This is a genomic window from Paenibacillus sp. NPDC058174 (genome assembly GCF_042883865.1).
Lineage (GTDB): Bacteria > Bacillota > Bacilli > Paenibacillales > Paenibacillaceae > Pristimantibacillus.
On record NZ_JBHVUY010000009.1, the window covers coordinates 57,672 to 115,342 of the forward strand.

Below are 57,671 nucleotides of genomic sequence, written 5' to 3' on the forward strand. Positions count from 1 at the left end.
ATCATAGATGATATTCTGTACGTCTATTATGGCTGCTGTGATACCTCGATCGGATTGGCAACCGTTCCGGTCAACGAGCTTTTGGACTTTATTTTAGGCTAATCGACCAGGAAGAGGCAGTGCGCAGGGCATTGCCTCTTTGGCTGTAAAGGAAAGTATTAAAAAAGTGGATGTAATTATAGATTACTACCCTTACGATAGCGTGTCTGCAAGACTACAATTAAAAATGTAAGCGTTTGCTTTGATAAAGAGTATAAATATGGAAGGGGACAAAATAATGATACGTTCATGGAAGCAGGCAGCTCGTGCCAGCAAAAAAACATTCTACACCGTGTTATGCGCCGGCTTGGTGCTAACGACAGTAGGGCTGCCGTCAGCAGCCGCAGATCCGTTGCCTAGTGAAGGCCGCGTCATTCACGTTGCGAAGGACGGCAGCAATAATAATCCGGGTACGGAAGCGGAGCCGTACTTAACGATTAATCATGCTGCGGAGGAAGCGCAGCCCGGTGATACCATCGTTGTCCATGCCGGACTGTACCGGGAGACAGTAAAGCCAGCGCGAGGAGGAACGGATGAAGAGCATCGGATCGTATATACGAACGCTGGCGACGGCGAGGTCGTCATCAAAGGCTCGGAGGAAATTAACGATTGGGTGCCTTATAGCGGAGATGTGTGGCAGGTTGCTTTGCCCAATAGCTTCTTCGGTGATTATAATCCGTTTGCTACAAGACACCCGCAAGGCGGAGAAGGCGGCTTCTTCCCGGTATATACGGCTGGCGATGTGTATTTGAACGATCAGGCCTATTATCAAAAAGGCTCCTTGAGCAATGTCTTGGCTGCAGGGAATACGTGGTTCGCGGAAGTATCCGGTGGGAATACGACGATCTACGCAAACTTTGATGGAGCCGATCCGAATCAGAAGCTGGCGGAAATTAATGTGCGCAGGCAGGTATTCGCACCGGATGCATGGGGGCTTGGCTACATAACGGTTGACGGCTTCACAGTCAAGCATGCCGCCAATACGTATTCCGACTTTCCGGGATCGCCTTCCAGGCGCCAAGCAGGTGCGATCAGCGTTAACGGCGGCTTGAAGTGGATTATTCAGAACAATATCGTCATTAATGCGCGTACGATTGCGATCGATATCGGTCTTGGCAACGATGAATGGGCAGGCAACCGTCCGGGCGTAACGCGCACGAATTTCAGAGAAACGGACAAGTATGGTTCCCATGTTGTCCGCAACAACTATATCGCGAAGTCGGGCCAATCAGGCATCGCCGGCGTGTTCTCGTGGAACTCCGATATTATGTACAACAGGATCGAAGACACGAACTACCGCGGTGAATTCAGTGGTGCGGAGACGGCTCCGATCAAGGTGCATTACATGAACGAAGGGCTGATAAAAGGCAATTATATTAAAAACTCCAAGGGAGGCAACTCCGCCGGCATCTGGACGGACTGGGGCAATCAGAATGTCCGTATTACCGGCAACATTGTGATGAACACGCCGTGGGGCTATTACGCAGAAGCTGTTCATGGCCCTATTCTTGTAGACAATAACGTGTTTATCGGCAACAACGATATTCGGATGCTGGACGCAACAGGTGTCGTATATGCCAACAATCTGTTCATCGACAACGGCAATATTAACGTTGACGGCGGAGGAAGGGAAAATTATTATTTTCAGCCGGGTACGATGAACGAGACGAATGCCATGAACACCGTACAAAAGTTCCACTGGTACAACAATCTGGTGCAAGGCTCTGTGCTGCCGTCCGATGCAGCGAATAAAACGCATGTGAAGGAGGATAACTTCACCAATGTAATCTCCGATGTGGCGTATACGACGACCAATGATGCCATGAGCATCAGCTTCAATCTGAACGCTGCGGGAATGAACGGTCTGGATATTGTGACGCAGGCGCGGGTCGGCGTCATACCCAATGCGAATGAAAGCATTGCGGCGGATGTTTCGACCGACTTTTTTGGCAACGCTTTCCCGGCAGGAAGTGTGAAGGCTGGTCCGTTCGCGAACGTGCAAAATGGTGCTAACCAATTCGTGCTGTGGCCGCCGCAAGGGCAGACCGTGCCATCACCGCCGGCTCAGCCAACCGACGTGCCGCTCAATTTATCGTTAGGCTCCAATGCAGTAGCTGTTGCATCGTATGAGGACAGCAACTTGACCGCCGACAAGGCCATTGACGGCAACGGCTCGTCTCGCTGGTCAAGCGATCACAGCAACGACAACAACGCATGGATCTATGTCGATCTTGGAGCTGAGTATAACGTTTCGAAAGCCGTGCTCTCGTGGGAAGCGGCTTATGCCCGCGAATATTTTATCCAGATTTCCGATGATGGACAAAGCTGGACGGATGTGTACCATACGACAAGCGGCGCAGGCGGCAACGAGTCGGTCACGATCCGGAAAAATGCAAGATTTGTCCGGATGCAGGGCGTCGTACCGAACACGTCTTACGGATATTCGCTGTACGAGTTTGAAGTGTATGGCACCCCAATTCAGCCGGAGGTGCCCGTGAACGTGGCATTGAACAAGGCGCCCTCTGCTTATACGGCATCTTCGCAGTCCAATGATGGAAGCGGGGAACAGAACAGTCAGCCAGACAAGGACCGTTCCGCCTTCCGGGCGTTTGATGGCAATACCGGCACGCGCTGGGGGTCAAATGGCGGGGACGACAATTGGCTTCAGGTAGACCTGGGTCAGTCTCATGTGATCGACCGGATCGTGCTTGCCTGGGAAGCAGCATACGCAGCGCAATACAAAGTTCAAGTTTCAGATGACGGCAGCGTCTGGACGGATGTTTATGAACATGATGATGCTTCACCAGCAGGCGATCATGTGGACGACATCGAGCTTCAACAGCCCGCAACAGGACGCTTCGTCCGTATGCAGGGTGTAACTGCTGCAACGCAGTGGGGACTTTCACTGTATGAATTTGAAGTATACGGCAAGGTCAAGCCAGCCGATACTGCACCCCAGTGGCCGGCAGCGGCAGCACTGGAGCTGACGGGTTTAACGGCGGAATCGGCATCTCTCCAGTGGCCAGCCGCAATCGATAATGGGACGGTATCCGGCTACAACGTGTATCTGGGCAGTACCCTTGTCGCTTCGCTTGCTGCTGGTGTACGCAGTTATACGGCTGCGGGGCTGAACGCCGGCAGCACGTATACAATCAAAGTAACGGCGATTGATGAGAATGGGAACGAGAGCGGGGGACTGATGAAGACCTTTACAACATCGGGCAATCCGGCGACGAAAGCACTTTCGACTACGTATCCCCGCAACTACGGGGACTGGGAAGAAGGACTGCTGGCTGGTGACGGCAAGCAGGGCATTATCGTATTCGGCAATCCGCGGGAAGAAACGGTTGTTTTTAACGACCGGGATTTCTTCATGGCAAGATCGGAAGCGAATCCTCACCGTACCTTTAACACAGTAAGTGAAGCGAATATTGAAGAGATTAGAGATTTGCTCATTTCCGGCCGTTACCAGGAGGCGAATCAGCTTGCGGCTGATGTGCAAGGGTATCGGGGAGGCGGAGAAGGAAGCAAGCATCCGGGCTATAAAATGACGATCACGATGCCGGACAACGGCCCGATATCGAATTACGTCCGCTCTACGGATTATTCCGACGGCGTCGTCTCCGTCAACTGGACAGACGGCAAGGGGGACTGGGAGCGCAAGTCATTCGTGTCGAGACCAGACGGAATGACGGTGCAATATTTGCCTGCTCCAAGCGGCGAGACGCTGGACGTCAAGCTGGCGCTCAGTATTGATCCCGGCATGAATTTGTTGAATAAAGGGATAACGTACGAGAACCATTCCTCGGTCGATTTCCTCAACCTGCGGGCGAAATACGCTAACGGTACCTACAACGCGGGTTACGAAGGCGTCACACGCATCGTGACGGACGGCCAGAAGACGTTGGATGGCGATGCGGTGTCTGTAACAGGGGCGACCTACGTTCTGCTATTGTCCCTTACTCAGCGCTATGACGGAACGTTCGAGGGCGGGCTGCCGGCTGAACAGGAATGGAATCAGGAGCTTCTTCAAGGTCAGCTGTCGGGTGTGGCTGATGATTACGCGACGCTGCTCAGCCGCCATACGGCCATGCACAGTGAAATCTTCGACCGCGTTTTGATCGATTTTGGGGCAAGCGAGGGGGACCGCTCCAAATCCAACGAGGAGCTGCTCGCCATGCAGAAGGCATCCACGACGCCTATTCCGGCGCTGTTCGAGCGGATGTTCTATTCGGGCCGCTATCATCTGCTGGGATCAAGCAGCGCTACAGCGGCGCCTGACCTGCTTGGCAACTGGACGGGCGACAGCAACGTTGGCTGGGACGGCTATTATCACCTTGACGCCAACCTCAATTTGCAAATATCTGGCGGCAATATCGGCAATATGCCGGAGGCGATGGAAGGGTACTTCTATCTTAATCATCAATGGCAGGAAGATTTCCGAACGAACGCGCAGAAGCTGCTCGGAACAAGGGGCATGCTTACAGGCGGCAATACGCCGAACGGAGAGGGACTGATCTCGAATATTAATTTCGAATATCCGTACCAGTATGTGACCGGCGGTGAATCCTGGCTGCTCTATCCGTTCTGGGAACACTATCAGGTTACGGGAGATACCTCCTTCCTAGCCGACCAATATTACCCGCTTATCCGGGATATGGGCGACTTTTACGAGGATTTCCTGGTCGAGAAGGATAGCAACGGCCACTATATTTTCGCAGGCTCTATTTCACCCGAGAATAGGCCAGCCGGCGGCGTACCGCTTTCGGTCAACTCGGTTTATGATATCTCCGGCGCGCGCTTTGCTCTGGAGACATTGATTGAGACAAGCACCCTCCTTGGACGGGATGAGGAGAAGATACCAGTCTGGCAGGAGCTGCTCGATCATTTGCCGCCTTATTTGGTTAATAATGACGGAGCGTTTGCCGAATGGGCATGGCCGGATCTGATGAACAAAAACAATTATCAACATCGCCATTCAAGCGCTATGATGCCGGTCTGGCCTTACCGCGAAGTCACGCCAGAGAAAAACAGGGAGCTGTACGATGCTGCGCGTGTTTCCTTGCAGAAGAAGGACGGCGGTAATTATGAGAATGCCGGGCATGGGCTGCTTCACAGTGCGCTGGCGGCCGCGAACTTGAACAATGCAGATTCCGTCAATGCCAAGCTTGTACGGTTTGCCAAAGACGATTATTACTATTCCAGTCTGTCGACGTCGCACTATAACAACCACGGCACGTTCGCTACGGACGTCGTCAACTCCGTTCCGACGATTATGATGGAAATGCTCGCTATTTCCGATAGAGGCACGTTGGAGCTGCTGCCGGCTTTGCCTAAATCGTTAACTAGAGGCTCCATTTCCGGCATGCTCGCAAGAGGGCAAGTGACTGTCAACGAGCTCAAGTGGAATATGGACAACTTGACGGTCGACGTCGAGCTGACGTCTGCCATCGATCAGAATCTGACGCTGATTCAGCGCGCAGGCATCGAAGAAATCGTCAGTCAGGATGTGACGATTGCAAGCTCGCCGCTTGGCAGCATCGCACGCGTTATACCGCTTCAAGCGAATAAGAAGGTTGCGATTCGCCTCAAGCTGAAGGATGCGTCCAAGATTAACCTGGCTTTAGGCAAAACCGCCAGCGCCTCCTCGGAATCGAACGCTCAGCAAAGCGCTAGTCATGCTTTCGACGGCGATCCGGCTACTCGCTGGGCCGCGAGCGAGAGTGCGGACAACTGGCTCCAAGTGGACTTGGGCGGTATCTATGCATTAAATGAAGTGAATTTGCAATGGGAGGCTTCGTATGCCAAGGCATACAAGCTTCAGGTCTCGATGGATGGTGTGCATTGGACGGACGTATATGAGCAAGCAAACTCGCAGGGCGGTACGGAGAAGATTAGTGTGGATGCACTTGGCCGCTACGTTCGGATGCAAGGACTAGTAAAATCCGGGCAATGGGGATATTCGATCTACGAGATGGAGATTTACGGTCAAGAAGCGCCAAACCTTGCGCTTGGCAAGCCTGCACAGGCATCGTCCTCGTCCAATCCGCAGCAGACAGCAGCGGCGGCTTTTGACGGCGAGCAGTCTACCCGGTGGGGTGCAAGCGAGTCCGCTGACAATTGGCTGCAGGTGGATTTGGAACAAATCTATCGCGTTTTCCGGGTTCAGATTGACTGGGAAGACTCTTATGCTAAAGGCTACAAGCTTCAAGTTTCTTCTGACGGGGCGCAATGGAAGGATGTTTTCACGGAGAACAATGGCAATGGCGGTACGGATATTATCGATTTGAATGAGGATGCAAGATATATCCGGATGCAGGGTACAGCGAAGTCTGGACAATGGGGATATTCCATTTATGAAATGAAAGTTTTCGGGATGGTGGTCTCGGAGCAAGGTCCAAGCGCAGCGAGTATTGCGGCGGGTATAACGGTGCTGCAAGCGCCGGCCAGAGGCGAGACGAGCTTGGTGCTGCCCGTCGTTCCGGCAGGGTATTCGGTAGCGATCAAAAGCACGGACAAGCCGGGTATTCTTGGTCTAGATGGACGATTGTCGCCGTCCTCATCGGCAACAGAAGTGACGGTTGTACTGACGATTACGAGACTATCGGATGGAAGCACGGCGGATACGAGCGCACTGAAAGTCATCGTGCTTGGAACAGCTGCTCCTGGTAATGGCAGCGGCGGTACGGGCGGGAATAGCAATGGAGGCGGAAGCGGAGGTGGAGGTGCTCAGTCAACTGATGTCTTGACAGTTTCCTCTGCGGAGCTGCTGCAATCGGTAAAAGACGGCCATGCCATCTTGCCGGTCGCGGCGAGCATCAGACAGGTCGTGCTTCCTCTGGAAGCGGCGGAGCTGCCGGCGAACAGCCGAATCGTGATCCGCTCGCAAAACTATGAACTTGAGCTGCCAGCTGCCCTCGTACGGCAGGTAAGAGAAAAGGCTGCTGCATCCGGTTTATCGGAGGGCAAGCTGACGATAGGCATTCAGCCGATATCGGATACGGCGCTGCAATCGATGCTGAAGGCGGGCGAGCGGACGCGGGTGACATCAGCGGGTACTGCGTATGAGTTTAGTCTTATTTTTACAGCGGCTGATGGTAAAACGATAAAAGTGGATCATGCAGATGAACCTATCGTTGTGCGCTTGAAGACGAGCGGCGGGAAAGCAATCAATCCGAAGCTTGCGGGGATTTTCCGTCTGGACGGTAATGCCAAGCCAAGCTATGTTGGCGGTACAGAGAATGCGGGCCAATGGCAGAGCGAAGCAAATGCGTTCGGCATATACGGAGTAATCGAAATGGTATGGAGCTTCACGGATGTGCCATCCGGTCACTGGGCAGAGAGCGTCATTCAAGAGCTTGCAGCTAAGCGGATCGTCAATGGAACGAGTGACGCGTCATTCGAACCTAATCGGGCGATAACCCGTGCCGAATTCGTCTCACTGCTGGTACGCGCATTGAAGCTTACCGAAGCTGAATCCGGTCACGCGGTATTTGCTGACGTGGCGGAGAACGCATGGTATGCAGAAGCCGTAAGGGTAGCGGCACAAGCCGGAATCGTTGCAGGCAAGAGCGGCAATACATTTGCTCCGAATGCCCAAATAACGCGCGAGGAAATGGTCACCATGCTTATACGGGCCTATCAAGCGGCGCAAGGGGCAAGTCAGGCTGCTAGCGGCAAAGAGATAGCGTTTGAAGACGAGAAGGAGGCTTCCGGCTGGGCGATTGAATATATTAATCGGGCTGCCGAGCTTGGACTGGTTAAAGGCCGGAGTGCAGGTGTGTTCGACCCTAAAGGTATCTCCACGCGTGCGGAGTCCGCTCAGATCATTTACAATTTGCTGAACAAATAATGCGCGTATTGTGACTCGTTGTGCTAGTAAGATGATGTAATGTAATGTAATCGAAAAGAAGGGGCAGACCCGCGGGTCTGCCCCTTCTTTGTATGGGACAGCCTATATCCTATATGTACGGCATTCCCGCTGATGCACTCCAGTAGCTTTCTTGCAAAGCAGTAGCTTAGTAGATGAATAGTCTGACTGAGTTGGTAAGCATATACGAATACTCTAACTTATCAGCTATCCGTATTATGAAGTGAGAGGTGAGGACTTAAGCCAAGTGGTTAGACAAGCACTATACAAACGTCTGAGCGACTCCCTCTCCATAATGTCCATCAGATGCGAAATTACCCACCCGTTGCTAGTCTCTCCTTGGCAAATGAGAAACAAAATGCAAAAGTGCAGGCTGATGCGCCCCAAAAGCTCCAAAAAGGCGTTCAAAATGCAAAAGTACATTTGAAATCGCTCGAATTGACTCAACAGGGACTTTTTAAGCCAATCAAAATGCACATTTGCATTTTGATACCATAATTCGCCGAAAAAGCGGCTTCCAACATGTACTTTTACATTTTGATTAGATAAAAAGCTGTGAGATGCGTGTTTTTTGACTGTGAGGTGCGAGTAGAGAGAGCGGACGGGGCAATGTAAGTAGTGTTTGATAAATAAGTTTTTAGGGAGAGTGGAGCGTATTGAGTTCTTGCTGACTTTTCGATGATTCGGTCCATTACTCATCGTGAAGCGATGGGGCAGCAGAATCAAGAACGGCAGCAAGAACCAATACGCGCAGCGGACCGGGGCTATGTAAGTAGTCTTTAAAAATAAGTTTTAGGGGGAGCGGAGCGTATTGAGTTCTCGCTGACTTTTCGCAGGTTCGATCCACTACCCATTGTGCAACCAATGGAACAGTGGAATCAAGAACGGCAGCAAGAACCAATACGCGCAGCGGACCCGCGTATTGTGTTAAACACATCAAAGGACAGACCCTCGAGTCTGCCCTTGATATTTATTGCCTCACTAATTTCTTCCGGCCATGCGGCACAATCATCGGCGTACCGTACAGCGGGTCGGGAATGACCTCGCATTTGAGCCGGAAGACCGATTCGATCATCGCGGCATCTACAATTTCTCCCGGAGCTCCCTGTGCGGCAATTGCGCCGTCTTTGACCGCGACGATATGGTCCGCATAGCGGCATGCCAGATTAATATCGTGAAGCACCATAACGATGGTCCGATTGTCGCGCTCATTCATTTCCTGGAGCAGATCGAGCACTTCAATCTGATGTGTCATATCGAGGTAAGTCGTAGGCTCATCCAGCAAAATAATGCCGGTCTGCTGCGCCAACGTCATCGCGATCCACGCCCGCTGACGCTGACCGCCGGAGAGCGAATCGACCGAGCGTTCAGCCATGCTGTCCATGTCCGTCGCTTGAAGCGCCTCGCGCACACTGCGCTCGTCTTCCTTGGACCATTGCTGCAGCCAGCTTTGGTAAGGATAGCGGCCTTGCTTGACGAGTTGGAGTACGGTCAGACCCTCCGGAGCAACAGGGCCTTGAGGAAGAAGCGAAAGCTGCTTAGCCGCAGCTTTAGGCGCCATCGCCAGCAAATCCTGTCCATCCAGCGTAATGGAGCCCTGTGTCGGCTTGAGCAGCCGGGCCAGCGAGCGGAGCAGTGTTGATTTGCCGCAGCCGTTGCTGCCGATCAGCACGGTTACTTTTCCTTCGGGTATCGTTAAATTCAAGTTTTCAAAAATATGGTTTCCCCCGTAGGAAAGCGCCATTTCTTTCGCTTCAAGCAAGCTCATTGCACGTTACCTCCTGCTAGTCTCATTCTTATTGATTACGATGACGGTATAACAAATATAAGAAGAACGGCGCGCCGATAATTGCGGTGAACACTCCCGCGGGAATATCCAGCGGGGTAAAGAGCGTCCGCGCAGCCAAGTCTGATAGTAATACGAGCAAAGCACCAATCATCGCACTTACTGGAAGCAATCCTCCAAAGGAGGAGCCGACCAATTTGCGGGCGATATGCGGCGCAATTAGTCCAACGAAGGCGATAGCGCCGCCAATGGCAACTGCCGCACCGGCAAGCGATACGCTCAGGATGAGCAGCAGCAGCCGATGCCGCTGCACGCTGGCCCCAGCGCTTCCGGCGACTTCATCGCCCAGCGACTGAATATTGACGTGACGGGACATGAGCCATGTCAACGGCAGCAGCACGACGAGCCAAGGGAGCAGCGTAAAGACATCCTTTTCCCAAGAAGCGCCGTAAATGCTGCCGGTCATGAATGTCAGCGCCCGGTCTGCCATGAAAAAAGGGCCGGAGATCAGCAGCATATAGGAGATCGATTTGAACGCTGCCGACAGGCCGGTTCCGATCAGCACCATGCGAAGCGGCGAAGCGCCATCCTTCCAGGAGAGCACATAGAGCAGGAAAGTTACGGCAAACGCGCCGATAATAGCGGCCAATGGCATCCATTGAATGGAAAGCTTCTCGTTGAAAAAAAACATGAACAGCACGGTGCCAAGCGAAGCGCCCTCCGTAATACCCGCTACATCAGGCGAGGCAAGCGGGTTGCGGATCAATCCTTGAAGCACGGCACCGGCTGATGCAAGCGCAGCCCCAACAAGCAGCGCGATTATAATCCGAGGCAGGCGAAGCTTGAGCACAATGACATCATGCATCGGGTTTCCATAACCAAAGATCGATTTGACAACGTCGAGCGGAGCGATGAATTTGCTGCCGATGCCGGTGCTCAGGACGGCGGCCGCAGCGCAAAGCACCAGCAGCACAACCGCTATAAGGACCGTTTTGCGCTCAAGCAGCAGGCTGAGTTTCGGTTTGTTCGTACGGATTGTACTGTATTTGCTCATGATGCTTTCCGTCCTTTCCGGGCGATATAGACGAAGAATGGAACGCCTAGGACGGCGGTCATGACGCCAACCGGAACTTCTTTAGGCATGGCGATGTAGCGGGAACCGATATCGGCGGTGACGAGCAGCACAGCTCCAAGAACAGCACTGTATGGAATGATCCAGCGGTAATCGCTGCCAATCAGAAAACGTACGATATGCGGAATGATGATGCCGATAAAAGCAATTGGACCGGCGACTGCGACAGAAGCGCCTGCCAGCAGAATAACGGCAACCGAAGCCAGCCCTTTGACCATAGCGGTCCGTTGGCCAAGCGTTTTTGCAATATCATCACCCATGCCAAGCAAGTTAAGCTGACGGGAAAGCGCCAGGGCGATAACAAGGCCGACAGCCATATAAGGAAGTACGCCCTGCAGCATCGACATATTGCGGCCGGCAACTGAGCCGACGAGCCAGACGAGCACCTGATCGAACATTTTGCCGCTTGAGAGCATGAAGCCTTGCGTCAGCGAGGCGAAAAAAGCGGAGATCGAGGCGCCTGCGAGCGTAATTTTGACCGGAGTCATGCCGTCACGACCGATGCTTCCCAGCACAAAAACAATCGCGCCGCTGATCGCCGCGCCGAGCAGTGCAAATAAAGCCAGCGGCTGCATGCCGGACAAGCCAAGCCAGCCAGAAGCGATTACAACCATAAAGGATGCGCCTGCATTGACGCCGAACAGACTTGGGGATGCGATAGGATTGCGGGTTATAACTTGCATGATAGCGCCTGCTACCGCAAGACAAGCACCAACTGCTCCGGCAATAAGTGCCCGTGGAAGTCTAGTCGTCTGGATAACCAGGTGCTGCTGCAAGGAGGCGTCATAATGGAGGAATGAGTCCATAACTTGTGAGAACGGAATGTCCGTTGTGCCGAAAACAATGCTGCAAACGATCGCTGCACCTAATAGTAGAATCGAAAGTAGTAGTCCAAATAATCGCATAATAGATGTAGCCGACCTTTCCATTTGCTAAAAAGCTTCTATTAAGCAGTGTAGAGGAATGGCCTGCCCCTGTCAACGAGTATGATAATCGTTCTCAAAAAATTCATTGACTTCTAGGTCATCCCTCTATATAGTGTTTCATTGAGAATAATAATCAGCAGGGGGAGCAGAAAAATAATGAGTAAATGGTTGGGCAAGAAATCGGTCGGAATTATGATTTGCGCACTGGTATTGGCAATAATTGCAACGGGTTGTGGAGCGAAAGCAAGCAACTCTACTAATAAGAATGGTAATGCAGCAGCAGGAAATTCGGAGCAAGCTTCGAATGAGACTCGTATCGTTAAGCACGCGATGGGCGAGACAAAAATTACAGGCACACCTAAACGTGTTGTCGTTCTGACGAATGAAGGAACGGAAGCTGTTCTGGCGCTAGGCATTAAGCCGGTAGGCGCGGTTCAATCTTTTACAGGAAATCCTTGGTATGATCACATTGCTTCCGAGATGGAAGGCGTGGAAGTGCTGGGTAAGGAAGGCCAGCCGAACGTTGAACTGATTGCCGGTCTTAGCCCGGATCTGATTATCGCAAACAAAATGCGCCATGAGAAAATCTATGAGCAGCTGAAAGCGATCGCTCCAACGGTAGAATCCGAGACGTTGCGGGGCGAATGGAAAAACAACTTCAAGCTGTATGCGGAAGCACTTAATAAAACAGCTGAAGGTGACAAGCTGCTGGCAGACTTCGATGCCCGCGTTGAAGATTTCAAAGCGCAAGCCGGCGACAAGCTGAAAGAAACGATCTCGTTCGTACGCTTTATGGGCGGCAAAACTCGCGTCTACCAATTGGATACGTTCTCCGGCATTATTGCTAGCCAAATCGGTCTTGCCCGTAATGAAATGACGCTGAACACGAAAGAAACGTTTGCAGACGAAATTACGAAAGAGCGCCTTCCAGAAGTAGATGCTCACCGCATTATCTACTTTACCTATGAGACAGGCGACGGCAAAGGCAATGATCAAGAGAAGGAATGGACGAATGATCCGCTCTGGACAGGCCTTAGCGCTGTAAAAGAAAACCGTGCTTACCGTGTGAACGATGCGATCTGGAACACGGCAGGCGGCATTAAAGCAGCGAACCTGATGCTCACTGAGCTGGCTGAAATTTACGGCATTCAATTGAAAAACTAATTATAGCTCCTCTATTGAAAAAAGGCTGTGGAAAGCAGAATCATCTGCTTGTTCCACAGCCTTTTTTTGCCGAATGCCGTTTGTTGGCTGCTAGGCAGATAAACCGAACATAAGAGCGAAATAACCGAATACCGAAGCGAGCAATCCCATGGCGGATGCCGGTGCAAGCCGGTTGCTGCGGTACATGAGGAAGAACCCGCCTATCATAATGAATGCGGCTGCGAGCATCAGCAGGCTTGCCAGATTCGGGTGCAGCCCAAGAACCAGATCAGGGCTGTAGCTGTCTTGATAGATCGAAGTGAACAAAGGTGAAGGCGATACCGATTGCAGCGTATCTTTGACATTATGCGGCGGCGTTTGCTGACCGAGTATGCCTGTCACGATAAATACGAGCAGCGCCGCTGCGCTTTCCGCTTTCAGCCATGGACGCGGATTGAAGCTGCTGCTGCGCTTGATCATGGAGCGGTAGCCAAATCCGTTCGTGTACGCGAATAGTAAGAGCGGCAGCAGCAGCAAATGCTTGATAAGCAATAATTGGCCGTAAGGCAGCATCCAGGCCGAGACATATTGCGGCGTTGTGAAGCTCATTAGCATAATGCCTGCGATGATTGCGATCAGGAAACAGCCAATGGCAACCGGCGAGAACCAGCCTAGAAAGGACTCCCAGTGCTGTTCGTTCCGCGAGAACCATCCCGCTATCAGCAAAATGCCGATCCAGACCGTGACCGCAATAAAATGAGCGGAGTGGACGATCAGTCCTTTTGTGCCGTATAGCGTTGACGCATGGCTGGCATACCCCAGCCATACTGCGAGCAGCAGCGTGATGAACAATCCGACCTTGGGCATATGCTTGTCATTGCGGAACGACGGGAGCGCTAGCAGTACGGTTAGGCCAAGCGAGGCGACCAGCGTCCAGATCCAGGCTTTTCCGGCTTTAATATCAATCAGAATGCTTTTGATCATCGTGCCGTAAGGCGTCTCAAACTCTTTGGCAAACAGCAGCGCCGATTGATGGATCGGCACAAAGGACAGCAGCGGGATAGCGATGACGCAGACCAGAAGCAGTCCGTTCGGCACGGCAATATCGGGACGCCGGTTATCTGGAACGAGACGAAGCAGGAACGTACCCGTCAGAATAGCAAAGCAAAGATAGAGAAGCGCCTCGCTGACATAGGTCATCCTTTGCGCCTCCGTGAGATGAGAATCGCAGCTACCAGAGCGATGACTGTGATGACGACAGCGACTACGAGAATCGGTCCTAGCGCCATATCGCTGTTTTGCGTAGTGGAGGTGCTTCCGCTGTTGGCTGCTTGATCGGGCTCAGCAGGCTTCGTTGTTGGCACATCGGCTGGCGTCTCAGTAGGGTCGGCCGTTGGCACCGGCGTCGCCTCTGGCGTTGCAGTGGCAGGCGCTTCCTCTGGCGCATCGACAGTAAAGGAATAATCACCCGAAATCGTGTGGCCGTCCGCTCCCATAATCGTCCATTTAACCGTATAGCTGCCGTTAGCGAGCTTTTCCGGCAAATCGCCGCTCATCGTGTCTCCGTCTACGGCGGATTTGCCAGTCTTCACTTCCTCAGCCGCTTCGTTGAGCAATTTAAATTTGCTGAGCTTTTCAATTTTTGTATTGAAGGTCATCGTAATTTTGTCTGGTGATACATTGACGGTTTCTCCATCCCCCGGAACGGCGCTGTCCAGCTTGGAATGCGCCAAAGCGGCGGACGGGAACAGAATAAGTAAGGCTGCCAGAAGTACAACTATGTTGCTTGCCATCATTTTTAAACGCATGTGAATTTCCTCCCAAAAGGCTAGTCATAATCGAATTTGATAGCATTATAACAGAAAGAAGGAGGCCGCGAACGGCGAAAAAGGGGCAATTGATTGCGGCTTTATGAACATTGTGCAATGAATTGCAAAAAACGAGAAGATTTGCAGCCATTTGCCGCATATTGCGCCGGGCGGGCTGAATACACTGAATTACTGCGGCTGATAATACCGCCAAATACGGCTTGTAAAAGGAGTGTAAGGAATCGTTGGGCGATCCTTTACCGATCATCTGGCAGTTGGCGCTTATCGTGATATTGGTTTTTATGAACGGTTTTTTTGTAGCGGCGGAATTTGCGATGGTGAAGGTGCGGGGCAGCCGGATCGATACGCTCGCTTCTGAGGGCCATTCGCGGGCAAAGCTGGCCGCGCATTTGACAGCGAATCTGGACGCTTATCTGTCCGCTTGCCAGCTTGGTATTACGCTTGCCTCGCTTGGGCTGGGCTGGATTGGCGAGCCAGCGATCAAGGATTTAATCGAGCCTTGGTTTCATGCACTTGGCTTACGCAATGGCGTACTCGTTCACGGTGTTTCCTTTGCGATAGCATTTCTATTCATTACGATTTTGCATATTGTGTTGGGAGAGCTTGCACCCAAGACAGTCGCGATCCGCAAGGCGGAGAAGGTGACGCTGCTGACTGCGCTGCCGCTAGTATATTTTTACAAGCTGATGTATCCATTCATTTGGATACTGAACGGGCTGGCCGGATGGCTGCTGCAGCGGTTTGGACTGGAGCCTGCCTCTGAGCTTGCTTCGGCCCATACGGAGGAAGAGATTCGCATTCTGATGAAAGAAAGTCATAAAAGCGGCTTAATCGACAATACGGAGCTGACGCTGGTCGATAATATTTTCGAGTTTGCGGAAACGACAGCAAGGGAAATTATGATTCCCCGCACCGAGATGATCTGTCTCTATATGAAGCTGTCATTGGAGGAAAATAAGACGATCGCACTGGAGCATATGCGCACGCGCTATCCGGTATGCGAGAACGAGAAGGACAATATTATCGGATTTGTCCATATTAAAGATATGCTTAAGGATTCAAGCCAGCATGCCCTCTCAGACATTCGTCAGATGATGAGGCCGGTTATGACGGTTCCCGAATCGATGCAGATCAGCAATCTGCTGAAGCTGATGCAGAAACGGAAGTCGCAGCTTGCTATTCTTATTGATGAATACGGGGGGACCTCCGGTCTTGTGACGCTGGAGGATATTATGGAAGAGATCGTTGGCGAGATTCAGGATGAATTTGATGAGGAAAGGCCGGAAATCGAGCGGCGGGATGACTCCGCGTATTCCATAAGCGGACTTATGCTCATTGAGGAAGTGAACAGCTACTTTGGATTAGATATCGGCAGCGACGATTATGATACGATCGGCGGCTGGATCTATTCGCAAATCGAGAACCCGCCCCAGCGTGAGCAGCGGGTGGACTATGAAGCGGGGGTCGTCTTTGTCATCGAGGAAACGGATCATTTGCGGATATCCCGTATTAGATTGGAGAAAGCGGCAGGCAGCCAAGGAACGGGAGCCGGTCAAGGCGGCATCGGCGCGGGAAGGCAGCGGGGAAAAGCTTCGCCAGGACCCGATTGATTCATTTTGCCAAACTGGGATATGTATAAGAAAAGGACCTCATTCCCGTTAGGCGGGAGTGAGGTCCTTTTGTTCATTAGACTTGTGCGACAACTTGCTCGTAAACGGCCGGATCGATTTTGTGCACCTTGTCAATCGTGCCGCCGCCGAGGCAAACGTCTCCGTCATAGAGGACGACTGCTTGTCCTGGCGTAATGGCTTTTTGCGGGTTGTCGAATACGACTGTCGCCTCGCCGTCCTTGCCGAAGGTTACCGTAACGCCTTGATCAGGTTGACGATAGCGGAATTTTGCTGTACAGTGAAAGCTTTGTTCCGGTTGGAAGGGCGCAATCCAGTTGAAGCCGGTCGCTGTTAAGCCGGTGGAGTACAGGCTTGGATGGTTTTCACCTTGAATGACGTACAGGATGTTGCGCTCCAAATCCTTGTCGGCAACAAACCATGGCTCGCCATTGCCGGAGCCGCCAATGCCCAGACCTTGGCGTTGCCCAAGCGTGTAATACATTAACCCGTCATGACGGCCCTTCACCTCGCCGCTGCGAATGTCGACCATCTCGCCGGGCTGGGCAGGAAGATAGCTGCCAAGGAAGGTTTTGAAGTTCCGCTCGCCGATAAAGCAGACGCCGGTGCTGTCTTTCTTTTTGGCGGTATACAGGCCGGCTTCTTCCGCAATCCGCCGAACCTCCGGCTTAGGCAAATGTCCGATCGGGAACATCGCTTTTGCCAGCTGGCGTTGACTGAGTGCGCTTAGGAAGTAGGTCTGATCCTTGTTGCCGTCTACGCCGCGAAGCAGCTTCGTCTCGCCGTCTGCTGTGCGCTCCACACGGGCGTAGTGGCCGGTCGCTAGATAATCTGCGCCAAGCTCATTGGCCTTTTGCAGGAAATCGCCGAACTTGATTTCCCGGTTGCACATGACGTCCGGATTTGGCGTGCGTCCGCGTTTATATTCATCGAGAAAGTATGTGAACACTTTATCGAAATATTGCTTTTCAAAGTTGACCGTGTAGTAAGGAATGCCGATCTGGTCGCATACGCGGCGCACATCCTCCGCGTCTTCCTCCGCCGTACAGTGGCCGAACTCATCGGTATCGTCCCAGTTTTTCATGAAGATGCCGATTACCTCGTAGCCTTGCTGCTTTAGCAGCAGCGCGGTCACGGACGAGTCCACGCCGCCGGACATGCCTACGACGACTCTTGTATTTTTATTTTGCTCCATTATGTTGCACCGCCTTTATTTTGCAAACCTCCAGCTGATTGCTTCGTATAAGAAAGAACCTAGCTTCGTTCCATTGTATCATAGAAGAAAAACTTTTTCATGGAAGCCCAAACCTTTTCTCGCATGTTCGATGCAGAATATGTTAACATAGATGTGATATGGGAATACCATGATTTATAGCGATAAGATCAAGGAAACATTCACATAAGCTAGCAATTAAACAAAGAGAGGTGCCGATTATGAAAATATCGACGAAAGGCCGTTACGGTCTAACGATTATGATGGAGCTGGCGGCTAAATACGGAGAAGGCCCGATTTCGCTCAAAAGCATTGCCGAGCGGAATCAGCTTTCCGAACACTATTTGGAGCAATTGGTAGCGCCTCTGCGCAATGCAGGTCAAGTAAAAAGTATTCGCGGCGCTTATGGCGGCTACATTCTGTCTAAAGAACCGGAGACGATTACAGCCGGGGATATTATTCGTATTTTGGAAGGGCCGATCTCGCCCGTCGATTTCACGGAAGAGGATGACCCGGCCAAACGCGATTTGTGGCTGCGCATCCGTGACAGCATCGCTGAGGTGCTGGATTCGACGACGCTTGCCGATCTTGTAACGTTCCAAGATGCTGGCAAAGTCGACAATTATATGTTTTACATTTAATGTAAGAAGGTATGCGATATGAAAAGCTATTATTTTGATCATGCGGCGACAACGCCCATGCATCCGGAAGTCGCCCAAGCTATGCTGGCAATTATGCAAGGCGCCGGCGGCAATCCGTCGAGCATGCATGCTTTCGGCAGAGAAGCAAAGCTGCTGGTAAGCCGCGCGCGGGATACGATTGCGGCTGCTCTTGGCTGTAAGCCGGCTGAGCTCGTCTTTACATCCGGCGGTACCGAAAGCGACAACGCTGCGATCATCGGAGCCGCAATGGCGATGAGGAAAAACGGTAAAACCCATATTATTACATCAACTGCTGAGCATCATGCGGTTCTTCATACATGTGAATTTTTGAGCCGCGAAGGCTTCAGCGTCACTTACCTGCCCGTCGACGGTACAGGCAAGGTGTCGCCGGAGGATGTCGCGGCTGCGATTACGCCGGAATCCGGTCTGATTACGATTATGCACGGGAACAATGAAGTAGGCACGCTAAATCCGATCGAGGAGATTGGAGCTGTTGCGAAAGCACAAGGCGTGCTTTTTCACGTTGATGCGGTACAAGCCTTCGGACTGCTGGACTACCGATTGCAGCAGCTCCCCGTCGATCTCATGAGCTTTTCCGCTCATAAAATTAACGGCCCGCAAGGGGTAGGCGCGCTTTATATTGCGAACGGAACGCCGTTCGAGCCGATTGCGCACGGCGGATCACAGGAGCGAAAGCGGAGGCCGGGGACAGAAAACGTCGCAGGCATAGCCGGTTTCGCTAAAGCTGTTGACATTTGTGTGAACAATCGTGCGGAAAAGCAACTTCTGATGGACAAGCTTCGTAAAGAGTGGATAGAGCGGTTGAAAGCTGCAATGCCGGAGGTTGAGATCATCGTTAACGGCGATGCGCAGAACAGCTTGCCGAATATCGTAAATCTCAGCTTTATCGGGATTGATACCGAGACGATGCTGATGAGCCTTGATCTTGCAGGCATTGCCGCTTCTAGCGGTTCGGCCTGCACATCGGGCGCGCTGGAGAGGTCTCATGTGCTTCGCGCCATGGGGCTGCCTGAAGAAAGATTGAATTCCGCTGTTCGATTTAGCTTCGGTTTGGGGAATACTGTGGAGGAAATGGAAGACGCTGCGAAAATCGTTGGAACGATTTCTGCGCGTGTCCGTACTAACGTCTAGGAGGCCTCCGAACGCAGCGTGATCAAACTTCAACAACTAATCGGACTTCCGGTCTTCGTCATTCATTCCGGCAAACATGCCGGTATGGTAAGGGATGCATGGTTTGATGAGCATTGGAAGCTGCTCGGCCTCGTTCTCTCGAACGCGAAATGGTTCGGATCGGGCGTGCTGGCGGTACAATGGTCGGATGTGCTGACCTGCGGCGAGGACGCGGTGCTTATCTCTGGTGAAGAAGCGGTAAAGCCGGTCAAACCGGCTGAAATTCTCAGATCCTTCGATACCGGAGTCGTGAAATTGAAAGACTTGCCGGTTGTAACCGTTCAAGGCTTGCAGCTTGGGCGGGTGTCCGATGTTTATTTTTACCCGTTTCAGGGTACACAAATAGTAGGCTATGAGCTTACGGATGGTTTTATATCGGATCTGATGGAAGGGCGCAAATGGCTGAGAGCCCCGGAGGATCCGGAGGCCGTGCTGCTCGGGGAAGACGCGATTATTGTTCCTGCTGTCAGTGAAGCGGAATTGGAGCCTGTCGCAGCTTCCAATTCAGAATATAGGGAGAAATGAAAGATGATGAGATGTCCCAATTGCAATTCCAAAGATATTGGCAAAATCGGTTCCCATCAGTTTTACTGCTGGGGCTGCTTCATTGAGCTGACAGTGAATGGCGAGAGAATGTCGGTCTACCAGGTGGAAGAGGACGGCACGTTAAGCTCTCTCGACGACCTGTTCTTCGAAGAGGAAATGCCGCAAATCCATGCTAACTAAAATTGTATATGTAGGATGAAGCTGCGCTCCCTGTATAGGGAGCGTTTTTTTGTTTTATGTCTAGCTTGGAAGATTCGAAAAGAAGGGAAACCCTCTGATGCTGGATGTGACTGACTAGTCTGCTTTATTTGGCTGAATCACCTCGAAATTTGCACTGAACCTCTAACTGATGTTTGATGCTCGAATGGGCCCAAGTAATAATTCTGCTATGCTTCGGTGTCTCAGCGGAGCCTCGACAGCGCAGTATACAAGGCTTCGTCGTAATTAGTGAGGCAGGAGTTATTAGCGAAGCAGGTTCGCTAATGAGCGTACAAAATTTCGCTAAATGGCGGAGTAAGAGGGGGATCGGAGGCTGTAGTGCATGAAATTACTTTATAGTGTACATCATTTTCTCAACAGAGAAAAAACTTCCTCTATTGCGCCTAAAAGCCCTAAAACACGCCGATTCTGTAACTAACTAATGTACTTTCCTCCGTTTAATAGCGAAGCTGCTTCGCTACTAAATTAAGGGGGACCCGACAGACAAGCTAATCTGCTGTATGCTCTGGCTGGACTACTTGATGGTGGCTATCTACATGGCCTAATGGATTGCTGTTGCTCGATTAATGCAGCAAAGTAACCAATTTTGATTACTATTATTTTCACAGGATCACTGGGGACAATTAGCGAAGCAGGTTCGCAAATGAAAGTAATAAATTTCACTAAATGAAGGAAAAAATGAGGTGTGAAGGCTGTAGCGCATAAAATTACTCTATAGTGTACATCGTTTTCTCAATAGAGAAAAACTTCCTTTATTGCTCCTAAAAGCCCCAAAACACGACGAATCTACCACTAATTAATGAACTTTCTTCCGATAAATAGCGAAGTCGCTTCGCTAGCATGTAGGGTAATGGAGAATCCGAACCCCACTTGAATCCGAACCCGTATACGCGGTTTAGGCATCGCATCAACCTTAATAATCGGGTAAGCGATGAAAAAATAGAATCAAGAACGGCTGCACGAACCGAAACGTGTAGCGACCCCGGTTAGTTTCGAAGAGGGAGAGCGGAGCGTTACGAGTTCGGGCAGACTTTTTGCAGATTCCAATATTAATAATCGGGTAAGCGATAAAAAATAGAATCAAGAACGGCGGTACGAACCGAAACGCGCAGCGCCCCCGGCGCATGAACATGTTTTAAAAGATACTCACGTTGTGTGGAGTAAGCTCGCTTTTCACCACCCCGATGGATGAACCTCCCCGCTTGTACATATACTGTATCAGATGCGGCCCGCAGCCGTAATCGCGACTGTTTATACGATAGTGCGGGGGGTGCAGGCGATGGAACGGTTTACGAAGAGCCGTCTGTTCGTTTGGCTTGTTTACTTGATACTTGGATTGCTGGCCTTATACTTGCTGCTGCTCGTCAAACCGATCATTATACATCTGTACGTATTTTTCAAAGCGATACTCGCGCCTTTCCTAATCGCCATGATCATTTCTTACGTTCTCAATCCGGTGGTGTCCATGCTGCATGCGCGGAAAGTGCCGCGTACGATCGCCGTGCTGCTGATCTATGCCGTATTTTGCGCAGGACTGGCCGTCGTGCTGGTTAACGTCATTCCGATGTTCGTCGAGCAGGTGCAGGAGCTTAACCATCATGTACCGGATTTGACGATGCGGGCGCAGAACCTAGTCACAGATATGAACAATTCGTCTTTCCTGCCGGAGAGCTTCCGGGATGGTATTAATAAATCGCTGATCCATATGGAGAAAAAGCTGTCCGAAACGCTGATCCATTTCGTCAATAACATTGGCTCGGTCGTCAATGCGCTGTTCATCGCATTCATTATTCCTTTTCTGGCCTTCTACATCTTAAAGGATTTTGATGTGTTCGAGCGGACGGTCATTACGTATGTACCAAAAGCTCACCGCAAAAATGCCGTCAGACTGCTGAAGGATATCGACTCTGCGCTTGGCAGCTATATTCGGGGACAGTTTATCGTCTGCGGTATCGTCGGTATTTTGGCCTATATCGGCTATGTGATTATCGATTTGCCGTATCCGCTGCTGCTTGCGGCTATCGTGGCAGTCACGAATATCATTCCGTACCTGGGGCCTTTTTTCGGAGCAGCTCCAGCTCTGCTTGTGGCGTCTACCGTCTCCGTCAAGCTGGTCATTCTGGTTGCAGTCGTTAACGTCATCTGCCAAATTCTCGAGAGCAACGTCGTTTCACCTCAGGTTGTCGGGAGAACGCTCCATATGCACCCGCTTTCGATCATCTTTGCATTGCTTGTAGGAGGCGAGATTGCGGGCATCGTCGGGATGATTCTGGCCGTGCCGATCTTCGCCGCTTTGAAGGTGGTCGTTCAGCATATGTTCGCGTACTACGTGCGCAGAAAGATTATTTGACAGCGGCCATAACGGCCGATATACTTTATACAAACGTTGATGAAAAAGAAGTAAGCCGCAGCCCGTCAACTAGAGAGAGAGCTTCTTCGCCTGACAAGGCGATGGCTGAGAAAGCTCTTATGGCGAAGAACGGCCGAAGCTAATTTCGGAGTGTGAACAAACTTCACCGGGTGGATCCGTTAACGTCCATATAAGGCGATTGCTCATTGGCCCGTTTGCATACGGCGGAGCGATAACCAGGGTGGTACCGCGATCGTGAATTCGTCCCTGTCTCTGACAGGGGCTTTTTTATGTTTTCATTCGCATTTGCGAACAAAAAGAAAATTCGATCACATGGAGGCGTGTTAACAATGAAAGCTAGTGAAATCCGTTCCAAATGGCTGCAATTTTTCGAAAGCAAAGGCCATAAAATCGAGCCAAGCGCATCGCTTGTTCCGCACAACGATCCGTCGCTGCTGTGGATCAACGCTGGCATGGCGCCGCTGAAGGCTTATTTTGACGGCCGTGTTATTCCAGAAAATCCGCGCATTACGAACTCGCAAAAATGTATTCGTACGAATGACATCGAGAACGTCGGCAAAACACGCCGTCACCATACGTTTTTCGAAATGCTGGGCAACTTCTCCATCGGCGACTACTTCAAAGAAGAAGCCATTACTTGGGCATGGGAGTTTCTGACGGGCAAAGAATGGATCGGCTTCGATCCGGAGCGTCTGTCGGTTACGGTATATACCGAAGATGAAGAAGCGCTGAAGTTCTGGAACGAGAAAATCGGCGTGCCGCTGGAGCGTATCTACAAGCTGGAAGAGAACTTCTGGGATATCGGCGAAGGCCCTTGCGGCCCTTGTACGGAAATTTTCTATGACCGCGGCGACAAATACGGCGATCTGAACGATCCTGAATGCTGGCCGGGCGGGGAGAACGAGCGTTTCCTGGAAGTATGGAACCTCGTATTCTCACAATTCAACCATAACAAGGACGGCAGCTACACGCCGCTTCCGAACAAAAATATCGATACAGGCGCAGGTCTGGAACGTTTCGCTTCTATTCTTCAAGATGTCGATTCGAACTTTGATACCGACTTGTTCGTACCGATTATCGAGCAGACTTGCAGCATTGCCGGTGTTAAATACCATGTGAATGAAGAGCATGACGTTGCGCTGAAAGTCATTGCCGACCATATCCGTACTGTTGCGTTCGCAGTAGGCGACGGCGTCATGCCTTCCAACGAAGGCCGCGGCTACATTATCCGCCGTCTGCTCCGCCGTGCCGTCCGTTACGGAAAAACGATCGGCATCGACCGTCCGTTCCTGTACGAGCTCACTTCTACAGTCGGCGAAGTGATGGGCGTCTACTATCCGGAAGTGGTGGAAAAACGCGAGTTCATCGAGCGTGTGATCCGCACCGAGGAAGAGCGTTTCCACGAGACGCTGTCTGACGGCTTGACGATGCTGTCAGAGCTGGTTGAAGCGGCTCGTAAAGCCGGTTCAACCGAAATCAACGGCGACGACGCTTTTAAACTGTATGACACTTACGGCTTCCCGTTTGACTTGACAGAGGACTTCGCTTCCGAGAACGGCATGACGGTTGACCGCGAAGGCTTTGATGCAGCGATGGAAGGACAGCGGGAGCGTGCCCGCGCCGCTCGTCAGGATACAGGCAGCATGAAGGTTCAAGGCGGTCCGCTCGGCGAATTAACGGTTAAAAGCGAGTTTGTTGGCTATAATGAACTCGTAACGGAGTCTGCAATTACAGCGATCGTTATTGACGATGCGCTCGTTGATCTTGCAGGCGAAGGCAGCAAGGTGCTGGTGCTTCTTGACCGTACGCCATTCTATGCAGAGAGCGGCGGCCAAATCGGCGACCGGGGTACGATTACCGGCAAAGGCTTCGAGCTGCAGGTTGAGGATGTAACGAAAGCGCCTCATGGACAAAACGTTCATCATGCGGTGGTCGTGTCGGGTACGGTTCGTACCGGCGAAAAGGTAGAAGCGACAGTAGCGCGCTCTGTCCGCGAGGATATCATTAAAAACCATACGGCGACTCACTTGCTTCATAAAGCGCTCAAAGAAGTGCTTGGCGATCATGTTAACCAAGCAGGCTCGCTCGTTGAAGCCGATCGTCTCCGCTTTGACTTCTCCCACTTCGGCAGCATTACGCCGGAGGAGCTGACGGAAATCGAACGCCGTGTTAACGAGCAAGTATGGCTCGGCACAAGTGTTGTCATCGAAAGCAAGGCGATCGCCGATGCAAAAGCAATGGGAGCGATGGCGCTGTTTGGCGAGAAATACGGCGACGTCGTACGCGTCGTACAAGTCGGCAAGTACAGCATCGAGCTGTGCGGCGGCTGCCATGTAGCGAACACTTCGCAAATCGGGCTGTTCAAGCTGCTTGGCGAAAGCGGTATCGGATCGGGCGTTCGCCGGATCGAAGCGGTAACTGGCCGTCATGCTTACAGCTATATGGAAGGTCAGCTGGATCTGCTGAAGCAAGCATCGAGCTTGCTGAAGTCTAATACAAATGACGTTCCGAAGCGGATCGAAGCGCTGTTCGGTCAAGTGAAAGAGCTGGGACGCGAGAATGAGTCGCTTCAAGCGAAGCTGAGCCGGATTGAAGCGGGATCACTCGAGGATCAGGCCAAAACAGTCGGCGAAGTTACCGTATTGGCTGCTAAAGTCAGCGCGCCTTCAATGGACGCACTGCGCGGCATTGCGGACGAGCTGAAGCTGAAACTGCCATCGGCGGTTATCGTGCTTGGGGCTGTTCAAGAGGATAAAGTCAATCTCGTGGCAGCAGTATCGGCAGATTTGGTGAAGAAAGGTTTCCATGCCGGCAAGATCATCAAAGAGGCTGCGGTTCACTGCGGCGGCAGCGGCGGCGGGCGTCCGGATATGGCCCAAGCAGGCGGCAAAGACGCTTCGAAACTGGAAGAAGCGCTGAAACTTGCGGAAGAACTGGTTCTAGCCCAATCAAATGTGATATGATAATATTGTAATTTGGAAAAAGAACTGCGGATGGAAGCGAGGTGCTGGCGATGAGTTCCATGGACAATACGATGAAGTTTAGTGTAAAGGGGGAGGACGTAGAATCTTCCTCACAAGACATTTTGCTGAAGGTGCATGAAGCGCTTCTGGAGAAGGAGTATAATCCGATCAATCAGATTGTAGGGTACTTGTTATCCGGAGATCCCGCTTATATTCCACGGCATAACAACGCCAGAAGCTTAATTCGCAAAAAAGAACGCGATGAACTCATTGAGGAGCTTGTCCGGTTCTATTTGAACAATAAGAAATAGTCGGGAGCCGGTTCATAGCGATGAGAACAATGGGATTGGATTACGGCGACCGCAACATCGGCGTCGCGATTAGCGACGCATTCGGCTGGACTGCGCAGGGGAAGGAAGTTGTTCACAAGCGCAGAGACGGCGGCGAGGTGGAGCGGATCGCTGAGCTGGTGAAAGAATACGAAGTAACGGAAATCGTCGTGGGGCTGCCGAAAAATATGAACAATACGATCGGGCCGCGCGGCGAAATAAGCATTGCATTCGCAGAGCAGTTGCAGACGCGGTTGAACTTGCCTGTTCACCTTTGGGATGAACGGCTGACGACTGTATCCGCTGAACGAACGTTGATTGAAGCGGACGTTAGCCGGAAAAAGCGGAAGCTTGTCGTGGACAAAATGGCGGCCACGCTCATTTTGCAAAATTATCTCGATTCTAAAACGAAAAGGTGAGGGTTAAGATGACAAACGATGACATGCAGTTCGAAGAACCGGAAATTATTTATATTCCGGATGAAGACGGCAACGAAGAAGAATTCGAAGTCATCATGAAGTTCGAAGTGGACGGCTCTGATTCGAAATATATGATGGTTGTTCCGCTCTCTGGTGAGAATGAAGAGGAAGACGAAGTCTATGCTTTCCGTTACGAGGAAGACGGCGACGATCTGAAGCTGTACACGATCGAAGACGAGGAAGAATGGAACATTGTTGAGGAGACGTTTAACACGCTGCTTGGCGAGATGGAGGAAGACAATTAATGAACGATAATCTCGTCCCCGTACCTCTGGAACGGCTGAAGGAAACGTTCGGCAATGAGATCGAGCTCATCGCTGAAGACGGCCGTCCCGAAGTGTATGAGATTAAGGCGGAATTTCAACTTGGACCTCATGTTTATGCCTCGCTGCAATCGGCAGCGATGGCCAAGGAACAGGAAGTCGAGCTGTTCCGCGTCATTTTGTCAGACAGCGGCGAACCGCAGCTGGAGACGATCGAGGATGACGAGGAATGGGAACTTGCAGCTGAGGCCTACGATGACCTGCTTTTTGCAGGCGACGAAATGCCTTAATGCAACAATTGCATAACCAGTGACGAAGAGCGGCTCACACCGCTCTTTTTCGCGAGAAGAAGGTTAATAAATACGGATCAGAAATTAAAATACCGTCGTTTAGGAGGAAGCTTAGGTTGAATCAATCCGCACGTTCTTCATCCGGACCAAGACCGGCTCGCATTGGGATGTGGGTCGTTATTAGTTTGTTAAGCATTATGCTCATTGGTGCAGGCAGCGTATTTTTATATATTTGGATCGGTCTTAAACCAACGTCTGCCGGCGAGGTAAAGGAAATTGAAGTTAAGAAAGGCTCTTCCGCATTTACAGTAGCTGATGTGCTGGAGGAACAGGGCATTATTAAAAATTCCTTTCTCTTTAAATATTATTTGAAGCTGAAAAAAGAAGGTTCCCGTTTCCAAGCTGGCATCTATGAGTTGAAGCCTGGTATGAAGAATGATGAAATTATCGCCAAGCTGAACAGCGGGGAAACCGTTGCCGAGAAAATGATCAAGTTTACGATTCCAGAGGGCTTTACTTTGCTTCAAATTGCGGATAAGCTGTCCCAGGACAAGCTGATCGACAAAAACGTGTTCATGGAGCTTGCAGAGAAGCAAACGACATGGGGCGATGCGGAAGCCGTCCGTTCCATACCGGAAGACGCCAAATTGCATCACCGGCTGGAAGGATATTTATTCCCAGAGACGTACGAGCTGAAGGTGGGCAGTACAGAGGCTGATATTTTACAGCGTATGATTACGGAGCTGGACAAAAAGCTGGCACAGCTGCCTGAGGGCTGGGAAGATGTGCTTGCAGAGCGGAAGCTGACGCTGCATCAGCTGCTGACGATTGCTTCGCTAGTGGAGCGTGAAGTTGTCGTGAAGGAAGAGCGGGCTGTCGTCTCCGGCATTATTAAGAACCGGCTTGATAAAGGGATGCCGCTGCAAATTGATGCCACCGTCCAATATTTGCTGGATAAGCCGAAGGAAAGACTGATGGAGAAAGACCTGCAGGTAGAGAGCCCTTATAACACGTACAAAGTGAAAGGCTTGCCGCCGGGTCCGATTGCGAACCCGAGTCTGGCTTCTATCCAAGCCGCGCTTTATCCGGAAAAAACCGACTATTACTATTACGTAACGAAAAAGGACGGCTCGCAAACCCATTTGTTCGCCGTTACCTATAAAGAGCATTTGCGCAACATCGAGAAAAGCAACAAGACTGCGAAGTAAGGAGAGTTAAGGCCATGACATACAAGCCTGAATTGCTGACGACAGCCGGTTCTATTGAAGAGCTGAAGCGATTGATGGACGCCGGTGCTGACGCTTTCGTAATCGGGGAAGCCCGTTATGGCATGCGTCTGGGCGGCGATTTCGATCCGGCAGCAATAGCCGAAGCTGTTAAGCTGGCAGCGCCGCGAGGCGTCAACATTTATGTGTCGCTCAACAATTTGATGGATAATAGCGTGCTGGATTCGCTTCCAGGTTATATTCGAAGCCTGTCTGAAGCCGGTGTTAACGGCATCATCTTCGGCGACCCCGCCGTATTGATGACGGTGCGCGCCGAAGCGCCGCATATTCCGCTGCATTGGAATGCGGAGATGACGTCGACGAATTACCGGACTGCCGAATATTGGGGACGCAGAGGCGCTACCCGGTTCGTGCTTGCCCGCGAGCTGAATATGGATCAGATTATCGAGATGAAATCGGCTGCGAAGCTGCAGCTTGAGGTGCAGGTTCACGGAATTACGAATATCTATCATTCCAAGCGTTCTCTCGTCAACAGCTATTTAGATCATCAGCAGGATACTGGGCGGCTCGACCAGTTGGATCAGCACCGCGGTCTTTATTTGACTGAGGATGAGCGTCCGGGTGAACGTTATCCGATCTATGAGGATGCGAACGGCACGCATATCATGAGCTCGGACGATCTGTGCATGCTCGAAAATGTGCATGAGCTGCTGGAAGTCGGGGTCGACAGCCTGAAAATTGAAGGTGTAATGAAGTCTATTGCATACAATGAAATCGTTGTCCGCGCGTATCGCAAGGCAATTGATGCTTATCTGGCCGATCCTGAAGCTTATGCTTTCCAGGAAGAGTGGCTGGACGAGATTAAAGCGGTGCAGGACCCGAACCGCGAGCTAAGCTATGGCTTTTTTTACAAAGAGCAAGTGTATTAATGGATCTGGAGGTGTGCAGGAATGATGACAACAGCAGAGCAAACGATACCGCGTTACAAGGGCAAAAGAAACCGGCTTGACCGTCCTGAGCTGCTCGCGCCGGCGGGCAATCTGGAGAAGCTGAAGTTTGCCGTCCATTACGGAGCGGACGCGGTCTATATCGGCGGACAAAAGTACGGCCTCCGTTCCAATGCCGGCAATTTCAGCTTTGAGGAAATGAAGGAAGGCGTCGAGTTCGCCAAAAAATACGGCTCCAAGGTTTTCGTCGCAACCAACATCTATGCTCATGACGAGGATATTGACGGACTGGAGCATTACCTGCAAAAGCTCGAGGAGGTTGGCATCGCCGCGATTATTGCGGCTGACCCCATCATCATCGAAACGGCGCAGCGTGTAGCGCCAGGACTTGAAGTCCACCTGAGTACGCAGCAATCGACACTGAACTGGCAGGCTGTCCAGTTTTGGAAAGAGGAGGGCTTGCCCCGCGTCGTGCTTGGGCGCGAGACTAGCTTTGCAGAAATCGCCGAAATTAAGGCGCGCGTCGATATAGAGATCGAAGCGTTTATTCATGGCGCCATGTGCTCTTCCTTCTCAGGACGCTGCGTATTGAGCAACCATTTTACCGATCGGGATTCCAACCGCGGCGGCTGCTGCCAGTCCTGCAGATGGAAATACGATCTGCACGCCGACGAAGAGCAGCTTTATGACGAGGAAGCTGATCCGTTCACGATGGGCTCCAAAGATTTGTGCATGATCGAATACATGCCGGAACTGATTGAGGTTGGTGTGGACAGCTTCAAAATCGAAGGCCGGATGAAAAGCCTTCATTATGTCGCGACTGTCGTCAATGCCTATCGCCAAGCAATCGATGCGTATTTCGAAGATCCGGAAGGCTACGTGCTGAAGCCGGAATGGGTTGAAGAGATTAACAAGGCGGCCAACCGTCCGCTAAATACCGGCTTTTTCCTCGATACTCCTGGCGCGGAGGATCATATTTATGAGCCGGAGGAGAAAGCGGCGCCGTATGATTTTGCAGGCGTCGTGATGGAGTATGATGAGGCAAGCGGTATCGCTGTCATTCAGCAGCGGAACCACTTCAAGCCAGGCCAGGAAGTCGAATTCGTTGGCCCCGGCGGCCGCTTCTTTAAACAGACAGTCGGTGAAATCACCGATTCCGAAGGCAACGCTTTGGATGCTGCCCGCCACCCGCTGCAACTGATCCGCATTCAAACGGCGCAGCCGGTGAAGCCAATGGACCTGATGCGTAAAAGAATTTCTAAAAAGTAAGTCGGAGAGAGGCGGGAGCCTCTCTTTTTCGTAGTGTGTGGGAGATTGAGCATAGTTTGCTTCACTATGATAGCTGGGGCTACCCCTTTTCGCGCTAAATGATGCGGATTCGCGTGCAGCATGATCCCATTTCGCTTACAGGGGAATAGGGTGATGTGACTTGTGCAGAGGGTTAACTAACCTCTTCTTTACTAGCGTTCTGAGCTTGGCTGGTGAACAAAATGCAAAAGTGCATTTTGATTGCTCCTATTTCGGCCAAAACAGCCATCAAAATGCAAAAGTACATTTGAAATCGCTCAATTGGGCCTTTTCGGAGCTTTTTAGGCCGATCAAACTGCACTTTTGCATTTTGAAGCGCTAAATCGTCGAAATTCCGGCCAACAACATGTACTTTTACATTTTGATTAGTTGAGTCTGGGGTTTAGGCAGGCTGGGGGAGCGCAGCGCTTCGAGTACAGGGTGACATTTCGAAGGTTCTATCCATTATTCATCGTGAAAGCGATGAGACAATGGAATCAAGAACGGCACCATGAACCGAAGCGCGCAGCGAACCCGGTATGGTTGCGGTGCAGGAAGGGGAGCGGAGTGATTCGAGTTCAGGGTGACATTTCGAAGGTTCTATTCATTATTCATCGTGAAAGCGATGAGACAATGGAATCAAGAACGGCACGATGAACCGAACCGCGCAGCGAACCTGTTGCATGGTGCGGGCGTGCGAGGGAGCGGAGTGATTCGAGTTCAGGGTGACATTTCGAAGGTTCTATCCATTACTCATCGTGAAAGCGATGAGACAATGGAATCAAGAACGGCACCATGAGCCGAACCGCGCAGCGATCCTGCTGCATGGTGCGGGCGTGCAGGGGAGTATGCGCTCCCGACACATTATACGCAACAATTCCTAATAATGGCGCACATAATCGATCCGGAGAGGTGAAAACCTCTCTTTTTTTATAAATACTGTCGAATTCCGGCATTACAGGCCGCGTTACATATTATGAATTGACAATTGTTGACCGATATAAAATAATAGGGTTATATAACCATACATAATAGGGTGAAAGAACTAACCGCAAATGAGGGCTACATCATCAATTGCACACAACGACAATCGTACAAAGGCGGTGTCTTCCATTGAAAAATGTGGGGAAGAAGAACAAAGAGAAAAAGACGACTTCTACCAGCAGTTTGAAAGCGCAAACAATAGGAGGCAAGGGAGCTAGTCTTGCCAAGTCTGGTATTCATGCACTGAAAGAGACAAAGCTTACGAATCCTGTAAAGTCGGTTGGGATGAAGCTGTTTTTCATTATTTTTATCAGCATCATCGCGTGCGTGCTTGTAGTGGGTCAATTGGCCTACGCACAATCAAAGAAAATTGTAGAACGCAAAGTGTCGGAAGCGAGCTATCAGACGATCATTCAAGCAGCTGATAATTTAAATACGATTTTCAAAACGTATGAAGATATCTCGATGCAGATTCTGATCGACAAAGACTTCCATAAGCTCGCCGACAAAGTAGCGGAGAGCAAGGATGATTACACGACTTTTGAAGGCGTTAAAGAGCTTGGCGACAAGCTGCAAAATTACGTAATGGGCAATGACGCGATTCTCGGCGTATATTTGTTCCCGGTAGATCCGAAGGTAAAACTTGTAACGGCAGGAAGTGCAAGCGCTTCAGCTGCGGATGCTATGGTTGGCAGCGAATGGTTCAAAGCGATACAAGAGCAGAAAGGCAGAACGTATTGGGTTGAGACGCAGCCCGGCGGCTTCGGCACGGGAGACAAGCAGGCGACAATCGGCCTGGGACGTCTGATGAATGACAGCAACTTGAGCAAAGCCCGTTATATGATCCTGCTTGAAATCAGTCTTGACCGTATTCAAGAGCAGTATCGCGATATTCAGCTTGGCGAAGGCAGCCAAATCTCGATTGTAGACGAGAACAACAATTATATTGCAAACGCTGATGCCAGCCTGATCGGCAAACCGCAAAATATTACGCTGCCTGCCACCGAAAACGATTCGCTGAAATTGAAGTCAACTTCGGGCGAAGACGTGCTGGCAGCTTATGCGCAATTCAAATCGATGAATTGGAAGCTGGTCGGAACGATTCCGGTGAAAGAGCTTGTTAAAGATGCAGCAATCATTAATAAAATGACTTGGATTACTGTCGCACTGGCTGCGGTACTTGCTATCGCGATTGGCATGCTCGTCATTCGGACGATCGCTCTTCCTCTGGTTCAATTGCGAAACCTGATGAACGAAGGGGAAAGAGGCAATCTGACCGTTCGTTCCACGTTCAAGAAACGTCAGGACGAAATTGGCCAGCTCGGCGACAGCTTCAATAAAATGATGACGCAAATTACAGCACTTGCGAAGCAAACGACATTGTCAGCGGAAGAGGTGCTGGCTACTGCAAGCGAATTGACCGACGCATCGAAAAAGACGGCGATTTCCGCGAGAGAAATCTCGATCGCGACGGAGGAAATTGCTAACGGCGCAAGCAGCCTTGCTGTTGAGGCGGAAAGAGGCAGTGATCTCACAGGCAACATTAACGAGCAGATGCGTACCGTAATGGACGCAAATGGGGAAATGGTGGAATCTGCTGGAGATGTGGAGAAAGCCAGTCAGCAAGGTACGGCTTATATGGGCGTCCTCATTGAGAAAACCGGCATGACAGAGGAAATGACCCGTTCGATGGTGGAGAAGGTTGATAGCCTGAAAGAAAGCACGGGTTCCATCGTGAAAATTCTCGACGTGCTGAACAACTTGACGAAGCAGACGAATATTCTTTCGCTTAATGCGACAATTGAAGCGGCTCGTGCAGGTACAGCTGGCAAAGGCTTCATGGTTGTCGCCGATGAGATTCGCAAGCTGGCAGACCAATCGCGGCAATCGATCGATGTCGTTGCTCAAATTACAGAAAGAATCAGCGGCGAAATCGAGGAGACCGTTCAAGTGTTGTCTGAAGCATATCCGTTGTTCCAGGAACAGATTGGTTCCGTTAAAGAAGCGAACCAAATTTTCTTAACGGTACAGAGCCAAATGGGACAATTTGTTCAAAAGCTTGATTCCGTAACAGGATCAATTGGCATGCTGGATCAATCGCAGTCGGTGCTTAGTGAAGCGATGACTAACGTCAGCGCCGTCGCCCAGCAGTCGTCGGCTACCTCGGAGGAAGTGGCATCTCTAAGCACGGAGCAGCTTAGCATTAGCAACGGCTTGGTGAACTTGTCCGAGCGTCTGGACAGCGTATCCCGTCAACTGAAAGATTCGCTTGCGAAATTCAAAATCGATTAATAGACTTCGCATATCATTGTAGCCGTTCAGCCAACTTGGCTGAACGGTTTTTTATGCGCAGATAAGGTGATACTGCGTGTATATGGAAAATGGAAGCGGAGGATACAGCAGCGATGGCTCGGCGAGCAATGATAGTAGCAGTACTGCTTACAATGGTGATGGGACTTTATATTATTCGATTAGCCTGGATTCAGCTTGCACCAGGTCCGCAGCATCATTCGTCGGCAACAGCTGCGGCAGCAAGAGGCAATTGGAAGCGGATGTCCGTCGTGCAGCGGCAGCGAAGCCTAGTGCTGGATACGGGCAGAGGCGATTTTCTCGACCGCAGCGGCGAAGCCATAACCGGGGAGACGTATACGACGCTGGCACTGTTCCCGATCGCGGCAAGCTCACGAGGAGCTGAGCTTGAATTGCAAAAGCTTGCCAAGCTGCTGAATGTTTCCATGGCTGATTTGAGCGCCAGATGGGACCGGCTGCGTGAGCCGGCCTTCTGGAGAAATGCGGGCGGCAAAGGGAATCCGCTCCGTTTAACGGAGCAGCAGGTGCAGCAGTTATCGCAGCTCAAGCTTCAAGGCATTAAAGCACTGCCCTATCGGAACCGTTATGTGGATGGTCATAAGCCAAAGCAGGCGATTGGCTACACAAGCCAGCATCCCGAATGGCTGGAGACTACCTATCCACACGAGTTGGCCAGCGGCAAGCGCAAGCTGACCGATCAAGTGGGCGGCTCCGGCCTGGAAAAGTCTTTGGACAAATTAATCCGGGGGATCGGCGCGACTTCGGTTTCTTATTTCATGGACAGCCGTTTTCAGCCGCTTAAAGGGCTGGATCTGCGCGTAACGGAGCCGGGAAATAACTATTATCCGCTGCAGGTCGATACAACACTCGATCTGGATTTGCAGAATCGGATTGAAGCATATGCCGACGCTCAAGGGCTTCAGGAAGGAGCGATTGTTGTACTGGATGCAGAAAGCGCTGATATTGTAGCTATGGTATCCAGGCCGGCGATGAAGAAGACGGAACGTTTAAGCGAGGAGAACAGTAAGACACTGCTCAATCATGCGCTCATCGCAGTTCCTCCAGGCTCCGTCTTCAAGCTGGTGACGGAGGCAGCAGCACTGGAAGCTGGAGTAACGTGGGAGAATGAGGAATTCACCTGCAACGGTGAATATGGCAAATACGGCCTTAGCTGCTGGAAAAAAGGCGGCCATGGCCATCTGACGCTGCGGGAGGGATTGGCACAGTCCTGCAATATCGCTTTTGCTACGATTGCTGAGCGGCTGAGCGCGGAGCAATTCGAGCATACGGCTGCCGCACTAGGCATCGGGCGGCAGGCAGGCTGGCATGCGGAAAAGCCATTTGGGCCATTCCGCGAGCCGCTTCGTCTGCTCGGCGAGGAAGAAGCCGGGCAGCTGTTCGTTCGCCGCAGCAATGCGGACGGCGAACAAAAACGCCTCGTCATCGACGGAGGCGTTATGGCGCAAAGCGCAATCGGGCAGCGGGACGTGTTAATGACGCCGCTGCAGGCGGCGAACTTAGTCGTCACGCTATTGAATGGAGGGCGCGTAATGGAGCCGCGCCTTGTAAGCGAGATCCGCTATGCCAACGGCCAGCGGATGGTGAAGCTTGCCGCGAAGCGGGCAGACGACGGCGGGGCCGGCCGGATTCATCCGGCCACCGCACGCGTGCTGCTTCGCGGAATGGAGGCGGTCGTTGACCATGGCACCGGTCAGTCGATCCGCCAAGGAATTTGGACCGTTGCCGGGAAATCCGGCACGGCCGATGTACTGCGAGCGGGCGCTCCCCGTATTCACCAATGGTTCACGGGCTACGGGCCGGCGAAGTCACCGCGTTATGCAGTCGCGGTGCTCTCGAAGTACCGGCCGCCGGGAAGCTCCAACGAAGCGACGAAGCTGTTCCGCGGCGTTATGGACATCCTCGCTAAGTCCGAATCGGAGGAGCGGAATAAAGTATAGCCGTTATTTTAACCGGCGTTACTCCGTTGGCTTGGTAGCTGGAGGCGGCTCCGGTACAGGCGATATATGGTCGAATTCATCTTGCGGTGTTCGAATCCAGCGATGGAAGAAGCCTTGGTCATATAGGGCTTTAATTAGAATGATCAAAATTGGCGACAAAATAACGCCCGCCACGCCAAACAGCTTGAGTGATACGATCATGAAGGCAAGCATTGTAAAGGCGGAGACGCCAAGCGTATCTCCTGTAATTTTCGGCTCAAGTATTTGACGGGCCAGTATGACAACCAGAAACAGCACGGAAACCCAGATAGCTAAAGAGGTTTGTCCCACAATGAACAAATAAATAATCCACGGAACAAAAATCGTGCCGACGCCGAGAAGCGGCAAAATATCAAAAATGGCGGCGACTACCGATATCATTAGCGCATTGTTGACGCCAAGCAGCAGCAGGGATACGAAAATAACGACAAACGTTATGCTGATCATTTTAGCCTGAGCTTTAATATATCCGGCAATGCCTTTGAATACATTTTCTCTAAGAAAGAAAAATGCTGTTTTAAACGTATTTGGCGTTTTCTCATTCGCTGTTTTCTTCCACATTTTAATTTCAATGCTAAGAAAATAAGCGAGAACAACGCCAATAATCAGATTGAACAGGAAGGTGGAGAAGGAAGTAACGTAGCCGTAAAGACCCATAAATACGGTTTGAATGAGCTTTGGCAGTTTTTCAGTAGCGCTGTTTATGTATTCTGTAATTTTGACGACCCAATCCTGTGGAAGTGCTTCAATTCGCCCTTGAAGAAGACCTGAGTTGCTGGCGATTTGGTTTTCCAGTATTTTCTGGTATTCAGGCAGCTTGTACTCAATGAAATCCTTTGCTTGATCCATAATGACATAGGCTAGTCCGGAGAAAGCAGCTAATGCGACGATGGAGAATATAAGAATGGAGATACCGGAGGCAATCGATTTTTTTATGCCAATTTTATTAAGTCGCTTCGCAAGCGGCTCGATGCACATATAAATAACAAAAGAGAAGAAAATAGGAGTTGCGATTTTGTACAAATAACTAAATGTAAGCATCGTAAGGTAAACGGTTAGTGCAATTAGTGCGATGTCAAATGCAGTTCGCCAATATTTTTTGTAAAATGGCAGCATGAGCGTAACTCCTTTGTTTTATTGGATTCATATTTCCATAATGATTGTACTATAATTTTTAGATGACTGCCTATTTTAATGCCATTTTTCAAACACAGTATGTTACAATTAAACTTATCTGTGATTAGCGCGGGTGCAATAGCCGCGAGCTTTAAAAATTTTTAAACGGTGGGGAATAATATGGAGAATTTGCTGCTTGGGGCACTTTACTTCTTGACGTTCTATGCTTTCCTCCCTGCATTCATTAGTCGTACTTTCGGGTTTCGTGTTTTCAAAAAAGGTCGTGTAGAGCGGGAGATTGCGCTCACATTCGATGACGGTCCAGATCCCGAATATACGCCGAAGCTGCTGGATCTGCTAGCGAAATACGATGCGAAAGCAACGTTTTTCGTCGTTGGCTCCCACGCAGAAGGACAGCCTGAGCTGCTCCGCCGGATGAAAGAGGAAGGCCATATTATCGGTATTCATAATTATGTTCATAAGTCGAATTGGCTTATGCGTCCCAAAACGGTGCGCAAGCAAATTGGCCTTACTTGTGATGTTATACGTGAGGCGACGGGTATCCGTTCCGGCTATTATCGGCCGCCTTGGGGGATCGTAAACGTATTTGATTTTGCCAGACTGGGGCATTATCAGATCGTGTTGTGGTCAGCGTTGTTTGGTGATTGGAATGTGAAGCTGGGCGCTGAGAAGCTCAAGTCCAGAATGATGAAGAAGCTGCGTCCGGGCGAAGTTATTTTATTGCATGACTGCGGCAGAACGCCGGGTGCTGATCCTACTGCTCCAGCCAATATGCTTCTTGCACTGGAAGCTTATCTGCAGGAAGGGACGAAACGAGGCTATCGGTTCGTTGGTGTGGATACGATGATCAAGCTTACGGAAGATAATAAGAGTAAAAAGCAGCCTTGGTGGAAACGAACGTTAATTTCTGCGTGGCTGCAGTATGAACGGGCTTTCCACTTCGTCTTTCGTCTGAAGCAGGTGGGCGAGGAGAACCCGGCTTTTCATTACCGGATTACGAAATATAACGGACAATCAGTAGTGCTTGACGGCAGCGGCCCGTTGGAAAAAGGCGATAAAATCGTGGAGCTGCATTTTGACAATCGTATGCTCTCGTCTATTGCCTCTAATTCCAAATCACCGGTTGCTACTGGTATAAAGATGCTGAGGGAGGTTGAGCACGCGCTTCCTGTGCTGGCAGATCAGCTGGCGGAAGATCCGGAAGCGGAGAACGTCAGAGCTGTATATGGCGTTACGATGATTCATCGCGGCGCTGATCGGCTGGGGTTCCACGTTTTCCGGCTGCCGGACGGGCTATTCGCTCGTTCGACTCGCATTTACTTACGGGTGTTAATGAGGGTGCTGACGAAAAAGCAGCATAATGAACGTGCGAGCCAGCGGAGAAGCGGGATTGATCCGCATATGCTGCTCATGCCGATAAATCATATGATGACCTATGCAACTCGAGGGACGGCGCTTGTGCATGAAAGTGCGAGAAGCCTCTCTGACGCCGTTGAACGGACGATTCAGGCCGCTGTAGCGGAAGATCCTGCTCATGTTGGCGGAAGCACTTCGGCTATTTAATTAATGTTAATAGCAAATGGAAGACCTGCACGGCGGTAATTTATCCGCTTCGTTGCAGGTTTTTTTCTGCTCAAGGCTTGGGGGAAGCTGCGCGTATCGTTTCATGCTGCTATTCTTGATTCCATTGTTCCATCGCTAACACGATGTTAATGGACAGAATCTTCAAAAAAGCATCCTGAACTCGAAACGCTCCGCTCTCCCTTGCTTGAGTAAAAATGCGGGTGTCGCTGCGCGTATCGGTTCATGCTGCTATTCTTGATTCCATTATTCGATCGCCTACACGATGCTAATGGATAGAATCTTCAAAAAAGCATCCTGAACTCGAAACGCTCCGCTCTCCCTTGCTTGAGTTCAAATGCGGATGTCGCTGCGCGTATCGGTTCATGCTGCTATTCTTGATTCCATTGTCCCATCGCCTACACGATGCTAATGGATAGAATCTTCAAAAAAGCATCCTGAACTCGAAACGCTCCGCTTTCCTTAATTGCGCAACATACATATAGTCTCACGTTGGCTAATCAAAATGTAAAAGTGCAGGCTGATTGGCGTTTTTTCGGCGATTTAGGGTGTCAAAATGCAAAAGTGCAGGTTGTTTGGTCTAAAATGGCCTGATAAGTCGATTTGGAGGGTTTTCAAATGCACTTTTGCATTTTGATAGCTGTTTTAGGCTATTTTGGGGTAATCAAAATGCACTTTTACATTTTGTGCTGTCAGCGCGCGGTGTGTCGTTACATGATGGTCGTCGATCATATGCGGAAAAGTCCCACAAACCCCACAAACCGTGGTTATAGACCCGCTGTAGATACTCTTTTGCAGCGACGCAACCAAACTTCATAATTTCTTTCGTTTTTGCACAAGCCCGTCTTCATTTGAGTCCTTTAGTATGAGTTACATCGGAATAACAAAGGAGCAACTCAATATGAAGAGAACAATTATGTTTAGTGTAATAGCCGTTATAATGGCTGGAGTAATATGGTGTAGCTGGGGGTTTGTTTGGTCAAATCAGAATCAGCAGACTTCGGCAACAAGCGTCAGGGGTTGGGAGAGCTGGGAGAAAAACAAGCTTATTGCACATGCGCTTGGCGGAGTGGACGGCGCTAAGTACACCAATTCTTATGAGGCATTTATTACCAATTACAATAGAGGGTACCGCTTGTTCGAGGTTGATCTTGTGCAGACAGCGGATGGGGAGCTAGCTGCCAGACATGGCTGGTCGCATAGATTGCAGCCGGATTTGGCCGTTCATGGAGGACGAAACGTAACAACGCTTCAGTTTGCAAATTCGCTTATTATGGGCAGGTTTCATCCGCTTACGATGCCGGATATACTGCGGCTGATGCAGCAATATCGTGATTTTGACCTAGTTTTGGATACAAAGGTGGGCAGCAAAGAGCAAGTTCAACAGCTGTTTACACAGCTGGTCAATGAGGCTCAGCGTACGGATCCTGCACTGCTCAACCGGATGATACCTGAAATTTTCAGCCCGGAAATGTATGACACGGTAATGGGAATCTACCCTTTCCCGAACAAGATGTATTCACTATACAAAACTGGCGCCTCCGCCAATAGTATTGTAGAATTTGCAAGGGACAACCACTTGTCAGCTGTCGCCATGCCTGCGTATCGCGCAGTTATTAATCCCAATCTAGTTCCGGCACTAAATAAGCTCGGGGTAAAAAGCTACGTCCACACCGTTAATAACAGACTGGTTATGCAGCTGCTGAACAGCTTTGGAGTACATGGATTTTACACGGATCAGGAGCGGTCACCAGAGGAACTGCTGGTTGCCGGCTCTTTCTCAGGCCAGCTAGAATTTCCGGCATACATCCGTTCCGGATTGGCAAGTATAAGCAATATTGTGATGAAGGTGAGAAATTATGGCTAAAAATAATGTACTAGTTGTAGACGATGAAACGGAAATTAGGGAAGCGCTCGTTATTTATTTGAAAAGCGATGATGTGGATGTATTTACAGCCTCTAACGGCCTTGAGGCATTGGAAATCCTTGAACGGGAAACGATTCATCTCATACTTATGGACATTATGATGCCGCAGCTTGATGGCATTAAGACGACATTCAAAATTCGCGAAAGTAAAAATATTCCGATCATTATGCTTTCCGCCAAGTCGGAAGACAGCGACAAGATTCTGGGTCTCAACGTTGGAGCAGACGACTATATAACGAAGCCATTCAATCCGCTGGAGCTGGTCGCTAGAGTCCGGTCACAGCTGCGCCGGTTTACGAATTTAGGCTCCTTCCAGTCAGACGGAGAAGAGATCATTCAAGTAAGGGGACTTCTGCTGAACAAAAGCTCGAAGACGGTTGAAGTCGATGGAGAGGACGTCAGACTGACCCCGAAGGAATATAAAATTTTGGAGCTGCTGATGGAAAATAAGGGCAGAGTTTTCTCAATCGAAGAAATATATGAGCGTGTGTGGAATGAACCGATTTTCGCTTCAGAGAATACGGTTGCCGTTCATGTAAGAAATATTCGTGAAAAAATTGAGATCAATCCCAAAGACCCAAAATATTTAAAGGTGGTATGGGGAATTGGATACAAAATCGAGAAAAAATAAACCAGACCGGAAGGCTCGAATCGAACTTCTTGTCATCATCGTCGCTGCGATCTTATTGAGTGTTGTGCTGATAGACAGGTACTTATACGTGCCAGGATTGAGTTTGGGTTTGGGATATTCAATTTCAAGCTTCATCCAGCAACTGCTTGCTGCTATTATCTTTGCCCTGTTAATAGGCAGACTGATTCTCTACTATAAAAAGCCCCATAACGAGCGTATCTTTTGGCACGGCAGTGTGATGATGGATTACTTTCATATTTGGACAATAGGCATTCGAACCAGTCGCCAAAACGGGAAAATAACTCTCGTCCTCTTTATCATTTTTTTGCTCACTGCGACAGCCGGCGTTTGCATCTGGCGGGCAGTCACCTATTACAGCGGATACGAGCTGGGCTGGCTTATTCTTTATATTTTGTTGTACGTGCTGCTTGTAGTTCCCTATACGCTGGTCAAACTCAGACGCTTCGCTGCCATATTAAACGGAAGCAAAGAAATTGCTGAAGGAAATATTCACAATGCGATTCAAGATACAGGCAACGATGCGCTATCCGAGCTTGCTGGCTATATTAACAATATGAAGACCGGCTACCAAAGCGCTTTGGAAAATCAGATGAAGAGCGAGCGGCTGAAAACAGAGCTGATTACGAACGTATCGCATGATTTGAAGACCCCGCTTACTTCCATTATCAACTATGTTGATTTATTGAAGAAAGAAAGCCTCTCTACAGAAACAACACAAGCCTATATTGAAATTCTGGACCGTAAGGCGCTCCGGCTGAAGCTGTTGATTGAAGACCTGTTCGATATTTCGAAAATGGCCAGCGGTGCAGTTGAGCTGGATATGGAGTACGTCGATGTCGCAACCTTGTTGAAGCAAGCGATTGCGGAGTCCAGCACGAACATGGGGCAAGCGCAGCTCGTCATTCGGGAAAAAATCGCGAAATTTCCGATCCATGCGCATTTGGACGGCAATAAAATTTGGCGTGTATTCGAAAATTTAATTGGCAACGCACAAAAATATTCGCTTCCGGGAACTAGAATCTATATTTATTTGGATGAATCTGCTGATGGGGTATTATTCAAAATTCAGAACACAGCTGCATACGAGATTGATTTTGCAGCAGAAGAGCTGTTCGAACGGTTCAAAAGAGCAGATGAATCCCGCCATACAGAAGGCTCCGGACTCGGACTGGCCATTGTGAAAAGCATCGTTGAGCTGCACGGCGGGGAGATCAGAGTCGAGATCCATGGCGATCAATTTAACGTTATAGTCCAATTGCCCAAGCAGCGCCTTCTTTAGAAGATTGCCTTGCCTGTTGATAAACAAGTATGAAAACAAAAAGAGAAACCCGCGTCTTCAAGACGCGGGTTTCTCTTTAACTCAATCAAACTACATTTTCATAACGCCGCCAGTGCTGGCGTTTGTTACGAGATGCGAGTAACGCGCCAGGTAGCCGCGTTTGATTTTTGGTTCGAAGCCAGGCCAAGCAGCGCGGCGTTTATCGAACTCTTCGTCGCTGATCAGAACGTTCATGGAACGGTTGTTCATGTCCAGCTCGATGATGTCGCCGTCTTGTACGAAAGCGATTGGGCCGCCTTCAGCTGCCTCAGGCGATACGTGACCGATGCTGATGCCGCGGGATGCGCCGGAGAAACGGCCGTCCGTTACGAGGCCAACCTTCGTGCCGAGACCCATGCCGACGATTTGCGAAGTTGGAGCCAGCATCTCAGGCATGCCAGGGCCGCCTTTAGGTCCTTCGTAGCGGATAACGACAACATGTCCTTCTTTTACTTTGCCAGTTGCGATGCCGGCAAGCGCTTCGTCTTGCGAGTCGAAGCAGATCGCAGGACCTTTGTGGTAGCCGCCAACCTCTTTGTCGACAGCGCCAACTTTAATGATGGAGCCGCGTGGAGCCAGGTTGCCGAAGAGGACAGCCAGACCGCCGCGTTCGCTGTGCGGGTTGTCGATCGGGTGAAGAACGTCCTTGTCGAGAATTTCGCAGCCGGCAACGTTCTCGCGAAGCGTTTTGCCGGTTACAGTCATCATCTCGCCGTGAAGAGCGTCTTCTTTTTTGAACAATTCATTAATGATTGCACTTACGCCGCCTGCATTATGAACGTCTTCAATATGATAATCGGATGCTGGTGCGATTTTAGCCAAGTGCGGCACGCGCTCAGCTACTTCGTTAATACGTTCGATCGGATATTCAATGCCTGCTTCATGAGCGATAGCAAGTGTGTGAAGAACCGTATTTGTCGATCCGCCCATTGCCATGTCGAGAGCAAAAGCGTTGTCGATCGATTCTTTTTTCACGATGTCGCGAGGCTTCAGGTCAAGCTCGATCAGCTTCATCAGTTGACGTGCCGATTGTTTAACGAACTCTCTGCGCTCTGGCGATACAGCCAGAATCGTGCCGTTGCCTGGAAGTGCAAGGCCAAGTCCTTCTGCAAGGCAGTTCATGGAGTTGGCAGTGAACATGCCGGAACAGGAGCCGCAAGTCGGACAGCCGTATTGTTCAAGCTCAAGCAGCGACTGGTCGTCGATTTTGCCGGCCATGTGAGCGCCAACGCCTTCGAATACCGACGTAAGCGAGATTGCGCGTCCGTCTTTCGTGCGTCCAGCTTTCATCGGGCCGCCGCTGACCATAATGGTCGGGATGTTGACGCGAAGCGCGCCCATGATCATGCCCGGTGTGATTTTGTCACAGTTCGGAATACATACCATGCCGTCGAACCAGTGCGCGTTAACGACTGTCTCAACGGAGTCTGCAATAATTTCGCGGCTTGCAAGGGAATAGCGCATGCCGATATGGCCCATTGCGATGCCGTCGTCTACGCCGATTGTGTTGAATTCGAAAGGAACGCCGCCAGCTTCGCGGATCGCTTCTTTTACCAGCTTGCCGAATTCTTGAAGATGGACGTGACCTGGAACAATATCAATATAAGAGTTGCAGACCGCAATAAACGGCTTGCCGAAATCTTCTTCCTTAACGCCTGCAGCACGCAAAAGACTGCGGTGAGGTGCGCGGTCGAAACCTTTAGTAATCATGTCGGAACGCATTTTTTTTGGCGCCATGTGAGACCCTCCCATATAAATGTCGATACCCCTCAGTTTATCACAACGGACAACCGTTGGCTAGCGATACGAATGGATTCCAGACGCTTTCCAGCACCGGATAAACCTTAAGAAACATTGAAATTTGTCATAATATTTCTGAATAATTCCAACTATGGAGGACGGCGGGCAATACTATCTTGTATAGTGTAACCAGCAGGGTTTGGCGAACAGGAGGATATGCGTAATGAATAGGCGGGTATTAATTGTAGACGACGAGCGGGAGATTGCGGAGCTCATTGAAATTTATTTGCGGAATGAAGGCTATGAGACGGAAATTGCGTTTGACGGCGAGCAAGCGCTTGAGGCATATGGCAAGGCTGCGTTCGACTTGGTTATTCTCGACATTATGATGCCGAAGATGGATGGTCTCGAAGTGTGCCGGAGATTAAGGCGGGATCATGCGGTTCCGATTCTGATGGTGAGCGCGAAAGCCGAAGATATGGACAAAATTATGGGGCTCATGACAGGCGCCGATGATTATATGATCAAACCGTTTAACCCCTTGGAGCTGATCGCCCGGGTCCGGTCGCTGATTAGACGCTCCTACCAATACAATCCGGTGGCAACTGCGCAAAGCCAGGAACGGGAAGGACTTGTTCTGGGAGCGCTGACGATAGATAAAGCAAGCTATACCGCTGCGGTTGAAGGGAAGGCGTTAAATCTAACCTCAACCGAGTTTGGCATTCTTTATTTGCTTGCGAGCAATCCGGGCAGAGTGTTCAGTGCGGAGGAGATTTTCCAGCAGGTGTGGAAGGAGAAGTACTTCGAGTCCAATAACACGGTTATGGTTCATATCAGCAAGCTTCGGGACAAGCTGGAGCAGGAGCTTGGGGATAAGCTGATCGTAACCGTATGGGGGGTCGGCTATAAAATTGAAGGATAGAATCGCATTGCGGATGGTATGGCGGACGCTGCTGCATCTGGCGATCAGCATTGCTCTAGGCAGTATTAGCATCATTTTTTTAGTGGCAGGCGGCGATATTTTGCTCAGAGGCTCCCGCTTGCGCAGAGTAGTTATTGACATGTTTGATATTTTAGGGCGACAGGAAACGATGTATGCAGCGGGCATCATTCTAATACTCGCTTTTTTCTGTTTTTTCCAATGGAGATCCTACCGCAGTCTGGAGCGGATCGGCCATTCCATCCGTTACATTTCTGAAGGTCATTTCGATGACGTTATTCCGATTGTGCCGCGCAGCCATTTCGCGAATTTGGCTAAAGATATGAATGTGCTCGTTGAGCGGCTAAAAAACTCGTTGGACGACGAACGGCGTGCCGAGCAGACGAAAAATGAACTGATCACGAACGTCTCGCATGATTTGCGGACGCCGCTTACTTCGGTTCTCGGTTACCTTGGCCTAGTGGAGCAGGACCGTTATCGCGATGAGGTGGAGCTGCGCCATTATGTGCAGATCGCATATGAGAAGTCGCAGCGGCTCCATGTTCTGATTAATGATTTGTTCGAATATACACGTATGCGCCATGATGCGGTTCCGCTTCAGCAGGTGCAGATGAGCCTGAAGGAAATGCTCGGCCAGCTGCTTGTGCAGTTTTTGCCGGAGCTGCGGCAGGCTGAGATGGAGGGGAAGCTGTACGGTGATGATAAAGAGGTCATCATCTCGGGGGACCCAGGCAAGCTGGTTCGGGTGTTTGAGAATTTGCTGTCCAACGCGATCGCATACGGCAAAGAAGGGAAGAGAGTAGAAGTCCGTCTGCAGAAGATGGAAGGCTGGGCTTTAGTTGAGGTGACGAACTACGGAGAGACGATATCGGCGGCAGATCTTCCTTATTTATTCGACCGGTTTTACCGGGTGGATAAGTCGCGGACCGAGAAGTCCGGCGGATCTGGGCTTGGCCTAGCTATTGCCAAGGGCATCGTCGAAAAGCATGGCGGCGAGATTAGCGTAACGAGCGAGTCATCGGTGACGACCTTTAGAGTGAAGCTGCCTGCGCTGGATTAGGGCCCTAGTTTAAGACAAATTTAAGTTTTAATTATGATTTTGTTACATCCCCCTTAAAATGCCCCTCCTACAATAGGAGAAGAAAGATACGGCATGGAGAGGGGATTTTTTTATGAATAGCACTAGGAAAATGAATCGGAAAGCAGCAGGCCTATTTTTACTATTAGCGGGGATTACGGTGTTTGGCCTGGCCGGCTCCGAGTGGTATAGCAGACCGGTACAATCGAAGAAATCATTGAATATCGCCGCAGAGGCTGCCATATTGCTGGATGCACAGACGGGCAAAGTCATCTTTGAGAAAAATGCTAATGCTGCGCTGCCGCCTGCCAGCATGTCAAAGATGATGACCGAGCTGCTCGTTCTTGATCGTGTAAACGACGGGCTTTTGAAATGGAGCGATAAAATAAAGACGAGCCGGTACGCCGCGGATGCGCCTGGTGCGCAGATCGGATTCGGCCCTGGCGAGAGCTGGACGGTCAGAGAATTGTTCGAGGCGACAACGGTTCATTCCGCGAATGATGCTGCAATAGCATTGGCCGAGCATATCGGCGGCACGGAGAAGAAATTTGTACGAATGATGAATGAACGCGGCAAGGAGATCGGTTTATCAGATAAAGCGGTATTCGGCAATGCAACGGGACTAAGTATGACGGACCTCGTTGCTTTCCCGGAAGCGTCCGCCTCGAAAGAGACGGAGTTAACGGCCAAAGATACGGCCAAGCTCGCTTATTATTTGATCAGCAAATATCCGGAAGTGCTGGAGGTAACGGCTAGAGACAGCGTGAAGCTGACCAGCTCCGACGCTAGACTGCAGACGACGAATATGATGCTGTCAGGGAAGCCTTTCGCTTATCCGGGAAATGATGGTCTAAAGACCGGCTACACGGAGCGGGCTGGCTATTGTTTTACAGGAACGGCGAAGGTTGACGGCAAACGGCTAATTACGGTTGTCATGGGAGCGGGCACAGCGGACGCCAGGTTCGAGGAAACGCAAAAGCTGCTTCATTATGGGTTTCAAACGAGTAAATTCGACAGCTGGAAAATAGACATGTCGGCTAAAATCGGACTGATTGCGGCTGCGGCGCGATAACCGCGATTTGTCGGATGCTCCGCCACCGATGTCACATACACGTTAAATTTATGGGTATATTTATCTATTTATTAATATCATTAATTTTAAATGTCATATAATCTTACACAAACCCATTTACTTCCTGAAATAGGCTGTCTATAATGGAACTATTATAGGCAGAGAGGTGAACCTATGCAGTTGACGGAACGCGAGAAGGAGAAGCTGCTTATAACGATTGCAGCCGATTTGGCCAGGCGCCGCTTAAACCGCGGGGTGAAGCTGAACTATCCCGAAAGCATTGCACTTATTACCTCGGAAATAATGGAAGGCGCACGCGACGGACTGACGGTTGCCGAGCTTATGACTTACGGAACGCGAGTGCTGCGCCGGGATCAGGTCATGCCTGGCATTCCGGAGATGATTCATGAAGTTCAAGTGGAGGCGACGTTTCCGGATGGCACGAAGCTTGTAACGGTTCACCATCCGATTGCGCAATAACCGGGATAGAGGGAGGAACTTGCTATGATACCGGGACAATACCGGACGGCGGCAGGTCATATTGCGCTGAATGCCGGAAGGCGGACGATCGCATGCATCGTGGTCAATACAGGCGACCGGCCGGTGCAGGTCGGCTCGCATTTTCATTTTTTTGAAGTGAACCGGGCTTTGAAGTTCGACCGCGAAGCCGCCTATGGTATGAGGCTTCATATCCCGGCTGGCACTGCGGTCCGTTTCGAACCGGGCGAAGAGAAGCCGGTGACGCTGGTGGAGCTGGGCGGCTCGAAGCTGAGTTATGGTTTGAACGGCTTGTCTCAAGGCAAAGCAGAAATCGGGGCGATGCCGGATGAGGTGCGGGCCAGACTGGCGGCTTGGGAAGGGGATCGAGCATGAGTACTATGGATCGGCAGAGCTATGCGGCGATGTTCGGGCCGACGGTCGGCGACGCTGTCCGGTTGGCGGATACCGAGCTCTGGGCTCGAATCGAGCATGACTACACCGTATATGGCGATGAGTGCAAGTTTGGAGGCGGCAAAGTTATTCGCGACGGCATGGGACAGTCCAGTGGCGCAATTCGTGATGAAGGCGTTCTGGATACACTCATTACGAATGCCATCATTATTGATCACTGGGGTATCGTCAAAGCGGATATCGGCTTGAAGAATGGTGTAATCGTCGGTGTGGGCAAAGCCGGCAATCCGGATATTATGGACGGCGTATCGCCGAATATGATTGTTGGAGCGAGCACTGAGGTTATTGCGGGCGAAGGTAGGATCGTAACGGCTGGAGGCGTCGATTCGCATATTCATTTTATATGCCCCCAGCAGATCGAGACAGCATTATCCTCCGGTGTTACGACGATGATCGGCGGCGGGACGGGGCCGGCAACGGGAACGAACGCTACGACAGTAACGCCAGGCGCTTGGCATATGCGGCGGATGCTGGAGGCTGCGGAGCAGTTTTCGATGAACATCGGTTTTACCGGCAAAGGAAATGCATCATTCACCGAACCGCTCATCGAGCAGATTGAAGCGGGTGCAATTGGCCTGAAGCTTCACGAGGATTGGGGAACGACTCCCGCTGCGATTGACGCCTGTCTGCGGGCTGCTGATCAATTCGACATTCAAGTTGCCATCCACTCCGATACATTGAATGAAGCCGGTTTTATTGAAGATACGCTGGCAGCGATCGGCGGGCGGACCATACATACTTATCATACCGAGGGAGCGGGCGGCGGCCATGCGCCGGATATTATTGTAGCTGCCGGTGAGCTTAACGTGCTCCCGTCGTCGACCAACCCGACGCGTCCGTTCACGATTAATACGATAGAAGAGCATCTCGACATGCTCATGGTCTGCCATCACTTGGACAGCCGAATTCCGGAGGATGTGGCTTTTGCTGATTCCCGGATTCGGCCGGAGACGATTGCCGCGGAAGATATTTTGCATGACATGGGCGTATTCAGCATGATCAGCTCCGACTCGCAAGCGATGGGCCGTGTGGGCGAGGTTATCATTCGAACTTGGCAAACCGCGGATAAAATGAAAAAGCAGCGGGGGCCGCTTGCTCCGGATGATGCGGAAAGCGATAACTTTCGAATTAAGCGCTACATTGCCAAATATACGATTAATCCGGCTATTACGCACGGCGTCTCGCATGTAGTGGGATCGATCGAACCGGGCAAATTCGCCGATCTGGTCATTTGGCATCCGATGTTTTTCGGCGTAAAGCCGGACCTGGTCTTGAAGGGCGGCAGTATCGCCTACGCGCAGATGGGAGACCCCAATGCTTCGATACCTACACCTCAGCCTGTATTCGGCCGTCCGATGTTTGCTTCATTCGGCAAACTAGTGCAGAGCAGCTCTATTACATTCGTATCGCAAGCTGCATATGACCGCGGAATAGCCAGCGAGTTAGGCCTTCAGAAGCGGATCGAGGCGGTTCGCGGCTGCCGCAGCGTGACGAAAAAGGACATGATTCATAATGATGCGACGCTAAAGCTCGAAGTGGACCCGGAAACCTATAAAGTAACGGTCGACGGCGAGCATGTTACTTGCGAGCCAGCGGCTGAGCTGCCGATGGCGCAGCGTTATTTTTTGTTCTAAAGGAAGGCAGGTGGCAGGCGAGATGATCCCTTGGCTGGCGATGCAGCAGCTTCTCGATTCCGCCTTGCCGATCGGCGGTTTCTCCCATTCTTTTGGCTTGGAGACGCTTGTACAGGAAGGCCGGATGGATACGACAGCAAAGCTGTATGATTATGCTTCAGCGATGCTGATGCAAAGCTGGGCGACATCGGATGCGATGGTGATCCGGGCCGTGTATCGTGACGCTCCTGTTGGAGCTTGGAAAGCATTGTGGGCGGTGGAGCGATTCGTTCATGTGCAGCGTATAGCGGCGGAGACGAGGAGCGGTGTGGAAAAGATGGGCCGCAGGCTGCTGCAGCTGGCCGGCTCCATACATCCGCAGCTGGACTGGGCGCCTCTAACGGAGGGGCTGCACAGCGGCGAATGTCTTGCGACGCACCCGCTCGTTCACGGCTATGCCTGTCTGCAATTTGGACTATCGGAGGAGCAGGGGATTCAAGGCTACTTGTACACCTGTATCGTCACCTGCGTAAACAGCGCATTGCGTCTTATGTCGATGGGGCAGACGGAAGGGCAGGCGCTTATTGCCAGCCTTTCGAAGCTTACTGAAGAGGCGGCTGCCCTTTCGCTCCGTATGGAGCCGGAAGAGGCTTATGCCAATATGCCGATGGCGGAGCTTGGCATGATCCGTCATGAACGATTGTATTCCCGCTTGTTTATGTCTTGAATGAGAAGCATAGAATCTCGAATCGAAGCTGAAATGAAACCATTTAATGGAGGGATTGCAATGTGTGAAGGACAAGGACATTCGCATCAACAATGGGAGAAACCGATTTTTGACGGGGCGCGTCCAATTCGGGTCGGCATTGGCGGACCTGTAGGATCGGGGAAAACGGCATTAGTCGAAGTGATGTCGCGCGAGCTTAGCGGCAAGTACAGTCTCGCCGTTATTACCAACGATATTTATACGAAGGAAGATGCACGCATTCTGGTTAACACCGGTGTGCTGCCGGAGGAGCGGATTATCGGTGTAGAGACAGGCGGCTGTCCGCATACGGCGATTCGGGAGGACGCATCGATGAATTTCGAGGCGATCGAGGAGCTGGAGCGGCGCTTTGACGGACTGGACCTGATCTTCATTGAAAGCGGCGGCGACAATTTGGCGGCGGCTTTCAGCCCGGAGCTGGTCGATCTGTTTATTTATATTATAGACGTAGCACAAGGGGAGAAAATACCGCGTAAAGGCGGACCGGGCATCATGCGCTCTGATTTGCTTATCATCAATAAAATTGATTTGGCTCCATTTGTGGGCGCCAGCCTTGAAGTGATGGATGCCGACTCCAAGCAAATGCGGGGCAATAAGCCGTTTGTTTTCTCCAACATGCATGGCGGCGACGGCGTGGATGAGATTGTAGGCTGGCTGGAGCATGAGCTTGCTCATGCCCGCGGCGAAGCGCATTCGCATATCATTCAATTGGGCGCTGCGCCTCATTCGCACTAAGATGACACGTCAAGAAGTTCCTTCATTTGCAGGCTGGCAGATGCAAACCTCTGTATTGCACGCATCATTTGCCAGAGCAAATGGAGGAGCAGGTACAATACTTACCGATAAATACCATACGGCTCCAATTAAAATCGCCAAAGCTTTTCCGCTTGAAGGACAACTGGGTGTTATCGTAATGGATGTGTCGCCCGGGTTGTTGAACGGCGACCGGTATGAATTCGATTGGCGGGCAGGCGAAGGTGCTTATACATTCATCACTAATCAATCCTATACGAAGGTTCATCCCAGCGGGGAAGATGGCGGCTCCTCTATGCTGCAAAGCTTTTCTCTTGAGAGGGATGCCGTCATCGAGCATATGCCGGAGCCGATTATGCTCTTTCAATCGGCAGCACTGGACAATAAAACGCGGGTGACACTCGCACCCGGGGCGGTCTGGATGCAGGCGGATGTGCTATGCCCGGGAAGGACGCTGCGTAATGAGGTGTTCCGCTATCGGGAGCTTCGCAATACGCTGACTGTTCATTACGGCGAGGAGCTTATCTTTGCGCAGAGACAGCGGATCAAGCCGCCGGAACAGAGGCTGTCCGCTCCGGGATGCTGGGAAGCACAGACGCATTGGGCGACCTTCTACTTGTTCTCAGACCGCGTCAACGGTGCTTTGCTGGAGGCGCTTCAGATGGTGCTGGATCAGCTGCCTTCATTTCAGCAGCATACGGTGCTGGCTGGAGCGACATTGACCTATCGACACGGCATTGCGGTCTCTGCGGCGTCAACAGCCGCTTGGCCGCTGCAGCAGACGATGAGGCTGCTTTGGGATGCGGCGCGGCTGTCAATGTTCGGCAAGCCGCCGCTGTCTTTGTTGAGGAACTAGAGAAACGACTCTTTTCGCGGATGCGGAAGGAGCCGTTTTTTATTGTTTTTTTGTTTGAAATCGTGCTCAAAGGTTGGCTCCGCGCGGAAAAAACGGTATTATGAAGAGAATTAAAGGATGATGCGAGGGAATGCAATGGATGAGCGTTTGCGTGAAAAGCAAGAGAAGCTTGTAGAGATGGACGATGCGTTCCGGCTGCTCCGGCGGCTGATTAACGCAGAATACAATCGATTCAACGTTCATGGGCTTGGAATGACCGAAGGGAAAATGGTGCTCCTGCTTGATGAGCTTGGACCGCAAAAGGCTTCTGCTATGGCCGAATTGCTTCGGATAACGAGCGGTGCTGTAACAGGCATTGCCGACCGGCTCATTGAACATGGCTATATCGAGCGGGCAAGAAGTGACCAGGATCGCCGTATCGTGCTGCTCGAGATTACGGACGAAGGCCGGAAGCTGGTCGGGTTCATCCATGAAATGCGCCAACGGATTATGAACGAGCTGTATGACGGGTTCGAGGTCGAAGAAATGGAGATTGCTACGAAAATGTTTCAAAAAATGTCGCGTAATCTGGAAGCGAAGCGAGAATCGGAATGCCTGAATATAGATTCTTCGAGAGGAATCCCGAAGTTGTAAGATAGAAAAATAGCTTTTCCGCCAGCTGGCGGAAAAGCTATTTTTATTATGAAGCAGTAGTACTCTAATCCATTATGCTTCGGTTGCTTGCTGTCTATTGATAGCTGCTGGTGCTGCTTCGGCTTCCGGGTCCTCAGCTTGACCCGTACGTTTGATAAAGAAGGACAGCAGCAAACCGACAATTCCAATTCCGATAATGACGACATATGCATCATTAATGCCTTGAATCGTCGCCTCCATCAGCATATGCTCCTTCGTGCCTGCAGCACCTGAGGTCATCATATCTGTAAGATGCGTTTTGGTGCTGTTCGTCATTACGGTGACAAGCAATGCCGTACCGATTCCGCCGGCTACTTGCTTAATGGTGTTGGAAATTGCTGTGCCATGTGCGTTAAGCCGCGCAGGAAGCTGGTTCAGGCCGGCAGTTGTTATCGGCATCAGGAACATTGCCATCCCGAAACGGCGTCCCGTAGACATCAGGACCAAATACGTATAGCTTGTGGAATCGGTCAGATTCACGAAGCCGATCGTGGTCAGAATCGTAATGATCAGTCCGATAATGGACAGCCATTTCGCTCCAAAACGGTCAAACAGCTTGCCGGTTACCGGCATCATGAAGCCCATCAGCAGCGCACCTGGCAGCATAAGAAGTCCAGACTCCATAGCTGTATAGCCGCGTGCGCTTTGCAAATACAGCGGAAGCAGCATCATATCTGCATACATGACCATTGTCACGACGATATTAATAACGGTTGTCAACGAGAACATGCTGTATTTGAATGCTCTCAGATCGAGAAGCGGGCTGCTGGAAACCAGCTGCCTCCAGGTGAAGAGACCAAGGGAAACAACCCCTGCGGCGATAGAGATAAGAACTTCTGCGCTTGACCAGCCCTTGCCGCCGGCGCTGCTGAAGCCGTACAGAATAGCGCCAAAGCCGATTGTCGAGAGAATGACCCCTAAGATGTCGACTTTAGGATAGCTTCGCTCCGATACATTTTTCAAATAAATAAAGGCAATTCCAATAATAATGACAGCGAACGGAATCATGCCGTAGAACATCGTGCGCCACGAGTAATGCTCCATAATATACCCTGCGAGCGTAGGGCCGATAGCAGGCGCGAAAATAATGGCGAACCCGACCATTCCCATCGCAGCCCCGCGCTTATCGGGAGGGAAAATAGTCAGAACGACTGTCATGAGCAGCGGCATAATAATCCCGGCTCCGGCAGCTTGAATCAGACGGCCGATCAGCAGGAGATCGAAGTTATGAGCCAAAGCGGACACGATGGTTCCGCAGAGGAATATGATCATGGAAGACTGGAAAAGCTCGCGTGTCGTGAACCGCTGCATAAGGAAAGCTGTAATCGGTATAAGCACTCCATTTACGAGCATATAACCGGTTGTCAGCCACTGGGCTGTAGACGCGCCAATCTGAAAGTCAGCCATCAGTTCAGGGGTCGCGACTCCCATAATGGTCTGATTTAACACCGCGATAAACGCTCCGAGAATCATAACGAACAACAATGGGCCTTTTTTGATCGAACTGCTGTCAAAGGCTGAATGACTACTCACAAAAACTCAATCCCTTCATACTTACTTCTTGATGAACTTGAAACTAATAGACACTTTGTTGCATAGTTAACTTAGCGTTTTAAATTATAATCAACGGGTATGCAATCTACAAGCAACAGCTTTTCTAAAACTGTTTCATAGTTTACGTCAGCAGGCAAACCGTCGTATAGTGGAATAATAATTTACAAATCGGCACTCAACTGTCGTATAGATAAGCTATGGAAAAGGATATGAGCGGCTATATGTCAACAACAACACCCCGGACCGATCCGCGAGTTCTGCGCACGCGCCAACTGATTCGCGAAGCATTTATCGATTTGCTGCAGGAGCTTGAGCTGGAAAAAATAACGGTGAACCGGATTACGGAGCGCGCTACGATTAATCGTGTTACGTTCTATCTGCATTACCGGGATATTCCGGATATGGTGGAGAAAATAGCGGAGGAAATGATTAAGCAGATTGAGGAAATCATAAATGATGCTTCCAATCCGTCTCCTGTCAGAGACAAGGATTGGCCCATTATGTACAAAATGCAAAAGCTGATCGAGCATATCGCCGACAACTCTAAGTTTTATAAAGTGCTGCTTGCTTCAAAACGCATTCCGGTTTTTACGGATAGTCTGATGAATCTAATGATTAAACTCATCACCGAGAGAGCGCAAAATCGGGAGCCGTCTACAGCTTTGTCAACTACCCGGGTACCTACGGATATTGCGATTTGGTACGGATCTTCCGCCTTTATCGGAACGATTATTAACTGGCTTCGGCATGATATGCCCTACACGCCAGCTTTTCTTGCCAAACAGCTTTCACATCTGTTTCGGCTGCAATTGCCTGAAACGGACTAGCAATAGTTCTCCGGACGGAGAGAAAACGTATTCAATTGTTACAAATTGATGGCAATGATGCATTCTTTTAGCCGCAGTTCGACAAAATACTGTAGAATAGTAAAGTATTTTGTCGAAATTAAAATAAAATGATTTATTCCGACAATACAACTGTGGTAAGATGGGATTAAATAAAATTATAAAGCAGGAATAGGGGAGACTTGAATCAATGAAAAAGACATTATCATTAGTTGTAACGATGTTAGCAATCGTAGCGGTACTTGCCGCATGCGGTTCGAATAACAAAGGCAGCAACGCTGGTACAGGCGAGAATGGCGCTGGAGCAGGCAATGACGGCGGCAAGAAAAAACGCATCGCGCTTGTGCTTCCTGAAAAAATTGGCGTTAACCCGTTTTTCGCAACGATGGACGAAGGCTTGAAAAAAGCTGGAGAAGATTTCGGCGTAGAAGTGAAAACGATCGAATCGACAGACCCGGCAGCGCTTGAGCAAAACCTGCGCGCTACTGTTGCTGAAAACTATGACCTGATCATTACGGCAACTTTCCAAGCAGAAGATGCTTTGACGAAAGTCGCTACAGAAAATCCGAACAAGCCGTTCGCGATTATCGACACGACAGTTGATCTTCCTAACGTGCGCAGCGTAAAATTCCGTGAGCAAGAAGCGGCTTACCTGCTTGGCGCAGCAGCGGGCTTGTCCACGAAAACAAACGTTGTAGGCGCGGTTGTAGCGATGGACACGCCGCTGTTGAAAAAATACACTTCCGGCTTTGAGCAAGGCTTGAAAGCTACGAACCCGGATGCAAAATTCCTTGTTAACTATGTAGGCAGCTTCGTGGATTCCCCGAAAGCGAAAGAGCTGGCTTTGCTGCAATACTCGCAAAAAGCTGACTTTGTAGCCGGCATGTCCGCAGTAGGCGACCTTGGCGTATTCGAAGCGGCGAAAGAGAAAAACCTTTACGCTTCCGGCCAAGACATTGACCGTACACTTGACGACCCTGAGCATATCGTATTGTCGCAGCTGAAAGGCACAGACACAGTAACTTACGAAACAGTAAAAGACTTTGTTGGCGGCAACTTCGAATTCTCTTCGGTTGACTACGGCTTGAAAGAAAAAGGTGTAGGCGTTACATTCATTACGAATGAAACGACTTCCGCACTGAGCCCGTTCATTGGCCAAGAGACAGTGGACAAAGTTAAGGCGATTGCAGAAGATATTATTTCTGGTAAAATTGTAGTACAAACTCCGTAGGTTCAAAATAGTAAAATACTGCCGGCTGCTGATCGCAGCCGGTTTCCTGTTGCCTACATAAAAAAGGGAGGAGCGATGTTATGCTGCTGCAATTGGACAAAATAACAAAGTCTTACGGCGCCGTTACCGCTAACCGGGAAGTCGACTTCTCGCTGCGCGCGGGTGAAATCCATGCGCTTGTAGGAGAGAACGGCGCTGGAAAAACGACGCTGATGCGTATTTTATACGGCATGGAAACGCCAACCTCCGGTTCAATTACCGTTCAGGGCGAGGAGAAGCATTTTAGCAGCCCGACGGATGCGATCCGCAGTAAAATCGGCATGGTGCATCAGCATTTCATGCTGTTTCCGTCTTTTACCGTAGCTGAAAATATCGTCATTGGCAGGGAGCCCTCGAAGGCAGTCGGCTTCGACCGGAAGGAAGCGGCTGCCCAAACGGAAGCGCTGGCTCGTCAGTACGGGATGCCGGTAGATCCTTGGCAGAAGGTTGAGGATTGCTCGCTCGGCATGCAGCAGCGGGTCGAAATATTGAAAGTGCTTCATCAAGGCGCGGAAATTATCATTCTCGATGAACCAACTGCTGTTTTGACGCCGCTGGAAGTTAAGGAGCTGCTCGTTGCAATTAAAGCGCTGTCCGCCAAGGGCAAAAGCTTTATTCTCATCAGCCATAAGCTTCAGGAAATTATGGAAGTGGCTGACCGGATTACCGTGCTTCGCGATGGCCGCGTAACAGGAACGGTCGACGCAAAGGACACGAATGTCGAGGAGCTGTCGCGTCTGATGGTCGGCCGGGATCTTGTTGATATGGTTCGGGAGACGCCAAAGCCGGGTAAAACGGTGCTGGAGGTTAAAGGGCTGACGGTGCGGGGAAATCAACTGCATCCGGCGCTTAATGATGTGAATCTGCATGTCCGGGAAGGCGAAATTGTCGGCATTGCCGGCATATCCGGCAATGGACAATCCGAGCTGCTGCAGGCGGTATCCGGCTTGTTGAAGCCGGATGAGGGCGATGTGCTGCTGCTTGGCGAAAGCATGAAGGGCCAGTCCGTCCGCACAATACGCGAACGCGGCATGGCGCATATACCGGAGGACCGTTACCAATGGGGCGTTGCCAAAGGGGCAAGCGTGATGGAAAACGGACTTATGGGACATTACCGCAAATTCCAGCGCAACGGCATTCTTCGCGGCTCCGCGATCCGCAAGCTTGTTAGCGGCTGGGTACAGCAATTTGGCATTAAGACCGGATCCATTCATACGAAAGCGCAAAATCTGTCGGGCGGCAATTTACAGAAGCTGATCGTTGCCCGGGAGCTTGCACAGAAGACTCCGTTTCTCATAGCTGCAGAACCTACGCGC

Annotated in this window: 45 protein-coding genes (2 of these 45 cut by a window edge); 36 read left to right on the forward strand and 9 right to left on the reverse strand. The window is 50.7% G+C overall.

The features are described 5' to 3' along the window. Positions 1-102 carry the final stretch of a glycoside hydrolase family 130 protein gene (locus ACFVVF_RS26335; protein WP_387815835.1) on the forward strand. 903 nt of this gene lie to the left of the window's left edge, so only the last 102 of its 1,005 coding nucleotides appear in the window; its start codon lies off the left edge, out of view; its stop codon occupies positions 100-102. A 175-nt stretch (positions 103-277) separates the two neighbouring features. Further along, positions 278-7,891 carry a discoidin domain-containing protein gene (locus ACFVVF_RS26340; protein ID WP_387815837.1) on the forward strand — a complete coding sequence of 2,538 codons (7,614 nt, stop codon included), beginning with the start codon at positions 278-280 and terminating at the stop codon, positions 7,889-7,891. Between the two features lie 988 nt (positions 7,892-8,879). Here ACFVVF_RS26340 and ACFVVF_RS26345 read toward each other — a convergent pair. The 3 genes from ACFVVF_RS26345 to ACFVVF_RS26355 are packed head-to-tail and all read right to left on the reverse strand — an operon-like array spanning position 8,880 to position 11,732. After that, entirely contained in the window at positions 8,880-9,677 is a 798-nt protein-coding gene (locus tag ACFVVF_RS26345; protein ID WP_387815839.1) for an ABC transporter ATP-binding protein, read from the reverse strand. 28 nt (positions 9,678-9,705) lie between these two features. After that, positions 9,706-10,749: a FecCD family ABC transporter permease gene (locus tag ACFVVF_RS26350; protein ID WP_387815841.1), complete on the reverse strand. Its 1,044-nt coding sequence runs from the start codon at positions 10,747-10,749 to the stop codon at positions 9,706-9,708. Further along, a complete protein-coding gene (locus ACFVVF_RS26355; RefSeq protein WP_387815843.1) occupies positions 10,746-11,732 on the reverse strand; it encodes a FecCD family ABC transporter permease in 987 nt (328 codons plus the stop codon). The genes ACFVVF_RS26350 and ACFVVF_RS26355 overlap by 4 nt, the downstream gene beginning before the upstream one ends. Before the next feature lie 177 nt (positions 11,733-11,909). On the opposite strand from ACFVVF_RS26355, the gene ACFVVF_RS26360 reads away from it, so the two are divergent. Continuing rightward, the gene (locus ACFVVF_RS26360; protein WP_387815845.1) at positions 11,910-12,917 is read left to right on the forward strand and encodes an ABC transporter substrate-binding protein; all 1,008 of its coding nucleotides are present in this window, start codon (positions 11,910-11,912) and stop codon (positions 12,915-12,917) included. Between the two features lie 90 nt (positions 12,918-13,007). Here the strand turns inward: ACFVVF_RS26360 and ACFVVF_RS26365 are convergent, their stop codons facing one another. Further along, positions 13,008-14,096, reverse strand: coding sequence for a copper resistance D family protein (locus ACFVVF_RS26365; RefSeq protein WP_387815847.1), 1,089 nt, complete (start codon positions 14,094-14,096; stop codon positions 13,008-13,010). Beyond that, entirely contained in the window at positions 14,093-14,704 is a 612-nt protein-coding gene (locus tag ACFVVF_RS26370) for a copper resistance CopC family protein (RefSeq protein ID WP_387815849.1), read from the reverse strand. Before ACFVVF_RS26370 ends, ACFVVF_RS26365 begins: the two co-directional genes overlap by 4 nt. Before the next feature lie 245 nt (positions 14,705-14,949). Here ACFVVF_RS26370 and ACFVVF_RS26375 point away from each other — a divergent pair, with 245 nt between their 5' ends. Further along, positions 14,950-16,335 carry a hemolysin family protein gene (locus ACFVVF_RS26375; RefSeq protein WP_387815851.1) on the forward strand — a complete coding sequence of 462 codons (1,386 nt, stop codon included), beginning with the start codon at positions 14,950-14,952 and terminating at the stop codon, positions 16,333-16,335. 76 nt (positions 16,336-16,411) lie between these two features. On the opposite strand, the gene mnmA is transcribed toward ACFVVF_RS26375, so the two are convergent. Then, positions 16,412-17,548 (reverse strand): tRNA 2-thiouridine(34) synthase MnmA, encoded by a 1,137-nt coding sequence (mnmA, locus tag ACFVVF_RS26380; RefSeq protein ID WP_387815853.1) that lies wholly within the window; start codon positions 17,546-17,548, stop codon positions 16,412-16,414. A gap of 239 nt (positions 17,549-17,787) precedes the next feature. Between mnmA and cymR the strand changes: the two genes are divergently transcribed. From cymR to ACFVVF_RS26455, 15 genes are all read left to right on the forward strand, one after another. Continuing rightward, positions 17,788-18,207, forward strand: coding sequence for a cysteine metabolism transcriptional regulator CymR (gene cymR / locus ACFVVF_RS26385; RefSeq protein ID WP_042164620.1), 420 nt, complete (start codon positions 17,788-17,790; stop codon positions 18,205-18,207). An 18-nt stretch (positions 18,208-18,225) separates the two neighbouring features. Next, complete coding sequence (locus ACFVVF_RS26390; RefSeq protein ID WP_387815855.1) at positions 18,226-19,380, forward strand: cysteine desulfurase family protein; 1,155 nt, start codon at positions 18,226-18,228, stop codon at positions 19,378-19,380. 18 nt (positions 19,381-19,398) lie between these two features. Then, positions 19,399-19,944: a PRC-barrel domain-containing protein gene (locus tag ACFVVF_RS26395; protein ID WP_387815857.1), complete on the forward strand. Its 546-nt coding sequence runs from the start codon at positions 19,399-19,401 to the stop codon at positions 19,942-19,944. 3 nt (positions 19,945-19,947) lie between these two features. After that, positions 19,948-20,145, forward strand: a complete 198-nt coding sequence (locus tag ACFVVF_RS26400) for a hypothetical protein (RefSeq protein WP_387815860.1) — start codon at positions 19,948-19,950, stop codon at positions 20,143-20,145. A 1,318-nt stretch (positions 20,146-21,463) separates the two neighbouring features. Beyond that, on the forward strand, positions 21,464-22,534 hold the full coding sequence (locus ACFVVF_RS26405) for an AI-2E family transporter (RefSeq protein WP_387815862.1): 1,071 nt from the start codon (positions 21,464-21,466) through the stop codon (positions 22,532-22,534). Between the two features lie 350 nt (positions 22,535-22,884). Next, positions 22,885-25,518, forward strand: a complete 2,634-nt coding sequence (gene alaS / locus ACFVVF_RS26410) for an alanine--tRNA ligase (RefSeq protein WP_387815864.1) — start codon at positions 22,885-22,887, stop codon at positions 25,516-25,518. A 50-nt stretch (positions 25,519-25,568) separates the two neighbouring features. Then, positions 25,569-25,829 (forward strand): IreB family regulatory phosphoprotein, encoded by a 261-nt coding sequence (locus ACFVVF_RS26415; protein WP_042164609.1) that lies wholly within the window; start codon positions 25,569-25,571, stop codon positions 25,827-25,829. 20 nt (positions 25,830-25,849) lie between these two features. Then, a complete protein-coding gene (gene ruvX / locus ACFVVF_RS26420; protein WP_042164607.1) occupies positions 25,850-26,266 on the forward strand; it encodes a Holliday junction resolvase RuvX in 417 nt (138 codons plus the stop codon). Between the two features lie 8 nt (positions 26,267-26,274). After that, the gene (locus ACFVVF_RS26425) at positions 26,275-26,571 is read left to right on the forward strand and encodes a DUF1292 domain-containing protein (protein ID WP_387815867.1); all 297 of its coding nucleotides are present in this window, start codon (positions 26,275-26,277) and stop codon (positions 26,569-26,571) included. Beyond that, on the forward strand, positions 26,571-26,879 hold the full coding sequence (locus ACFVVF_RS26430; RefSeq protein ID WP_387815870.1) for a DUF1292 domain-containing protein: 309 nt from the start codon (positions 26,571-26,573) through the stop codon (positions 26,877-26,879). The genes ACFVVF_RS26425 and ACFVVF_RS26430 overlap by 1 nt, the downstream gene beginning before the upstream one ends. A gap of 167 nt (positions 26,880-27,046) precedes the next feature. After that, positions 27,047-28,087 (forward strand): endolytic transglycosylase MltG, encoded by a 1,041-nt coding sequence (gene mltG / locus ACFVVF_RS26435; RefSeq protein ID WP_387815955.1) that lies wholly within the window; start codon positions 27,047-27,049, stop codon positions 28,085-28,087. 14 nt (positions 28,088-28,101) lie between these two features. Beyond that, positions 28,102-29,034 carry a peptidase U32 family protein gene (locus ACFVVF_RS26440; RefSeq protein WP_387815873.1) on the forward strand — a complete coding sequence of 311 codons (933 nt, stop codon included), beginning with the start codon at positions 28,102-28,104 and terminating at the stop codon, positions 29,032-29,034. A gap of 24 nt (positions 29,035-29,058) precedes the next feature. Further along, the gene (locus tag ACFVVF_RS26445; protein WP_387815957.1) at positions 29,059-30,321 is read left to right on the forward strand and encodes a peptidase U32 family protein; all 1,263 of its coding nucleotides are present in this window, start codon (positions 29,059-29,061) and stop codon (positions 30,319-30,321) included. A gap of 1,287 nt (positions 30,322-31,608) precedes the next feature. Further along, complete coding sequence (locus ACFVVF_RS26450) at positions 31,609-33,615, forward strand: methyl-accepting chemotaxis protein (protein ID WP_387815959.1); 2,007 nt, start codon at positions 31,609-31,611, stop codon at positions 33,613-33,615. A 128-nt stretch (positions 33,616-33,743) separates the two neighbouring features. Then, the gene (locus ACFVVF_RS26455) at positions 33,744-35,591 is read left to right on the forward strand and encodes a peptidoglycan D,D-transpeptidase FtsI family protein (RefSeq protein WP_387815875.1); all 1,848 of its coding nucleotides are present in this window, start codon (positions 33,744-33,746) and stop codon (positions 35,589-35,591) included. A gap of 18 nt (positions 35,592-35,609) precedes the next feature. On the opposite strand, the gene ytvI is transcribed toward ACFVVF_RS26455, so the two are convergent. Beyond that, a complete protein-coding gene (gene ytvI / locus ACFVVF_RS26460; RefSeq protein ID WP_387815877.1) occupies positions 35,610-36,746 on the reverse strand; it encodes a sporulation integral membrane protein YtvI in 1,137 nt (378 codons plus the stop codon). Between the two features lie 180 nt (positions 36,747-36,926). Here ytvI and ACFVVF_RS26465 point away from each other — a divergent pair, with 180 nt between their 5' ends. From ACFVVF_RS26465 to ACFVVF_RS26480, 4 genes are all read left to right on the forward strand, one after another. Further along, positions 36,927-38,330 carry a polysaccharide deacetylase family protein gene (locus ACFVVF_RS26465; RefSeq protein WP_387815879.1) on the forward strand — a complete coding sequence of 468 codons (1,404 nt, stop codon included), beginning with the start codon at positions 36,927-36,929 and terminating at the stop codon, positions 38,328-38,330. Positions 38,331-39,249: 919 nt separating this feature from the next. Beyond that, positions 39,250-40,215, forward strand: a complete 966-nt coding sequence (locus tag ACFVVF_RS26470; protein ID WP_387815881.1) for a phosphatidylinositol-specific phospholipase C/glycerophosphodiester phosphodiesterase family protein — start codon at positions 39,250-39,252, stop codon at positions 40,213-40,215. After that, positions 40,208-40,906, forward strand: coding sequence for a response regulator transcription factor (locus ACFVVF_RS26475; RefSeq protein WP_387815883.1), 699 nt, complete (start codon positions 40,208-40,210; stop codon positions 40,904-40,906). The genes ACFVVF_RS26470 and ACFVVF_RS26475 overlap by 8 nt, the downstream gene beginning before the upstream one ends. Positions 40,907-41,015: 109 nt before the next feature. After that, positions 41,016-42,206 (forward strand): sensor histidine kinase, encoded by a 1,191-nt coding sequence (locus ACFVVF_RS26480; protein WP_387815885.1) that lies wholly within the window; start codon positions 41,016-41,018, stop codon positions 42,204-42,206. A gap of 90 nt (positions 42,207-42,296) precedes the next feature. Here the strand turns inward: ACFVVF_RS26480 and ilvD are convergent, their stop codons facing one another. Beyond that, the gene (gene ilvD, locus ACFVVF_RS26485; RefSeq protein WP_387815887.1) at positions 42,297-43,982 is read right to left on the reverse strand and encodes a dihydroxy-acid dehydratase; all 1,686 of its coding nucleotides are present in this window, start codon (positions 43,980-43,982) and stop codon (positions 42,297-42,299) included. Positions 43,983-44,208: 226 nt separating this feature from the next. Between ilvD and ACFVVF_RS26490 the strand changes: the two genes are divergently transcribed. The 10 genes from ACFVVF_RS26490 to ACFVVF_RS26535 all read left to right on the forward strand — a co-directional run bounded on the left by ACFVVF_RS26490 (position 44,209) and on the right by ACFVVF_RS26535 (position 52,647). Further along, a complete protein-coding gene (locus ACFVVF_RS26490) occupies positions 44,209-44,907 on the forward strand; it encodes a response regulator transcription factor (protein WP_387815889.1) in 699 nt (232 codons plus the stop codon). Further along, the gene (locus ACFVVF_RS26495; protein WP_387815891.1) at positions 44,897-45,985 is read left to right on the forward strand and encodes a sensor histidine kinase; all 1,089 of its coding nucleotides are present in this window, start codon (positions 44,897-44,899) and stop codon (positions 45,983-45,985) included. Before ACFVVF_RS26490 ends, ACFVVF_RS26495 begins: the two co-directional genes overlap by 11 nt. 112 nt (positions 45,986-46,097) lie before the next feature. Next, positions 46,098-47,075 (forward strand): D-alanyl-D-alanine carboxypeptidase family protein, encoded by a 978-nt coding sequence (locus tag ACFVVF_RS26500; RefSeq protein WP_387815893.1) that lies wholly within the window; start codon positions 46,098-46,100, stop codon positions 47,073-47,075. A gap of 174 nt (positions 47,076-47,249) precedes the next feature. Beyond that, complete coding sequence (locus tag ACFVVF_RS26505) at positions 47,250-47,555, forward strand: urease subunit gamma (protein WP_387815896.1); 306 nt, start codon at positions 47,250-47,252, stop codon at positions 47,553-47,555. Between the two features lie 24 nt (positions 47,556-47,579). Next, complete coding sequence (locus ACFVVF_RS26510; RefSeq protein ID WP_387815898.1) at positions 47,580-47,948, forward strand: urease subunit beta; 369 nt, start codon at positions 47,580-47,582, stop codon at positions 47,946-47,948. Then, positions 47,945-49,660, forward strand: a complete 1,716-nt coding sequence (gene ureC / locus ACFVVF_RS26515) for an urease subunit alpha (RefSeq protein ID WP_387815900.1) — start codon at positions 47,945-47,947, stop codon at positions 49,658-49,660. The genes ACFVVF_RS26510 and ureC overlap by 4 nt, the downstream gene beginning before the upstream one ends. A 22-nt stretch (positions 49,661-49,682) precedes the next feature. Beyond that, positions 49,683-50,366: an urease accessory protein UreF gene (locus ACFVVF_RS26520; protein WP_387815902.1), complete on the forward strand. Its 684-nt coding sequence runs from the start codon at positions 49,683-49,685 to the stop codon at positions 50,364-50,366. Between the two features lie 60 nt (positions 50,367-50,426). Then, positions 50,427-51,140 (forward strand): urease accessory protein UreG, encoded by a 714-nt coding sequence (ureG, locus tag ACFVVF_RS26525; RefSeq protein ID WP_387815961.1) that lies wholly within the window; start codon positions 50,427-50,429, stop codon positions 51,138-51,140. Between the two features lies 1 nt (position 51,141). Next, positions 51,142-52,014: an urease accessory protein UreD gene (locus ACFVVF_RS26530; protein WP_387815904.1), complete on the forward strand. Its 873-nt coding sequence runs from the start codon at positions 51,142-51,144 to the stop codon at positions 52,012-52,014. A gap of 117 nt (positions 52,015-52,131) precedes the next feature. Beyond that, complete coding sequence (locus tag ACFVVF_RS26535; RefSeq protein ID WP_387815906.1) at positions 52,132-52,647, forward strand: MarR family winged helix-turn-helix transcriptional regulator; 516 nt, start codon at positions 52,132-52,134, stop codon at positions 52,645-52,647. Positions 52,648-52,719: 72 nt separating this feature from the next. Here ACFVVF_RS26535 and ACFVVF_RS26540 read toward each other — a convergent pair whose 3' ends face one another. Then, a complete protein-coding gene (locus tag ACFVVF_RS26540; RefSeq protein ID WP_387815963.1) occupies positions 52,720-54,159 on the reverse strand; it encodes a DHA2 family efflux MFS transporter permease subunit in 1,440 nt (479 codons plus the stop codon). Between the two features lie 302 nt (positions 54,160-54,461). On the opposite strand from ACFVVF_RS26540, the gene ACFVVF_RS26545 reads away from it, so the two are divergent. The 3 genes from ACFVVF_RS26545 to ACFVVF_RS26555 all read left to right on the forward strand — a co-directional run. Further along, on the forward strand, positions 54,462-55,067 hold the full coding sequence (locus ACFVVF_RS26545; protein ID WP_387815908.1) for a TetR/AcrR family transcriptional regulator: 606 nt from the start codon (positions 54,462-54,464) through the stop codon (positions 55,065-55,067). Between the two features lie 208 nt (positions 55,068-55,275). Continuing rightward, positions 55,276-56,316 (forward strand): BMP family lipoprotein, encoded by a 1,041-nt coding sequence (locus tag ACFVVF_RS26550; RefSeq protein ID WP_387815911.1) that lies wholly within the window; start codon positions 55,276-55,278, stop codon positions 56,314-56,316. 80 nt (positions 56,317-56,396) lie between these two features. After that, on the forward strand, positions 56,397-57,671 hold the 5' portion of the coding sequence (locus ACFVVF_RS26555) for an ABC transporter ATP-binding protein (RefSeq protein WP_387815913.1). 225 nt of this gene lie beyond the right edge of the window; only the first 1,275 of its 1,500 coding nucleotides appear in the window; it begins with the start codon at positions 56,397-56,399; its stop codon lies beyond the right edge, outside the window.

Excerpts from the sequence above, each read along its gene's own strand:
- ACFVVF_RS26340 (WP_387815837.1), top strand. The coding sequence starts at position 278 with ATGATACGTTCATGGAAGCAGGCAGCTCGTGCCAGCAAAAAAACATTC.
- ACFVVF_RS26345 (WP_387815839.1), bottom strand. The coding sequence starts at position 9,677 with ATGAGCTTGCTTGAAGCGAAAGAAATGGCGCTTTCCTACGGGGGAAAC.
- ACFVVF_RS26350 (WP_387815841.1), bottom strand. The coding sequence starts at position 10,749 with ATGAGCAAATACAGTACAATCCGTACGAACAAACCGAAACTCAGCCTG.
- ACFVVF_RS26355 (WP_387815843.1), bottom strand. The coding sequence starts at position 11,732 with ATGCGATTATTTGGACTACTACTTTCGATTCTACTATTAGGTGCAGCG.
- ACFVVF_RS26360 (WP_387815845.1), top strand. The coding sequence starts at position 11,910 with ATGAGTAAATGGTTGGGCAAGAAATCGGTCGGAATTATGATTTGCGCA.
- ACFVVF_RS26365 (WP_387815847.1), bottom strand. The coding sequence starts at position 14,096 with ATGACCTATGTCAGCGAGGCGCTTCTCTATCTTTGCTTTGCTATTCTG.
- ACFVVF_RS26370 (WP_387815849.1), bottom strand. The coding sequence starts at position 14,704 with ATGCGTTTAAAAATGATGGCAAGCAACATAGTTGTACTTCTGGCAGCC.
- mnmA (WP_387815853.1), bottom strand. The coding sequence starts at position 17,548 with ATGGAGCAAAATAAAAATACAAGAGTCGTCGTAGGCATGTCCGGCGGC.
- cymR (WP_042164620.1), top strand. The coding sequence starts at position 17,788 with ATGAAAATATCGACGAAAGGCCGTTACGGTCTAACGATTATGATGGAG.
- ACFVVF_RS26390 (WP_387815855.1), top strand. The coding sequence starts at position 18,226 with ATGAAAAGCTATTATTTTGATCATGCGGCGACAACGCCCATGCATCCG.
- ACFVVF_RS26400 (WP_387815860.1), top strand. The coding sequence starts at position 19,948 with ATGATGAGATGTCCCAATTGCAATTCCAAAGATATTGGCAAAATCGGT.
- ACFVVF_RS26405 (WP_387815862.1), top strand. The coding sequence starts at position 21,464 with ATGGAACGGTTTACGAAGAGCCGTCTGTTCGTTTGGCTTGTTTACTTG.
- alaS (WP_387815864.1), top strand. The coding sequence starts at position 22,885 with ATGAAAGCTAGTGAAATCCGTTCCAAATGGCTGCAATTTTTCGAAAGC.
- ACFVVF_RS26415 (WP_042164609.1), top strand. The coding sequence starts at position 25,569 with ATGAGTTCCATGGACAATACGATGAAGTTTAGTGTAAAGGGGGAGGAC.
- ruvX (WP_042164607.1), top strand. The coding sequence starts at position 25,850 with ATGAGAACAATGGGATTGGATTACGGCGACCGCAACATCGGCGTCGCG.
- ACFVVF_RS26425 (WP_387815867.1), top strand. The coding sequence starts at position 26,275 with ATGACAAACGATGACATGCAGTTCGAAGAACCGGAAATTATTTATATT.
- ACFVVF_RS26430 (WP_387815870.1), top strand. The coding sequence starts at position 26,571 with ATGAACGATAATCTCGTCCCCGTACCTCTGGAACGGCTGAAGGAAACG.
- mltG (WP_387815955.1), top strand. The coding sequence starts at position 27,047 with ATGTGGGTCGTTATTAGTTTGTTAAGCATTATGCTCATTGGTGCAGGC.
- ACFVVF_RS26440 (WP_387815873.1), top strand. The coding sequence starts at position 28,102 with ATGACATACAAGCCTGAATTGCTGACGACAGCCGGTTCTATTGAAGAG.
- ACFVVF_RS26445 (WP_387815957.1), top strand. The coding sequence starts at position 29,059 with ATGACAACAGCAGAGCAAACGATACCGCGTTACAAGGGCAAAAGAAAC.
- ACFVVF_RS26450 (WP_387815959.1), top strand. The coding sequence starts at position 31,609 with ATGAAGCTGTTTTTCATTATTTTTATCAGCATCATCGCGTGCGTGCTT.
- ACFVVF_RS26455 (WP_387815875.1), top strand. The coding sequence starts at position 33,744 with ATGATAGTAGCAGTACTGCTTACAATGGTGATGGGACTTTATATTATT.
- ytvI (WP_387815877.1), bottom strand. The coding sequence starts at position 36,746 with ATGCTGCCATTTTACAAAAAATATTGGCGAACTGCATTTGACATCGCA.
- ACFVVF_RS26465 (WP_387815879.1), top strand. The coding sequence starts at position 36,927 with ATGGAGAATTTGCTGCTTGGGGCACTTTACTTCTTGACGTTCTATGCT.
- ACFVVF_RS26470 (WP_387815881.1), top strand. The coding sequence starts at position 39,250 with ATGAAGAGAACAATTATGTTTAGTGTAATAGCCGTTATAATGGCTGGA.
- ACFVVF_RS26475 (WP_387815883.1), top strand. The coding sequence starts at position 40,208 with ATGGCTAAAAATAATGTACTAGTTGTAGACGATGAAACGGAAATTAGG.
- ilvD (WP_387815887.1), bottom strand. The coding sequence starts at position 43,982 with ATGGCGCCAAAAAAAATGCGTTCCGACATGATTACTAAAGGTTTCGAC.
- ACFVVF_RS26490 (WP_387815889.1), top strand. The coding sequence starts at position 44,209 with ATGAATAGGCGGGTATTAATTGTAGACGACGAGCGGGAGATTGCGGAG.
- ACFVVF_RS26500 (WP_387815893.1), top strand. The coding sequence starts at position 46,098 with ATGAATAGCACTAGGAAAATGAATCGGAAAGCAGCAGGCCTATTTTTA.
- ACFVVF_RS26505 (WP_387815896.1), top strand. The coding sequence starts at position 47,250 with ATGCAGTTGACGGAACGCGAGAAGGAGAAGCTGCTTATAACGATTGCA.
- ACFVVF_RS26510 (WP_387815898.1), top strand. The coding sequence starts at position 47,580 with ATGATACCGGGACAATACCGGACGGCGGCAGGTCATATTGCGCTGAAT.
- ureC (WP_387815900.1), top strand. The coding sequence starts at position 47,945 with ATGAGTACTATGGATCGGCAGAGCTATGCGGCGATGTTCGGGCCGACG.
- ACFVVF_RS26520 (WP_387815902.1), top strand. The coding sequence starts at position 49,683 with ATGATCCCTTGGCTGGCGATGCAGCAGCTTCTCGATTCCGCCTTGCCG.
- ureG (WP_387815961.1), top strand. The coding sequence starts at position 50,427 with ATGTGTGAAGGACAAGGACATTCGCATCAACAATGGGAGAAACCGATT.
- ACFVVF_RS26530 (WP_387815904.1), top strand. The coding sequence starts at position 51,142 with ATGACACGTCAAGAAGTTCCTTCATTTGCAGGCTGGCAGATGCAAACC.
- ACFVVF_RS26535 (WP_387815906.1), top strand. The coding sequence starts at position 52,132 with ATGATGCGAGGGAATGCAATGGATGAGCGTTTGCGTGAAAAGCAAGAG.
- ACFVVF_RS26540 (WP_387815963.1), bottom strand. The coding sequence starts at position 54,159 with ATGATTCTCGGAGCGTTTATCGCGGTGTTAAATCAGACCATTATGGGA.
- ACFVVF_RS26545 (WP_387815908.1), top strand. The coding sequence starts at position 54,462 with ATGTCAACAACAACACCCCGGACCGATCCGCGAGTTCTGCGCACGCGC.
- ACFVVF_RS26550 (WP_387815911.1), top strand. The coding sequence starts at position 55,276 with ATGAAAAAGACATTATCATTAGTTGTAACGATGTTAGCAATCGTAGCG.